This is a genomic window from Streptomyces sp. NPDC088733 (assembly GCF_044751185.1).
Classification (GTDB): Bacteria; Actinomycetota; Actinomycetes; order Streptomycetales; family Streptomycetaceae; genus Actinacidiphila.
Genome location: NZ_JBIVLH010000005.1, coordinates 283,234 through 339,390 on the forward strand (window position 1 = coordinate 283,234; position 56,157 = coordinate 339,390).

A 56,157-nucleotide genomic window follows, 5' to 3' on the forward strand; every position below is an offset into this window, starting at 1 on the left:
TCCTCCCGCAGCTCAAGGGCAAGCTGGACGGCATCGCCATGCGCGTCCCGGTCCCGACGGGCTCCGTGACCGACCTGGTCATCGAGCTCGAGCGCGAGGTCACCAAGGACGAGGTCAACGCCGCCTTCCAGAAGGCCGCCGAGGGCCAGCTCAAGGGCATCCTGGAGTACACCGAGGACCCGATCGTGTCCTCGGACATCGTCAACTGGCCGGCCTCCTGCACCTTCGACTCCTCCCTGACGATGGCTCAGGGCAAGCAGGTCAAGGTCATCGGCTGGTACGACAACGAGTGGGGCTACTCCAACCGCCTCGTCGACCTGACCGTGTTCGTCGGCGGCCAGCTCTGACAAGGGCTCTTCAGCCCGCCATGCGATGAGGACAGGGTCCGAACGACGCAATGTCGTCCGGGCCCTGTCCCATGACCTTTCCACGACTGCCCCAGGGCGCGAGCGCCGTGCCGCCACGCCGGCAGGGGCCGAGGCAGGAGAGTCCTCACCATGAAGACGATCGACGAACTCATCGACGAGGGGGTCGGCGGCAAGCGGGTCTTCGTCCGCGCCGACCTCAACGTGCCGCTGTCCGGCGACACGATCACCGACGACGGCCGTATCCGCGCCGTCGTGCCGACCATCGCCAAGCTGGCCGAGGCCGGCGCCAAGGTGATCGTCGCCTCGCACCTGGGCCGCCCCAAGGGCGCGCCCGACCCGCAGTTCTCGCTGGCGCCCGTCGCCGGCCGGCTCGGTGAACTCCTCGGCACGAAGGTCGCCTTCGCGACCGACACCGTCGGGGAGAGCGCCCACGACGTGGTCGGCGCCCTGGCCGACGGCGGCGTCGCGCTGCTGGAGAACCTGCGCTTCAACCCGGGCGAGACCAGCAAGGACGACGCCGAGCGCGGCGCCTTCGCCGACCAGTTGGCCGCCCTCGCCGAGCTCTACGTCGGCGACGGCTTCGGCGCCGTGCACCGCAAGCACGCCTCCGTCTACGACCTGCCGGCCCGGCTGCCGCACGCGGCCGGTCTGCTGATCGCCACCGAGGTCGGCGTGCTGAAGAAGCTCACCGAGGACGTGGCCCGCCCGTACGCGGTGGTCCTCGGCGGTGCCAAGGTCTCCGACAAGCTGGGCGTGATCGACCACCTGCTGGACCGCGCCGACCGCATCCTGATCGGCGGCGGCATGCTCTTCACCTTCCTCAAGGCCCAGGGCCACGAGGTCGGCAAGAGCCTGGTGCAGGAGGACCAGCTCCAGACCGTCGCGGAGTACCTGGAGCGTGCGAAGGCCAAGGGCGTGGAGTTCGTGCTCCCCCTGGACATCGTGGGCGCGCCGTCCTTCCCCGACCTGAAGAACCCGGTCGCCGGCAACCCCGTGACCGTGACCGTCGACGCCTTCCCCGGCGACCTGATGGGCCTGGACATCGGTCCGGAGACCCGCAAGCTCTTCGCCTCGAAGCTCGCCGACACGGCCACCGTCTTCTGGAACGGTCCGATGGGCGTCTTCGAGCACCCCGACTACGCCGAGGGCACCCGCGCGGTCGCCCAGGCGCTGCTCGACAGCCCCGCGTTCACCGTCGTCGGCGGCGGCGACTCCGCCGCGGCCGTCCGCATCCTGGGCTTCGACGAGAACGCTTTCGGCCACATTTCGACCGGTGGCGGCGCGAGCCTCGAGTACCTCGAGGGCAAGACGCTCCCCGGCCTCGCCGCACTGGAGGACTGACCGATGACCCCGCGCACGCCGATCATGGCGGGCAACTGGAAGATGAACCTCAACCACCTCGAGGCCATCGCGCACGTCCAGAAGCTCGCCTTCGCGCTCAACGAGAAGGACTACGACGCCGTCGAGGCCGTCGTGCTGCCGCCCTTCACCGACCTGCGGTCCGTGCAGACCCTGGTCGACGGCGACAAGCTCAAGATCAAGTATGGTGCGCAGGACCTCTCCGCGCACGAGTCCGGCGCGTACACCGGTGAGATCTCCGGCTCGATGCTGGCCAAGCTGAAGTGCTCGTACGTGGTCATCGGCCACTCCGAGCGCCGGCAGTACCACGGCGAGGACGAGGAGATCGTCAACGCCAAGGTCAAGGCGGCCTTCCGCCATGAGCTGACCCCGATCGTGTGCGTCGGCGAGGGCCTGGACGTCCGCAAGGCCGGCAACCAGGTGGCCTTCACCCTTGCCCAGCTCGACGGCGCCCTGAAGGACGTCCCGGCCGAGCAGGCGAAGACCCTGGTCATCGCCTACGAGCCGGTGTGGGCCATCGGCACCGGCGAGGTGGCCACCCCCGAGGACGCCCAGGAGGTTTGCGGGGCGATCCGCGGCCGACTGGCCGAGCTGTACGGCCAGGAGGTGGCCGACGCGGTCCGCATCCAGTACGGCGGCTCGGTGAAGAGCGGCAACGTCGCGGCGATCATGGCGCAGCCCGACGTGGACGGCGCCCTGGTGGGCGGCGCGTCGCTCGACGCGGAGGAGTTCGTCAAGATCGTCCGCTTCCGCGACCAGTAACGCGATCACGCGTTTCTGCGGGCAGTAGGCTGTCGGGCCCTGCCCGAAGTACTCTGTCGGGGGCCGGAGGGCTGCATGCCAGCCGACCGGCCCCCGCCTCGTCCTAGGTCACCGAGAGAGTTGGTCCAGCTGTGGTCATCGGGTTCTCCATCGCCCTCATCATCTTCAGCCTGCTGCTGTTGCTGCTCGTGCTGATGCACAAGGGCAAGGGCGGCGGCCTGTCCGACATGTTCGGCGGCGGCATGCAGTCGTCGGTCGGCGGTTCCTCGGTGGCCGAGCGCAACCTCGACCGGATCACAGTTGTGATCGGTCTGCTGTGGTTTGCGTGCATTGTCACCCTTGGTCTTCTGCTCAAGTTCCAGAAGTGACCGACTCCCGCGTATCCGGGGAGAACTGACGCCTTGTCGCCGACGCGACTTATCATGGAAGCGCGTCTTGGGATACGGTGCCCTCTCCCCGCCGCGGCGGGGTGAACCGGTCTCCGTAAACTGGGCGACCTCGCAGCACGATCACGCAGGGAGTTACGACCGTGGCAAGTGGCAACGCGATCCGTGGCAGTCGGGTCGGGGCGGGGCCTATGGGAGAGGCCGAGCGGGGCGAGTCCGCGCCGCGGCTGCGCATCTCCTTCTGGTGCTCCAACGGGCACGAGACCCAGCCGAGTTTCGCGAGCGACGCGCAGATCCCGGACACCTGGGACTGCCCGCGCTGCGGCTTCCCGGCCGGGCAGGACGAGGAGAACCCGCCGGCTCCGCCGCGCACCGAGCCGTACAAGACGCACCTTGCCTATGTGCGGGAACGCCGCAGCGCGGCCGACGGCGAGGCGATCCTCGCCGAGGCGCTCGCCAAGCTCCGGGGCGAGATCTGAGCGGTTCCCGCCGCACGTCCGGCAGGACATTCACCACGGGCCCGGCCCGCGATCAGGAGAACCTCCTTTCGCGGTCCGGGCCGTCGCGTTCGGTCGACACTGGGTAACGGGAACGTATACTCGCGGTTGTGGCTCTGGTGATCGGCATCGATGCGGGCGGAACGCGGACCCGGGCGTATCTCGCCGACGCGGCTTCCGAGGGGCGGGTTCTCGGCGAGGGCGAGGGCGGCCCCGGCAATGCGATGAGCGTCGAACGGGTGGCGCTCACCCAGCACCTCGCGGACGCGCTCAGGAGCGCGGTCCCGGACGACCGCAAGGGCGAGGTCGCGGCCGTCGTCGGCGGCTTCGCCGGCGCCGCCCTGGACACCGGTCCCGAGGTCGGGCGCCGGCTCGCCGCGTCCTGTCTGCGGGCCGCGCTGGACAGCACGGGGATCGGCGCGCTGGACGTGACCGTGTGCGGCGACATCGAGGTCGCCTTCGCCTCCGCCCCCGGGGTCCCCTCCGACGGCCTGGCGCTGGTCGCCGGCACCGGCGCGGTCGCCGCCCGGATCGAGAAGCGCCGCCAGAGCCTGCTGGCGGACGGCAACGGCTGGCTCATCGGCGACGAGGGCAGCGGATTCTGGCTCGGCCGCGAGGTGATGCGCGCCGCGGTGCGCGCCCTGGACGGCCGAGGCCCCTGGACGACGCTCGTCGAGGCCGTCCTGTGCCACTACCTGGACTCCCCGGGCGGCCCGTACCTGGCCCAGGAGCGCCCCAGCGACCACGAGTGCCATGTGCTGCGCAACCGCCTGGTGCCGCATGTCTACGCCGAGCCGCCGGTCCGTCTGGCCCGGCTGAGCCCGCTGGCGGTCGCCGCCGACCGCGACGGCGACGAGGTGGCCGGCAACCTGCTGGACGACGCCGCCGACGAGCTCGCGGCGACCGTCGCCGCCCTCGATCCGCAGGCCGGCGAGCCGCTGGTCGTCACCGGCGGCCTGCTGGGCCCCTCGGGACCGCTGCTGGGAAGGGTGTCGGCGCGCGCGGAGGAGATGGACCTGCACGTCCTGCCGGTGCAGGACGGCGGCGCGGGCGCCTTGGCGCTGGCCCGCATGCAGGTGCAGGGGGATTGACGTGGACTAGACCTCTCGTCCATCGTTGCCGTGGACATCCACTGGATCACCGGACTCAGGGGGAACCGGCCATGGCCGACGACGTGACGACGAGTGCTGCCCGGTTCGCCGAGGAGGCCCGTGCCGCCATCGACCGGGTGATCGGGGCGAACCGGGACTCGGTGGCGGCGGCGGCCCGGCTGATCGCCGACTGCGTGGCCGCCGACGGCATCCTCCAGGCCTTCGGCACCGGGCACTCGCAGGCCACCGCGCTGGAGATCTCCGGCCGGGCCGGCGGACTCATCCCCACCAACCGCATCGCGCTGAACGACCTCGTGCTGCGCGGCGGCGACGACCGCTCGGTGCTCACCGACCCCCTGCTGGAGCGCTCCCCGGGCCTGGCCAAGCGGTTGTACGAGCTGACCGCGCCGCGGCCGGGCGACCTGTTCGTGATCATCTCCAACTCCGGGGTCAACAACTCGATCGTGGACATGGCCCTGCACGTCAAGGCCCAGGGCCACCCCCTGATCGCGATCACCTCGCTGGAACACACCCGCGCCGTGCCCGCGCTGCACCCCAGCGGCAAGCGGCTGGCCGGCCTCGCCGACGCGGTCCTCGACAACGGCGCCCCCTACGGTGACGCGCTGCTGCCGCTGCCCGGCGGCGGGGCGCTGTGCGGGGTCTCCACCATCACCTCCGCGATGCTCGTCCAGATGACGGTGGCCGAGGCGGTGGGCCTGCTCACCGCGGAGGGCCACGAGGCGCCGGTGTACGTCTCGGCGAACGTGCCGGGCGGCTTCGAGCGCAACCTCGTCCTGGAGCAGCACTACGGCGAGCGACTGCACCGCGCCGGGGCCTGATCCCCTCCGACCTGCCCTGGTTCGCGCCCATCCGCCTTCCGACCTGCGGGGACGGTGCGTTGTCAGTGGGTCCCGCTACGGTCTGTGACAGTTGATCGCAGACGAGTGGGGGGATCTGCATGACGGCCGTGACCATGGGCGCGGGGGAGCGCGCGCCCGCCTGGCGGGGCGGGTTCGGGCGGTTGTGGACGGCCGCGGCCGTCTCGCGCTTCGGCGACGGGCTGCGCGGCGCGGCCCTGCCGCTGCTCGCGGTCGGGCTCACCGACTCGCCGCTGCTGGTGTCCCTCGTCACCGCGGCCGGGTTCCTGCCCTGGCTGCTCTTCGGCCTGCTGGGCGGTGCCGTCGCCGACCGCGTGGACCAGCGCCGGGCCATGTGGGCGGTGGACGCGCTGCGCGCAGTGCTCGTGGCGGCCTTCGCGGTGGCCGTCGGGCTGGGCGCGGCGAGCATCGGGCTGCTGCTCGTCCTGGCCTTCGCGCTGACCACGCTGCAGACGCTCTTCGACAATGCCGCGACCGCCCTGCTGCCCTCCGTGGTCCCCGGGGAGGCGCTGGGGCGCGCCAACGCCCGGCTGATGACCGGCCAGACGGTGGCGGGCACCTTCCTCGGCGCCCCGCTGGTGCCCGTGCTGCTCGGCCTGGCGGCCGCCCTGCCGTTCGCCGTGGACGCCGTGACCTACGCCGCCGCGGCGGTCCTGGTCGCCTCGCTGCGGCGGCCCGCGCCCGTCCGCCCGGCGCGCGCCGCGGGAGCCACACTGCGGCAGGACATCGCCGAGGGGATACGGGTCCTGCGGCGGGACCGGGTCCTGCGGGCGGTGTGCGCGGCCAACACCGTCGCCAACACCGGCGTCGGGGCCGTCATCGCCACCCTGGTGCTCCTGGTCACCGGCCCGCTGCACGCCGGGCACGCAGGCTACGTCGCCGTCCTCCTCGCCTACGGCGCGGGCAGCGTGGCCGGGGGAGCGCTCGCCGGACGATGGTCCGCGCTGCTCGGCGGGCGCGGCCGGGCGCTGATACCCGGGCTCGCCGTCCAGGCCGGCTGCCTGGTCGTGCTCGGCACAGTGCGCTCGCTCCCGGTCGCCGTCACCGTCATGGCGGTGTTCGGCGCACTGGGAATGATCTGGAACGTCAACGAGACGACGCTCGTCCAGCGACGCACCCCCGAGGCCCTGTTGGGCCGGGTGAGCGCCGCCATGCGGACCCTGGCCGTGGCCGGGGCGCCGTTGGGCGCCCTGATGGGCGGCGCCGCCACCGAGGCGTGGGGTCCGGGCACCGCGCCGCTGCTGGCCGCCGTGCTGTTCGGGTGCGCGTTGGCCATGCTGACACCGGTCGTCACCGCGCCGGACACCGGGGGTGAATCTCCTCCGACGCCGGGATCAACTAGTTTGGACCTGCAGCATGGAGGACGAGGAGAAGTGGACTGATGTCCGGAACCAACACGCAGGGCCGTACCCGTCTCGACCAGCGACCGGAGTGGCAGGCGCTCGCCAGGCACCGTGAGGAGCTGGGCTCGGCCCACCTGCGGGAGCTGTTCGCCGCCGACCCCGACCGCGCCGAGCGCTACACCCTCCAGGTGGGCGACCTCCATCTGGACTACTCCAAGAACCTGGTGACCGACGAGACGCTGAGCCTGCTGCGCGAACTGGCGGCCGCCTCGGGCGTCACCGAGCTGCGGGACGCGATGTTCCGCGGCGAGCGCATCAACGTGACCGAGAACCGCGCGGTGCTCCACACGGCGCTGCGGGCCCCGGAGTCGTCCGTGGTGGAGGTCGACGGGGAGGACGTCGTCCCCGCCGTCCACCAGGTGCTCAGGAAGATGGCTGACTTCGCCGGCGCCGTGCGCTCCGGCAAGTGGGTCGGGTCGACCGGACGCCGCATCAAGAACGTGGTGAACATCGGCATCGGCGGTTCCGACCTCGGTCCCGCCATGGCCTACGAGGCCCTGCGGGCCTACAGCGACCGCTCGCTGACCTTCCGTTTCGTCTCCAACGTGGACGGCTCGGACCTGCACGAGGCCGTGCGCGACCTGGACCCGGCGGAGACGCTGTTCATCGTCGCGTCCAAGACCTTCACCACCATCGAGACCATCACCAACGCCACCTCCGCGCGCGAGTGGCTGCTGGACGGCCTCGGCAAGAGCGGCACCCAGGCGGATGCCGAGGACTCGCCGGTCCGGTTCCACTTCGTGGCGCTGTCCACCAACGCGGACGAGGTCTCCAAGTTCGGCATCGACACGGCCAACATGTTCGAGTTCTGGGACTGGGTCGGCGGGCGCTACTCGTACGACTCCGCCATCGGCCTGTCGCTGATGATCGCCATCGGCCCGGACCACTTCCGCGAGATGCTGGCCGGCTTCCACCTGGTCGACGAGCACTTCCGCACCGCCCCGCCGGAGCGGAACGTCCCCATGGTGCTGGGCCTGCTCGGCGTCTGGTACGGCCAGTTCTTCGACGCCCAGTCGCACGCGGTGCTGCCCTACAGCCACTACCTGTCGAAGTTCCCGGCCTACCTCCAGCAGCTGGACATGGAGTCCAACGGCAAGTCCGTGGACCGGGACGGAAACCCCGTCACCTGGCAGACCGGCCCGGTCGTCTGGGGCACGCCCGGCACCAACGGCCAGCACGCCTACTACCAGCTGCTGCACCAGGGCACGAAGTTCATCCCCGCGGACTTCATCGGCTTCGCCCGGCCGCTGGGCGAGCTCGAACCGCGGCTGGCCGGCCAGCACGACCTGCTGATGGCGAACTTCTTCGCCCAGACCCAGGCGCTGGCCTTCGGCAAGACCGGTGACGAGGTCCGTGCCGAGGGCGTGGCCGAGGAGCAGGTGCCGCACCGCACCTTCCGCGGCAACCACCCGACCACCACCATCCTGGCGACCGAGCTGACGCCCTCGGTGCTGGGCCAGCTCGTGGCGCTGTACGAGCAGAAGGTCTTCGTGCAGGGCGCGGTCTGGAACATCGACTCCTTCGACCAGTGGGGTGTCGAACTCGGCAAGGTCCTGGCCAAGCGTCTGGAGCCCGCTCTGACCGAGGGCGCGGACGTCCCGGGCCTCGACGCGTCCACCAAGGGCCTGGTCGCCGACTACCGCGTGCTGCGCGGCCGCTGACACACCAAGAACGCCGGGCGGGACCCTCGGGGAGGGACCCGCCCGGCGTTCGTGTTCCGGACCGTACGGCGACGCCTACAGCGACGCCGGCGGGTAGAGCTGCGGAGGCAGCTTCGCCGCCGCGGTGCGGTCCAGCAGCCACAGCGTGCGCGACCGGCCGCGGGCGCCCGCGGCCGGGGCCTGGATCTCGCCGGACCCCGACAGGGCGACGGCGACGGCACCGGCCTTGTCCTCCCCGGCGGCCAGCAGCCACACCTCGCGGGCGGCGCGGATCGCGGGGAGGGTGAGCGAGACGCGCGTCGGCGGCGGCTTCGGCGAGCCGTGGACGCCGACGACGGTGCGCTCGGTCTCGCGGACCCCCGGGTGCCCGGGGAAGAGCGAGGCCACATGGGTGTCCGGTCCGACGCCCAGCATCAGGACGTCGAAGGACGGCACCCGGGCGTGGTCCTCCGGGCCCGCGGCCCGCGCGAGCTCCTCGGCGTACGCCTCGGCCGCCGCGTCCGCGTCGTTGCCGTACGGGCCGTCCGACACGGGCATGGTGTGCACCCGCGCCGGGTCGACCGGGACGGCGTCGAGCAGGGCCTCCCGGGCCTGGGTGTCGTTGCGGTCCGGGTCGCCCTCGGGCAGGAACCGTTCGTCGCCCCACCACAGGTCCAGCCGCGCCCAGTCGACGGCGTCCCGGGCCGGGGAGCCGGCCAGTGCCGCGAGCAGGGCGTTGCCGTTGCGGCCGCCGGTCAGGACGACCGAGGCGGTGCCCCGGGCGGCCTGGGCGTCGACGACCCGCGTGATCAGCCGGGCCGCTACGGCCTGCGCCATCAGCTCCTTGTCCCGGTGGACCACGACCTGGGGTGCGCTCACTTGGCCGCCGCCTTCTTGCCCGCGGTGGCCTCGCCGGACCCGGCCCCGGCGTCGCCGCCCTTGCCGGCCGCTGCGTCCGCCTCGGCGATGCGCTGCTCCGCCTCGTCGGGGGTCACCGTCTCCTCGTCCTCGGCCAGCCGGTCCACGCCGAACTTGACCGCGGCCGCGTAGGCCTCGTCCGGGTCGAGCCGGCGCAGTTCCTCGGCGATCAGGTCCGAGGTGGCCCGGCGCTGGAGTGCGACGTGCCGGTCGGGCTGGCCGGGGATGGCCAGTTCGGCCAGCGAGCCGCTGGGCCGGTCCAGGCAGACCTCGCCCTCGGAGGTCGCCAGCCGCACCGCGGTGATCCCGGGGCCCTCGGACACCTTGCGGCGGACCGGGACGCCCAGCCGCCGCGCGAGCCACAGCCCGAGCAGTTCCGTGCTCGGGTTGTCGGCCTCGCCCTCGACGACGGCGCCCTTGACCGCGGCCTGCTTCTGGTCCAGCGCCGCGGCGAGCACGCTGCGCCACGGGGTGATGCGGGTCCAGGCCAGGTCCGTGTCGCCGGGGGTGTAGGTCTCGGCCCGCAGCCCGAGGGACGCCACCGGGTCCTCGGTCTGTGCCGCGTCGGTGATCCGGCGCTGGGCGAGCGCGCCCAGCGGGTCCGCCGCGGGGTTCGCCGGAGCCTCGTCCGGCCACCAGACCACGACCGGCGCGTCGGGCAGCAGCAGCGGCAGGACGACGCTCTCGGCGTGGTCGGCGAGTTCGCCGTGCAGCCGCAGCAGCACGGTCTCGCCGATGCCGGTCTCGCCGCCGACCCGCACCTCGGCGTCCAGGCGGGCGCTCTTGCGCTCGCGCAGGGAGCGGCCGGGCCGCTTGATGACCACCAGGATGCGCGAGGGGTGCTCGCGCGAGGCGTCGGAGGCGGACTTGAGCGCGTCGTAGTGGTTGCCCTCGTCCGTCACTATGACCAGGGTCAGCACCATGCCGACGGCCGGACTGCCGGTCGCCCGCCGCGCCTTGACGAGCGCGGAGTTGATCTTGCTGGAGGTGGTCTCCGTGAGGTCGATGTTCATGGCCGGCGCCAGCTCCTGCCGTCTCGTGCGAGCATCTCGTCCGCCGCGTGGGGACCCCAGGTGCCCGCCGTGTACTGCTCGGGCTTGCCGTGCCGGTCCCAGTACTCCTCGATCGGGTCGAGGATGTGCCAGGACTGCTCGACCTCCTGGGTGCGGGGGAAGAGGTTCGCGTCGCCGAGCAGCACATCGAGGATGAGCCGCTCGTACGCCTCCGGGCTGGACTCGGTGAAGGACTCGCCGTAGGCGAAGTCCATCGTCACGTCCCGGATCTCCATCGAGGTGCCCGGCACCTTCGAGCCGAACCGGATGGTGATGCCCTCGTCCGGCTGCACACGGATGACCAGGGCGTTCTGCCCCAGCTCCTCGGTCGCGGTGTTGTCGAACGGCGAGTGCGGGGCGCGCTGGAAGACCACCGCGATCTCCGTCACCCGGCGGCCGAGCCGCTTGCCGGTGCGCAGGTAGAAGGGGACGCCCGCCCAGCGGCGGTTGTCGATCTCCAGCTTGATGGCGGCGTAGGTGTCGGTCTTGGACTTGGGGTCGATGCCCTCCTCCTCCAGGTAGCCGAGCACCTCCTCGCCGCCCTGCCACCCGTGCGCGTACTGGCCGCGCACCGTGTGCTTGCCGAGGTCGGCGGGGAGCTTGACCGCCTGCAGGACCTTGAGCTTCTCCTGCACGAGCGAGCTCGCCTCGAAGGAGGCGGGCTCCTCCATGGCGGTCAGCGCCATCAGCTGGAGCAGGTGGTTCTGGATGACGTCGCGTGCGGCGCCGATGCCGTCGTAGTAGCCCGCGCGACCGCCGATGCCGATGTCCTCGGCCATGGTGATCTGCACGTGGTCGACGTAACTGCGGTTCCACAGCGGCTCGAACATCGTGTTGGCGAAGCGCAGCGCCAGGATGTTCTGGACCGTCTCCTTGCCCAGGTAGTGGTCGATGCGGAAGACGTCCTGGGAGCGGAAGACCTGGTGGACGACGCGGTTGAGCTCCTGCGCGCTGGCCAGGTCGTGCCCGAAGGGCTTCTCGATGACCGCCCGCCGCCACGAGCCCTCGGGGGGCTCGGACAGCCGGTGCTTCTTGAGCTGCTGCACCACGCTCGGGAAGAACTTGGGCGGCACGGAGAGGTAGAAGGCGAAGTTGCCGCCCGTGCCCCGGGCCTTGTCCAGCTCCTCCACGGTGGCGCGGAGCTTCTCGAACGCCTCGTCGTCGCCGAAGTCGCCGGGCACGAAGCGCATGCCTTCGGCGAGCTGCTGCCACACCTCCTCGCGGAAGGGGGTGCGCGCGTGCTCCTTGACGGCGTCGTGCACGACCTGGGCGAAGTCCTCGTCCGCCCAGTCGCGGCGGGCGAAGCCGACGAGCGAGAAGCCCGGCGGCAGCAGCCCGCGGTTGGCGAGGTCGTAGATGGCGGGCATCAGCTTTTTGCGTGACAAATCGCCCGTGACCCCGAAGATCACCAGGCCCGACGGCCCCGCGATACGCGGGAGCCGCCGGTCCACCGGGTCACGCAGCGGGTTGGCGCTGCTCAACGTGGTTACGCCTCCTTCGGCGCCAGGCGCTCGAGCTCCGCCTTGGTCGAGTCCAGCAGCTCGTTCCAGGACGTCTCGAACTTCTCGACGCCCTCGTCCTCCAGCAGCTGGACGACGTCGTCGTACGAGATGCCGAGCGCGCCGATCGCCTCGAGCTCGGCCTTGGCCTGCGCGTACGTGCCGCGGATGGTGTCGCCGGTGATCTCGCCGTGGTCGGCGACGGCGTCCAGCGTGGCCTCCGGCATGGTGTTGACGATGCCGGGCGCGACCAGCTCGGTCACGTACATGGTGTCCGGGTAGGCCGGGTCCTTCACGCCGGTGGAGGCCCACAGCGGGCGCTGCTTGTGCGCGCCGTCGTGCTCCAGGGCGGTCCAGCGGTCGGAGGAGAAGACCTCCTCGTAGGCCTCGTACGCCAGGCGGGCGTTGGCGATGGCGGCCTTGCCCTTGAGGGCCTTGGCCTCGTCGGTGCCGATCTTCTCCAGGCGCTTGTCGATCTCGGTGTCCACGCGGGACACGAAGAAGGACGCCACGGAACGGATCAGGGACAGGTCCAGGCCCGCGGCCTTCGCCTTCTCCAGACCGGTCAGGTAGGCGTCCATGACCTCGCGGTAGCGCTCCAGCGAGAAGATCAGCGTGACGTTGACGCTGATGCCCTTGCCGATCACCTCGGCGATGGCCGGCAGGCCCGCCTTGGTCGCCGGGATCTTGATCAGGGTGTTGGGGCGGTCCACCAGCCAGGCGAGCTGCTTCGCCTCGGCGATGGTTGCCGCGGTGTTGTGGGCCAGCCGCGGGTCGACCTCGATCGACACGCGGCCGTCCTGGCCGCCCGTCGCGTCGTACACCGGGCGCAGCACATCGGCGGCGTCCCGGACGTCGGCGGTGGTGATCATGCGCAGGGCCTCGTCCACCGTCAGCCGGCGGGCGGCGAGGTCGGTCACCTGCGGCTCGTAGCCGTCACCGCCGGCGATCGCCTTCTGGAAGATGGACGGATTGGTGGTCACGCCCACCACGTGGCTCTGGTCCAGGAGCTCGGCCAGGTTGCCGGAGGTGATCCGCTTGCGGGACAGGTCGTCGAGCCAGATCGCCACGCCCTCGTCGGAGAGGCGCCTGAGTGCGTCTGTCATGAGTCTTGCATCTCCTCGATACGTCGTATGCGTCTGTGCGTCAGCGGGTCGCGGCGGCGATCGAGTCGCGCGCGGCGGCGGCGACCGCCTCGGAGGTCAGGCCGAACTCGCGGTAGAGGACCTTGTAATCGGCGCTTGCCCCGAAGTGCTCCAGGGACACAATCCGGCCCGCGTCCCCGACGAAGCGGTACCAGGTCAGGGCGATGCCCGCCTCGACGGCGACCCGCGCCTTGACGTCCGGCAGGAGGACGCTGTCGCGGTAGGCCTGGTCCTGCTCCTCGAACCACTCCACGGACGGCATGGACACGACGCGCGCCTGGATCCCTTCGCTCTGGAGCTGCTCGCGGGCCTCGACGGCCAGCTGCACCTCGGAGCCGGTGGCGATCAGGATGACCTGCGGCCGGCCGCCCTCGGCGTCCAGGAGTACGTAGCCGCCCTTCGCCGCGTTCACGTCGGCCGGGTACGTCGGCACGTTCTGCCGGGTGAGCGCCAGGCCGTGCGGGGCGGGCTTGGCCGTGTGGCGGCGCGTGATCTCCGCCCAGACGATCGCGGTCTCGTTGGCGTCGGCCGGCCGGACCACGTTCAGGCCCGGGATGGCGCGCAGCGCGGACAGGTGCTCGACCGGCTGGTGGGTCGGGCCGTCCTCGCCGAGACCGATGGAGTCGTGCGTCCACACGTAGGTGGTCGGCAGCTTCATGAGCGCGGCCAGACGCACGGCCGGGCGCATGTAGTCGGAGAAGACCAGGAAGGTGCCGCCGTAGATACGGGTGTTGCCGTGCAGCGCGATGCCGTTCATCGTCGAGCCCATGGCGTGCTCGCGGATGCCGTAGTGCACCGTGCGGCCGTACGGGTTCGCCTCCGGCAGCGGGTTGTCCGCCGGGAGGAAGGACGACGAGGCGTCGATGGTCGTGTTGTTCGAGCCGGCCAGGTCGGCGGAGCCGCCCCACAGCTCGGGCAGGACGGAGCCGAGCGCCTTGAGCACCTCACCGGAGGCCTTGCGGGTCGCGACGGCCTTGCCCGCGGGGAACTCCGGGATGGCCTCTTCCCAGCCGGCCGGCAGCTCGCCCGCCTGGATGCGGTCGAGGGTCGCGGCCCGCTCGGGGTTGGCCGCGCGCCACTCCTCGAAGCGCTTGGTCCACTCCGCGTGCGCCTCGCGGCCGCGGTCGCCGACCTTGCGGGCGTGCGCCAGGACCTCGGGCGCCACCTCGAAGTGCTGCTCCGGGTCGAAGCCGAGCACCTTCTTGGTCGCGGCGACCTCGGCCTCGCCGAGCGCCGAGCCGTGGGCGGCCTCGGTGTTCTGCGCGTTCGGGGCCGGCCAGGCGATGATCGTGCGGGCGGCGATGATCGACGGGCGGTCGGTGACGGCCTGCGCCGCCTTGAGCGCCGCGTGCAGCTCCTGGACGTCGAAGTCGCCGGAGGGCTGCTGCTCGATGCGCTGCACGTGCCAGCCGTAGGCCTCGTAGCGCTTGAGGACGTCCTCGGAGAAGGCGGTCGCGGTGTCGCCCTCGATGGAGATGTGGTTGTCGTCGTACAGCGCGACCAGGTTGCCGAGCTTCTGGTGGCCGGCCAGCGAGGAGGCCTCCGCGGAGATGCCCTCCTCCAGGTCGCCGTCGGAGACGATGGCCCAGATCGTGTGGTCGAACACCGACTCGCCGGGCGCCGCGTCCGGGTCGAACAGGCCGCGCTCGTAACGGGCGGCCATCGCCATGCCCACCGCGTTGCCGACACCCTGGCCGAGCGGGCCGGTGGTGGTCTCCACGCCGGTGGTGTGGCCGTGCTCCGGGTGGCCGGGGGTGCGCGAGTCCCAGGTGCGGAAGGCCTTCAGGTCGTCAAGTTCCAGTCCGTACCCGGACAGGAACAGCTGCGTGTACAGCGTCAGGGACGTGTGGCCGGGCGAGAGGACGAAGCGGTCCCGGCCCACCCACGAGGCGTCCGCGGGGTCGTGCCGCATCAGCTTCTGGAACAGCAGGTAGGCCGCGGGGGCCAGGCTCATCGCCGTCCCCGGATGGCCGTTGCCGACCTTCTGCACGGCATCCATTGCCAGGACACGCGCGGTGTCGACCGCACGCCCGTCCAGCTCGCTCCACTCCAGCTCGGTGGTCGCCTCGGTGCTCACCTGAGAGGGCTCCTCTCCACATGTCATACGCCGGTGACGAAGTGCACACCGGGCGTTGCCGAGCCTACCCCCGCAAGGGTGTGCGCCTTTTCGAATGTCGGCGCGGTGGGCTCGTCGCCACGGGCAACCGACGCACGGGCAGGCGCATTCCCACCCGGTACCGGCGCTGTCACCAGCGTGCCCCGCCCGGCGTCACTTCGCCTGTTGAAGCGTTCCGCAGCCTGCCGCAGCCCGCTGAACCCCCGTTGAACGCCGGGCACGGCCAGGTGGCCCGGCCCTTGCGCCGGGGAGACGCTCCGGCGTCAACACGTGGCACCCCCGGCGCGGTCGGAGTATCCGCTACGTCTAGAGTGGCGTGGTACGCGCAAGCGGAGCCGCTTGCTGGACTTTTCCTCAGGGGTGTTCGTGACGGCCGTCGAATCCCGGCCCGCCGGAGCCATCGGGTCGATCAACGGTCACCGGCCGTTCGGGGCCCGCGTGATGGCGTTCGTGGCGCTGACCAAGCCGCGCATCATCGAGCTGCTGCTCATCACGACGGTTCCGGTCATGTTCCTCGCGGCCGGTGGCGTACCCGATCTGTGGCTCGTCGCGGCGACGATGATCGGCGGCTACATGTCCGCCGGTGGCGCCAACGCGCTGAACATGTACATCGACCGCGACATCGACGCGCTCATGCACCGAACGGAGCAGCGCCCGCTGGTCACCGGCATGGTCGCGCCCTGGGAGTGCCTGGTCTTCGGCATCGCCCTGTCGGTGGTGTCGACCGCGTGGTTCTGGGTGCTGGTCAACCCGCTGTCGGCCGTGCTGTCGGTGGCGGCCATCCTCTACTACGTCTTCGTCTACACCCTGGGCCTGAAGCGCCGTACCGCGCAGAACATCGTGTGGGGCGGCATCGCCGGCTGCATGCAGGTGCTCATCGGCTGGTCCGCGGTGCGCGACGAACTGGCGTGGGCGCCCTTCGTCCTCTTCCTCGTCCTCTTCTTCTGGACGCCGCCGCACTACTGGCCGCTGTCGATGAAGGTCAAGGACGACTACGCGCGTGTGGGCGTCCCCATGCTGCCGGTGGTCGCGGGCAATGTGGTGGTCGGCCGGCAGATCGTCCTCTACAGCTGGGCGATGGTGCTGGTGTCCCTCACCCTGTGGTGGCCGCTGGGCGCCGCGAGCTGGTTCTACGGGGCGGCCGCCGTGCTGCTCGGGGCCTTCTGGCTCGTCGAGGCGCACGCCCTGTACGGGCGGGCCAAGGCGGGCGTGGCCGGGGCCAAGCTCAAGGAGATGCGGCTGTTCCACTGGTCCATCACCTACGCGACGCTGCTGTTCGTGGCCGTCGCCGTGGATCCCTTCCTCCGCTGATTACCGGCGGGTAGCATTCCTGTCATGGCAGACACCCAGGCAGCAGACACCTCCGTCGCCGACCCGAGGGCGCAGGCCCGCGCCGAGCGCCGGGCCGCCCGGCTGGCCCGGCAGATCGAGCGGTTCGCCACCGGCCACGGCGGTGCCGAGGGCCAGCTCGCGTACATCGGCGAGGCCGGCACCCGGATCGTGCTGGTGGGCGAGGACGGCGGCTGGGGCGATCTCGTCGCCCCCACCTTCGACATCGCGCGGCGTGCCGTGGAGCTCTCCGGCATCACGCTGCACGAGTCCTTCGACGGCGACCTCGCCGCCAAGGTGCGCACCGGCCGCTACGAGTGGCGGCGCATGGCCGGCATCCAGATCGGCGGCCCCGCCAACACCTGACGCCCGGCCCGCCCGTTAGGACCATGGAACGGATCCGGAACGGCGGGCAGTACGAGGAGGCGTGTGCGGTGGACGCGGCAGAACGGGACGAACGGCGGCTGACGGCCCGGCAGGACGCGGCGCGGCTCACCGCCGACGGCGTGCGGGCCGTCGTGGTGAGCTGGGTCGACAACGCGGGCATCAGCCGGGCCAAGACCGTGCCCACCACCCGGCTCGCGCAGGCGGCGCACCGCGGGATCGGCATGTCACCGGTCTTCGACGTCTTCACCTCCGACGACTTCGTCACCACCTCCGAGCACATCGGGGGCCCCGACGGCGACCTGCGGCTCTTCCCCGACCTCGACCGGCTCACCGTGCTGGCCGCGCAACCCGGCTGGGCCTGGGCCCCGGCCGACCGCTACGACCAGCAGGGACGCCCGCACCCCGCCTGCCAGCGGCAGTTCGCCCGGCGCATGGCCGGCCGTGCCGCCGGGCACGGGCTGGAACTGCGGATGGGCTTCGAGACCGAGTGGACCGTCGTCCGTGACGACCACCACATCCCTGCGGACGGCAAGAGGGGTCCACGGACGGGTGACTTCGCGGGCCGCGGTCCCGCGTACGGACTGACCCGGGTCACCGAGCAGTCCGCGTACCTGCTCGCCCTCCACGACGCCCTCGACGCGCAGCGCGTGGAGGTCCTCCAGATCCACCCCGAGTACGCGCCCGGGCAGTTCGAGGTCTCCACCGCGCCCGCCGACCCCGTCCGGGCGGCCGACGACCTCGTCCTGGTCCGCGAGACCGTACGGGCCGTCAGCGCGGCCCACGGACTGCGCGCCTCCTTCGCGCCGACCGTCGTCGCCGGCAAGGTCGGCAACGGCTGCCACCTGCACCTGAGCCTGCGTGAGCACGGGCACAACCTGCACCGCGACCCCACCGGCCGGTACGGTCTCGCCGCGACCGCGGACACCTTCCTCGGCGCCGTCCTGGACGCCCTGCCCGCGCTGTGCGCCATCGGCGCGCCCTCCCCGGCGAGCTATCTGCGCCTGGTCCCCTCGCAGTGGGCCGGGGTGCACCGCTGCTGGGGCGTGGAGAACCGCGAGGCCGCGCTGCGCCTCGTACCCGGCGAGCCCGACGACCCCGACGGCGGGCACGCCGAACTCAAGCCGTTCGACGCCGCCGCCAACCCCTATCTGCTCGTGGGCGCAGTCATCGCGGCGGGCCTGCGCGGCGTGCTCGACGGCGGGCCCCCGCTGCCCGAACCGGTGACGGGCGACCCGGCCGCGCGCGGCGACCAGAAGCGGCTGCCGACCTCCCTGAGCGAGGCCGTCGCGCACTTCCTCCGCAACGAGGCGCTGCGCGAGGCGCTCGGCGAGGAACTGTGCGGCGCGATTGTGGCCGTACGGCGGGCCGAGTCCGAGGCACTGGCCGAACTCGGGCCCGACGAACTGGCCGAGGCCACCCGGTGGCGCTGGTGATCGAGCTGCCGCCGCTGGTCGACCAGCACTGCCACGGCATCGTCCGCGGCGACCTCGGCATCGCCTCCTTCGAGACGTATCTCACGGAGTCGGACGCCCCCGCCGCCCCCGGCACCACCTTCTTCGACACCCAGACCGGCTTCGCCGTACGCCGCTGGTGCCCGCCGCTGCTCGGGCTGGAGCCGCACTGCCCGCCCGCCCGCTACCTGGCCCGCCGCCGGGAACTCGGCGCGTACGAGACCGCGCGGCTGCTGCTGCGGGGCACCGGTATCGGGACGTACCTCGTGGACACCGGGCTGCCCGGCGACCTGCTGACGCCCGAGGAACTGGCCGCGGCCGGCGGCGGCGCCAACGCCCACGAGATCGTCCGGCTCGAACGGCTCGCGGAGCACGTGGCCGACGCGAGCGCCGGCGGGGAGACCTATGTCTCCGCTGTCGCGGAGGCCGTCCACGAGGCGGCGCGGACCGCCCTCGGCTTCAAGTCGATCGCCGCCTACCGGCACGGCCTCGCCCTCGCGCCCGAACCCCCGGACACCGCCGACGTGGCACGCGCGGCCACGGCCTGGCTCGGCGCGCGGCACGGACTCGGCAGCCGCCTCACCGACCCCGTCCTGCTGCGGCACCTGCTGTGGACGGCCGTCGCCACCGGCCTGCCCCTGCAACTGCACACCGGCTTCGGCGACCCCGACCTGCGCCTCGACCACGCCGACCCGGCGCTCCTCACGGACTTCGCCCGCGTGACCGCGGGCCTCGGCACGGACCTGGTGCTGCTGCACTGCTACCCGTACCACCGCCAGGCCGCCTACCTCGCGAATGTCTTCCCGCACGTCCACGCCGACGTGGGCCTCGCCCTCACCCACGTCGGCCCGCGGGCGGGCGCGGTGCTCGCGGAGTTCCTGGAGCTGGCGCCCTTCGGCAAGCTCCTCTTCTCGACGGACGCCTACGGCCTCCCCGAGCTCTACGTCGTGGGCGCCGAGGCGTTCCGCGGCGCGGTGCGCGAGGTGCTGGGCGGCTGGATCGCCGACGACGCGTGCTCGCCCGCGGACGCGCGGCGCGTGGCCGCGCTCATCGCGGCGGACAACGCCCGCCGCGTGTATCGGCTGCCCTGACGCGGCTTCGCGCCGGGGCGTGTGCCGGTCGGTGGCGGGGGAGTACCGCGCCCGAGGGTCCAAGCGGCCTGCGCCGCGGACGGGCCCGGCGGGGCTGTCGGTTGCCTTCCGGCAAGCTGTTGTTGCCGACGGGCGCCCGCGGGTGCCCCGCACTGTCCGCCCGCCGGCGTGTGTCGTGCGGCCGTGCCCATCGCCGCGGACAACGCTCGCTTCGGGGCACGGACGGCGCCGGGCACGGTGAGCGGTTCCTCGCGGAGCGACGGCTCCTTGAGCCGGCGCCCTTCGGCGAGCCGCTGTTCCATGCGGACTCCCCGGGGCGCGTTCCGGGGTGGCGACGGTGCCGCGTTCGGTGAGCGGTTGCCGGCGCAGCGGGCCTTCTTGGGGCGGGGACCTTCGGCAGGCTGCTGTGTTCGGCTGAGGCCCGTGCGCCGGGGTGGATTCGGCGGCGCGGGGCGGAACGGTGCCGGGTTCGGTGTGCGGGTGCTCACGCGGCGGGGTGTTCGCGCAGCGGCAGCTCCCGCGGCCGGTGGCCTTCGGCGGGCTGCGCGTGTTGGGTGCCCAGGCATTGCGCGGGGCGGCGCCGTCAACCGGCCGGGGAGTGGACGGCGCCGGGCATGACGCGGAGCGGCCCTCAGGCGGCCGGGGCCGGTTCCGGGGTGGGGAGGGCCGCGGGGGCCGGAACCGTGCCGGGCTCGGTGAGGGGGCGTTCGCGCAGCGAGAGCAGGACGCGCAGGACGGCGATCCACACCAGGGTGGAGCCCAGCATGTGCGCGGCGACCAGGGCCTCGGGGAGCTTGGTGAAGTACTGGACGTAGCCGATGACGCCCTGCGCCAGCAGGACGAGGACCAGGTCGCGGACCCGCGCCCGCGGCCCCGCGGGGGCGTCGACGGCGCGGAGCACGAACCACAGGGCGACGGTGAGCCCGCACACGACCCACGCCAGGTCGGCGTGGAGCTGGGCGATGGTCTCCCACTTCACCTGGACGCGGGGCACGTCGCTGCTGTCGCCGGCGTGCGGGCCGGCCCCCGTCACCAGCGTGCCGACCGCGATGAGCACGGCGGAGGCGGCGACCAGCAGCCAGGTGAGCTGCCGCACGGGCTTGCCGACCAGCGGGCGGGGGTTCGCGTCGCCCTCGCCGGCGCGCTGCCAGGTCAGCAGTGCCACCGCGATGAGCGCGCTGGAGAGCAGGAAGTGCGAGGCGACGGTGTACGGGTTGAGCCCGGTCAGCACCGTGATGCCGCCCAGCACCGCGTTGCCCATGACGACCCAGAACTGCGCCCAGCCCAGCCGGGTCAGCCCGCGCCGCCACGGCTGTGCGGCACGCGCCGCGACGATGGCCCAGCCGACGGCCGCGCACAGCACGTACGTCAGCATCCGGTTGGTGAACTCGATCGCCCCGTGCACGCCCATGGCACTGGTCGCGGTGAGGCTGTCGTCCGTGCACTTGGGCCAGGTCGGGCAGCCGAGCCCCGAGCTGGTCAGCCGGACGGCGCCCCCGGTCACCACGATGACCACGCTCATCACGAGCGCCGCCATGGCGGCCCGCCGGACCGTCGCGGGGGACGGGGTCCAGCGCTGGGCGATGAAGGCCAGCGGGTTCCGCAGGGCTTGTCCTGCTTGGCTGAGATTCGGCACGGCCACCATCGTAGGCGCCCCCTTGTGCAATCCTTCACGAGGGGGACGGCCAGGGGGAGGGGATCGGGCCATGAGCGGGGTCGACCGGCGGAAACTGATCTACGGCGGCACCGCCGCGGCGTTGACGGGCGTCGGCGCGGCCGCGTACACGGCGGCCGGTACGCCCTCCGCCGAAGCCGTGCGGCAGCCGAGGCGCGCGGCCCATCCCGGTGTGGTCGACGTCGTCGCCGACTTCGGCGCGAAGGGCGACGGCACCACCGACGACAGCCGGGCCTTCGCCGCCGCCTACCGCTGGGCGGAGTCCCGCGTGGACGACCACACGGGCCGTACCGTGATCGACGTCCCGCCCGGCAGGTACCTGGTCACCGAACCCGGTGCGCTGCTCGCCGGCGACAACCCCCGCGACCGGGCGAACGGCCTGCGCTTCCGGGGTGCGGGGCTGCGCATCAGCGAGATCGTCTTCGCGCCGGAGAAGGCCGACGGCGCCTTCCTGTGCGTCAACGACGACATGTGGCAGAACATCGCCTTCGAGGGCCTGCGCTTCACCTCGGGCACGCCGGGTGCCTCGTTCTTCTCCTCCTACTCGACCGGTGGCGCGGCCAACTACCGCTTCTCGGACTGCGAGTGGATGGGGGAGTGGGAGTACGGGATCGCCCTCGACGGCACCAACACCAATTCCGAGATGCGCTGGGAGGCGTGCCGTGTCGGCGGCGCCTACCGCAAGGCGTTCCTCTACTCCGGCCTGTCGAAGCGCTCGGCCCGCCCGGAACAGCAGGACCAGTTCCTCAACTACTGGTTCACCGACATGAACGTCACCTACGAGTGGGGCAACTTCCTGGAGTTCCCCTACGGCGGCTCCGTCACCTGCCGGGCCGGGAGCTATGTCGTCACCGGCCGCCGCCCGGTCGCGCACCCCGAGTACGGATTCGAGAGCGCCTTCTTCCGCTTCCCCCGGGCGCAGCACTTCAGCTCGGTCCAGCGCTTCCACGCCGAGGACATCCGCTTCGAGCTGCGCGGCCCGGACACCGTCGTCATCGACTGCGCGTGGTCCGGCGGCACCGTCCACTTCAACGACTGCGACGACACCGCCAACGCCTTCAAGTCCTTCGCCCCCGGTCTGCGCGCCCACCGCTACACGCTCGGCCCGCGCGGACCCCTGGTGCGGTACGACTCCTGCCAGCTCACCGGGGCGCACCGCTTCCGCACCGATGCCTCGGCGCCGCCGCCGGTGTGCGTGCGCTACGACATGTGCCTGCTGGCGAGCCACGGCCCGGACGGCGGCTTCCTGGCCCTCGACGAGGGCCGGGACGGCGGCTTCGCGCGCTTCGTGGACTGCGTCGCACCCGCCTGACTCAAGCGCCCACGGTGCCGTCGACGCCCTCGCGGAGGAAGTCGGCGTGCCCGTTGTGGCGGCCGTACTCCAGCAGGACGTGCACCATCACCATGCGCAGTGACACGTCCTCGCCCCAGCGGGGCTGATGGCCCGTCAGATCCAGGGACGCCGCCTCGCGCTCGATGCGGCGCGAGGCCTCCACCTCGGCCTCCCACGCTCCGAAGGCCTCGGACCGGGTGGAGGCGCTCGCGTCGTACGCCGCCTGGAAGTCGATCCGGTCGGACCACACCATGGGGGCGTCGTGGTCCTCGAAGACCCGCCGGAACCAGGCCCGTTCCACTTCCGCCATGTGCCGGACCAGGCCGAGCAGCGACAGCGTCGACGGCGGCATCGACCGCTGCCGCAGCTCCTCGTCGGTGAGGCCCTCGCACTTCATCGCGAGCGTCGCCCGGTGGTAGTCCAGGAACGCCCGGAGCGTCTCGCGTTCGCTGCCGGTGCTCGGCGGTCCGACGCGGTGGTCAATGGTCATGGACAGGTCCCCCGTTCTGGACGATCGGCGCCGGATCCTACTCCCAGCGGAACCAGCGGGCCGCCGCGCCCAGGCCCAGCACCGCCCACACGGCCAGGATGCCGAGGTCGCCCCAGGGCACGCCCGCGCCGTGCTGGAGGACGTCCCGCAGGCCGTCCGACAGGGCGGAGACCGGCAGGAGTTCGAGCACGGAGCGGACGCCGTCGGGGAACCGGTCGAGCGGCACGACGACCCCGCCGCAGACCAGCAGCAGCAGGAAGACCAGGTTGGCGGCGGCCAGCGTGGCCTCCGCCTTGAGGGTGCCGGCCATGAGCAGGCCGAGCCCGGAGAACGCGGCGGTGCCCAGGACCAGGAGCAGCAGCACGGAGAACGGGTCGCCGTGCGGTGACCAGCCCAGCGCGAAGGCGATGGCCGTCAGCAGCACGACCTGCAGCACCTCGGTGACCAGGACGGACCCGGTCTTGGCGGTCATCAGCGCCCAGCGCGGCAGCGGGGAGGAGGCGAGCCGCTTCAGGACGCCGTAGCGGCGCTCGAAGCCGGTCGCGATCGCCTGCCCCGTGAAGGCGGTCGACATCACCGCCAGGGCCAGGATGCCGGGGGCCAGGAAGTCGACGGCCTTGCCGGCGCCGGTGTCGACCACGTCCACCGTGGAGAACAGGACCAGCAGCAGGGTGGGGATGACGACGGTCAGCAGCAGCTGCTCGCCGTTGCGCAGCAGCATCCGCGTCTCCAGGACGGTCTGCGCGCCGATCATGCGGCCCAGCGGCGCGGAGCCGGGGGCGGGGGTGAAGGTCCCGGTGGCGGTCACGAACGCAGCTCCTTGCCGGTCAGCTCCAGGAAGACGTCCTCCAGGGTGCGCCGCTCGACCGCGAGCCGGTCGGGCATGACGCCGTGCTGGGCGCACCAGGAGGTGACGGTGGCCAGCATCTGCGGGTCGACCTTGCCCTCGATGCGGTAGCTGCCGGGGGTGAGCTCGGCGGCGGCCGAGTCGGCGGGCAGCGCCTTGAGGAGCGAGGCGAGGTCCAGGCCGGGGCGGCCGTTGAAGCGGAGCGTGTTCTCGGCGCCGCCGCGGCACAGCTGCTCGGGGGTGCCGCTCGCTATCACGCGGCCCTGGTCGATGATCGCCACGTCGTCGGCGAGCTGCTCGGCCTCGTCCATGAAGTGCGTGGTCAGGACGACGGTGACGCCGTCGGCGCGCAGTTCCCCGACCAGGTCCCACGTCACGTGGCGGGCCTGCGGGTCCAGCCCGGCGGTGGGCTCGTCGAGGAAGACCAGCTCGGGGCGGCCGACGACCGCCATGGCGAGCGCGAGGCGCTGCTGCTGGCCGCCGGAGAGCCGGCGGTACGCGGTGCGGCCGCAGGACCCCAGGCCCAGGCGCTCGATGAGCAGCGCCGGGTCGACGGGGTTCGCGTGCAGTTTCGCCGTGTGCCGCAGCATCTCCTCGGCGTGGGCGCCCGCGTACACGCCGCCGGACTGGAGCATCACCCCGATCCGCGGGCGCAGCGCGGCGGCCTCCCGTACCGGGTCCAGGCCCAGCACGCGCACGCTGCCGCCGTCCGGACGGCGGTATCCCTCGCAGGTCTCGACCGCGGTGGTCTTCCCGGCGCCGTTCGGGCCGAGCACGGCCGTCACGGTGCCCCGGGCGACGGACAGGTCGAGCCCGTCCACCGCGGTCTTCGCGCCGTACCGCTTGACCAGTCCGGTCACCTCGACCGCGGGGTCCATGTGCATGACGCGCAGTCTACGAACCCCGGCGGGGCGCTCCGGCGGGAGGGCCGCCGCGGGTGCGGGGTGAGGCCGGCGCGGGGTGGCCCCGCGCGTCCTCCTTCGGGTGACCTGGGGTGCTCGCTGCCCTGGTGGGAGGCGTGTGCGCGGGTCTTCCGGGCGCGGCCAGGAAGATCGTTCCCGCAGGTCAGGTTAGGTTTCCCTAAGTGATCGAGCACACCGTTCGCCGGTGGGACGCCGCTTGCCTCTCGCGGATGAATTACGCAACACTGGGCTTGTGAAAAACGCGTCCGAGGCTCAGGAGGAGCAGACGACCGGGGAGCGGAGCACCCGCAACCGGGTCGCCAGGTCCGTCCTGCTCCACGGGCCGTCGACCGCTGCGGACGTGGCGGAACGGCTGGGCCTGACGCAGGCCGCCGTGCGGCGCCATCTGGACGCGCTGGTCGCCGAGGGCATGGTGGAGCCGCGCGAGAAGCGGGTCTACGGCAACCGCGGCCGGGGCCGTCCCGCGAAGGTCTTCGCGCTCACCGACTGCGGACGCGACACCTTCGACCAGGCGTACGACCAGCTCGCCGCGGACGCGATGCGCTGGATCGCCGAGTCCGCCGGCGGCGGGCCGCAGGGAGAGGCCGCGGTGTCGGCCTTCGCCCGTGCCCGGGTCGCCGCGCAGGCCGAACGCTACCGTGCGGTCGTCGAGGCGGCCGACCCCGAGGAGCGCACGCAGGCACTCGCCAGGGCCCTGAGCCAGGACGGGTACGCTGCCACGACGCGCGGCGCGCCCGCCTCCGCCGGTGAGCAGCTCTGTCAGCACCACTGCCCGGTGGCCCACATCGCCGAGCAGTTCCCGCAGCTGTGCGAGGCGGAGGCCGAGGTCTTCTCCCGCCTGCTCGGAACCCATGTACAACGGCTGGCAACCATCGCCCACGGCGACGGTGTGTGCACGACCTTCGTGCCGAAGCCCGGCCCGCAATCCCACAACGCAAGCAACGCCGGGAGGAACCCCGCATGACTGCCCCCCTGGAGACGGCTCACCCTGAACTCGAGGGTCTGGGCACCTACGAGTACGGCTGGGCCGATTCCGACGTCGCCGGTGCCGCGGCCCGCCGCGGGCTGAGCGAAGAGGTCGTACGCGACATCTCGGCGAAGAAGAACGAGCCCGAGTGGATGCTCAAGCTGCGGCTGAAGGGCCTGAAGCTCTTCGGGAAGAAGCCGATGCCCACCTGGGGTTCGGACCTCTCCGACATCGACTTCGACAACATCAAGTACTTCGTGCGGTCCACCGAGAAGCAGGCGGAGTCCTGGGAGGACCTGCCCGAGGACATCAAGAACACCTACGACCGGCTCGGCATCCCCGAGGCGGAGAAGCAGCGCCTGGTCGCCGGTGTCGCCGCGCAGTACGAGTCGGAGGTCGTCTACCACCAGATCCGCGAGGACCTGGAGGAGCAGGGCGTCATCTTCCTGGACACCGACACCGCGCTCAAGGAGCACCCGGAGCTCTTCCAGGAGTACTTCGGCACGGTCATCCCCGCGGGCGACAACAAGTTCGCCTCGCTGAACACGGCCGTGTGGTCCGGCGGTTCCTTCATCTACGTGCCGAAGGGCGTGCACGTCGAGATCCCGCTCCAGGCCTACTTCCGGATCAACACCGAGAACATGGGCCAGTTCGAGCGGACGCTGATCATCGTCGACGAGGACGCCTACGTCCACTACGTCGAGGGCTGCACCGCCCCGATCTACAAGTCGGACTCGCTGCACAGCGCCGTCGTCGAGATCATCGTGAAGAAGGGCGGCCGCTGCCGCTACACGACCATCCAGAACTGGTCGAACAACGTCTACAACCTGGTCACCAAGCGTGCCGTGGCGTACGAGGGCGCGACCATGGAGTGGGTCGACGGCAACATCGGCTCCAAGGTGACCATGAAGTACCCGGCCGTCTACCTGATGGGCGAGCACGCCAAGGGCGAGACGCTGTCCATCGCCTTCGCGGGCGAGGGCCAGCACCAGGACGCCGGCGCCAAGATGGTGCACATGGCGCCGAACACCTCGTCGTCGATCGTCTCCAAGTCCGTGGCGCGCGGCGGCGGCCGCACCTCGTACCGCGGTCTGATCGAGATCGGCGAGGGTGCCCACGGCTCCAAGTCCAACGTGCTGTGCGACGCGCTGCTGGTGGACACCATCTCCCGCTCGGACACCTACCCCTACGTGGACGTCCGCGAGGACGACGTGTCCATGGGCCACGAGGCGACGGTCTCCAAGGTCAGCGAGGACCAGCTCTTCTACCTGATGAGCCGCGGTCTGGAGGAGAACGAGGCGATGGCGACGATCGTCCGCGGTTTCGTGGAGCCGATCGCGCGCGAGCTGCCGATGGAGTACGCGCTGGAGCTCAACCGGCTCATCGAGCTGCAGATGGAGGGCTCGGTCGGCTGACGCCGTCCGCTCCGTCCACCACGAGTCGTTGCCCATGCAGGGCCCGTGAGCGAGCCAAAGGGCGCGCCGGTGCCGAAAGCGACGAGACCAAGCGACCGAGGAACGAGGGAGCGCAGTGTCGAGGAGCGTCGGCACCGGGACGAAGCGCCCGGAGGCGAGCGAACACAATAAGGCAGAAAGAGGCAGTACTACAGCCATGGCTGAAACCATCCCGGCCGCCGGTGCCACCACCGATGGGGCCATCCAGGTCGGCCAGCCCCGGGACGCCCGGGTCAGCGCGCCCGCGTCCTACGACGTGGCCGACTTCCCCGTGCCCAACGGCCGCGAGGAGGAATGGCGGTTCACCCCGCTGGAGCGGCTGCGCGGTCTGCACGACGGCACGGCCGTCGCGACCGGCGGCGGTGTCAGGGTCGAGGTGAGCGCCCCCGCGGGCGTCACCGTGGAGACCGTCGGCCGGGAGGACGCCCGGGTCGGCAAGGCGGGCAAGCCGGTGGACCGGGTCGCCGCGCAGGCGTACAGCTCCTTCGAGAAGGCCGGCGTCGTCTCCATCCCCAAGGACGCGGTGCTCACCGAGCCGGTGCGGATCGCGGTGCACGGCGAGGGCGGTGTGGCCTTCGGCCACCAGGTCGTCGAGGTCGGCGCCTTCGCCGAGGCGGTCGTGGTCATCGACCACACCGGTGACGCCACCGTCGCCGCCAACGTCGAGTACCTGATCGGCGACGGCGCCAAGCTCACCGTCGTCTCCGTCCAGGACTGGGACGACACCGCCGTGCACGCCGCTCAGCACACGGCGCTGATCGGCCGCGACGCGACGTTCAAGTCCGTCGTGGTCACCTTCGGCGGCGACCTGGTGCGGCTGCACCCGCGGGTGGTCTACGGGGCACCGGGCGGCGAGGCGGAGCTGTACGGCGTGTACTTCACCGACCAGGGCCAGCACCAGGAGCACCGCCTCTTCATCGACCACGACACCCCGCACTGCCGCTCCAACGTGGCGTACAAGGGCGCGCTGCAGGGCCAGGACGCGCACGCGGTGTGGATCGGCGACGTGCTCATCCGCGCCGAGGCCGAGGGCACCGACACCTACGAGCTCAACCGCAACCTGGTGCTCACCGACGGCGCCCGGGTCGACTCGGTGCCGAACCTGGAGATCGAGACCGGCGAGATCGTCGGCGCCGGCCACGCGTCGGCGACCGGCCGCTTCGAGGACGAGCAGCTGTTCTACCTGATGGCGCGCGGCATTCCGGCCGACGAGGCCCGCCGGCTGGTCGTGCGCGGCTTCTTCGCCGGGCTGATCCAGCAGATCGGTGTGGCGGACCTGGAGGAGCGCCTGCTGGAGAAGATCGACGCGGAGCTGGAGGCGTCCGTCGTATGACCACCGCTGGAGGCTTCGTCCGCGTCTGCGCGCTGAGCGAGCTGGAGGAGGACACGCCCAGGCGTGTCGAGCTCGACGGCGTCCCGGTGTCGGTCGTGCGCACCGGGGGCGAGGTGTTCGCGATCAACGACATCTGCTCGCACGCGAACGTCTCGCTGTCCGAGGGCGAGGTGGAGGACTGCCAGATCGAGTGCTGGCTGCACGGCTCGTCCTTCGACCTGCGCACCGGCAAGCCGTCCGGGCTGCCCGCGACGCGGCCCGTCCCCGTATACCCCGTACAGATCCAAGGGGACGATGTGCTCGTCTCCGTCACCCAGGAGTCCTGAGGCACCCATGGCAACGCTTGAGATCCACGACCTGCACGTCTCCGTCGAGGCCGAGGGCGGTCCGCGGGAGATCCTCCGCGGCGTCGACCTGACCGTGAAGCAGGGCGAGACGCACGCCATCATGGGCCCCAACGGCTCCGGCAAGTCGACCCTCGCCTACTCGCTGGCCGGGCACCCGAAGTACACCGTCACCGGTGGCACCGTCACCCTCGACGGCGAGGACGTGCTGGCCATGTCCGTCGACCAGCGGGCCCGCGCGGGCGTCTTCCTCGCCATGCAGTACCCGGTCGAGGTGCCCGGTGTCTCGGTCTCCAACTTCCTGCGGACCTCGGCCACGGCCATCCGCGGCGAGGCCCCCAAGCTGCGCACCTGGGTGAAGGAGGTCAAGGAGGCCATGGAGCGCCTGCACATGGACCCCTCCTTCGCCGAGCGCAACGTCAACGAGGGCTTCTCCGGCGGTGAGAAGAAGCGCCACGAGATCCTCCAGCTCGAACTGCTCCAGCCGAAGATCGCGATCCTGGACGAGACCGACTCCGGCCTGGACGTCGACGCGCTGCGCATCGTCTCCGAGGGCGTCAACCGGGTGCGGGAGAGCGGTGCGGTCGGCACCCTGCTGATCACCCACTACACGCGGATCCTGCGCTACATCAAGCCCGATTACGTCCACGTCTTCGCCGCGGGCCGGATCGCCGAGTCCGGTGGTCCCGAGCTCGCGGACAAGCTGGAGGCGGAGGGCTACGAGGCCTACGTGAAGGGAGGCGTATCCGCGTGACACCGCAGCTGCCGGGCCTGCTCGACACCGAGGCCATCCGCAAGGACTTCCCGGTGCTCGACCGGCTCGTCCACGACGGCAAGAAGCTCGTCTACCTGGACAACGCGGCGACCTCCCAGAAGCCGCGCCAGGTCCTGGACGTCCTGAGCGAGTACTACGAGCGCCACAACGCCAACGTCCACCGCGGCGTGCACACGCTCGCCGAGGAGGCCACGGCGCTGTACGAGGGTGCGCGCGACAAGATCGCCGCCTTCATCAACGCGCCCAGCCGCGACGAGGTCATATTCACCAAGAACGCCTCGGAGTCGCTGAACCTGGTCGCCAACATGCTGGGCTGGGCCGACGAGCCCTACCGCGTGGACGCCGACACCGAGATCGTCATCACGGAGATGGAGCACCACTCCAACATCGTGCCGTGGCAGCTGCTCTCGCAGCGCACCGGCGCGAAGCTGAAGTGGTTCGGCCTGACCGACGACGGCCGGCTCGACCTGAGCGACATCGAGCAGGTCATCACGGAGAAGACGAAGATCGTCTCCTTCACGCTGGTCTCCAACATCCTGGGCACGGTCAACCCGGTCGAGGCCCTCGTGCGCCGCGCCCAGCAGGTCGGCGCCCTGGTGCTGATCGACGCCTCGCAGGCCGCGCCGCACATGGTGCTGGACGTGCAGGCGCTCCAGGCCGACTTCGTGGCCTTCACCGGTCACAAGATGCTCGGCCCGACCGGCATCGGTGTGCTGTGGGGCCGCCAGGAGCTGCTGGAGGACCTTCCGCCGTTCCTGGGCGGCGGCGAGATGATCGAGACCGTCTCGATGCACTCGTCGACGTACGCGCCCGCGCCGCACAAGTTCGAGGCGGGCACGCCCCCGATCGCCCAGGCGGTCGGACTCGGCGCGGCCGTGGACTACCTGGCGGCCCTGGGCATGGACAAGGTCGAGGCGCACGAGCACGCGCTGACCGAGTACGCCCTGCGGCGGCTGAAGGAGGTGCCCGAGCTGAAGATCATCGGCCCGGACACCCCGGAGGGCCGCGGCTCCGCGATCTCCTTCACCCTGGGCGACATCCACCCGCACGACGTGGGCCAGGTCCTGGACGAGCTCGGCATCGCCGTGCGCGTCGGCCACCACTGCGCGCGGCCGGTCTGCCTGCGGTACGGAATTCCCGCGACCACGCGAGCGTCGTTCTATCTGTACTCCACCCCGGCCGAGGTCGACGCGCTGGTCGAGGGCCTGGAGCACGTACGGAACTTCTTCGGCTGAGGACGGACGGCGAGCCTGTGAAGCTGGATTCGATGTACCAGGAAGTCATCCTGGACCACTACAAGAACCCGCACGGACGGGGCCTGCGCGACGGCGATGTCGAGGTGCACCACGTCAATCCGACGTGCGGTGACGAGATCACGCTGCGTGTGCGGCTGGACGGCACGTCCATCCAGGACATCAGCTACGAGGGCCAGGGCTGCTCCATCAGCCAGGCCAGCGCCTCCGTGCTCAACGAACTGCTGGTCGGCCGCCAGGTCGACGAGGCGGTCAAGGTCCAGGAGGTCTTCCTGGAACTGATGCAGTCCAAGGGCAAGCTGGAGCCCGACGACGCGATGGAGGACGTCCTGGAGGACGCGGTCGCGTTCGCCGGCGTCTCCAAGTACCCGGCGCGCGTGAAGTGCGCGCTGCTGAGCTGGATGGCGTGGAAGGACGCCACCGCCCAGGCCCTGGGCGATGGCGCGGCGAAGGAGTCCGCATGAGCGACAACGCAGAGGTCATGACCACGACGCCGGCGAGCGAGGAGGAGATCCGCGAGGCCCTCTACGACGTCGTCGACCCCGAGCTGGGCATCGACGTCGTCAACCTCGGGCTGATCTACGGCATCCACATCGACGACACCAATGTCGTCACCCTCGACATGACGCTGACCTCGGCGGCCTGCCCGCTGACCGACGTCATCGAGGACCAGGCCAAGTCGGCCACCGAGGGCATCGTCAACGACCTCAAGATCAACTGGGTCTGGATGCCGCCGTGGGGTCCCGACAAGATCACCGACGACGGCCGCGAGCAGCTGCGCGCGCTCGGCTTCAACGTCTGAGCCGCACGCCCGCGCCCGCGGGCTGCGACTGCGGGACGCCGCTCCTCGGAGCGGCGTCCCGCAGTCGTATTTTCCTCGGCCCGGGCGCCGGGCCGACGGGACAACATCTCTTCAGGGCCGTGACCGCCTCGCATGTGTACGGGCGTACACATCGATGTGTACGCTCGTACGCATGGCTTACGCATTGCTGGGCGGGGCGATACTCGCCGAAGTGCTCGGGACGACCTCGATGAAGTACAGCGACGGCTTCACCCGGCTGTGGCCCTCGCTCGGCACCGCGGCCGGGTACCTCATCGCCTTCGCGCTGCTCGCGCAGACCCTCAAGACCCTCTCCGTCGGCACGGCCTACGCCATCTGGTCCGGCATCGGCACCGCAGCCATCGCGGGCATCGGCATGGTCTTCCTCGGCGAGGCGGCGACCGCCACCAAGCTGATCGGGGTCGTCCTGGTCATCGCCGGGGTCGTCGTGCTCAACCTGGGCGGCAGCCACTGATGGCCCGGCGCTACGACCCGGAGCGCCGGCAGCGCCTCATCGACGCCGCGATCCGGGTGGTCGGCGAACGCGGCATCGCCGGGCTCAGCCACCGCGCGGTGGCCGCCGAGGCCGATGTGCCGCTCGGCTCGACCACGTACCACTTCGCCACCCTCGACGACCTGCTCGTCGCCGCGCTGCGCCAGTGCAACGAGGCGTTCCTGCGCGAGACGCAGGAGCGCGGGCTGCTCGTGGCGGGCCCGGGCGGCGGCGGTGGCCATGACGACCATGGCGACCGCGACGACCTGGCCGCCGAACTCGCCCGGTTCACCGAGGAGACCGTCACCCGCGACCGCCCGCGGGCCCAGCTGGAGTACGAGCTCTACCTCGCCGCCCTGCGGCACGAGGCGCTGCGGCCCGTCGCCGCCGAGTGGGTCGACCTCATGGCGGACCTGCTGTCGGCCCGTACCGACCCCGTCACCGCCCGTGCGCTGGCCGCGCTCGTCGACGGGATGTGCCTTCAGGCCCTGCTCACCGGCCGGGACGTCGACCGCGAGGAGGCGCGCGCGATCTTCGCACGAGTCATCCGCACAGCGGAGGGCCCTCGCTGACCTATACCGGACGCGACCTGATCCGGCACCGCCCCCTGCGGCATTCGCGTCTTCACGTGATCGATTCTTGTAGAGCGTCGATCGGAGGACAGTATGAAGCAGGCGATGAAGGACATACCGAAGGTGGTGTGGCTGCTCGCGACCGGGATGTTCTTCGTCGCGGCCGTGAGTTTCACCTTCGTCTACCTCTTCGTCTACCTCACGGGCCCCCGCGGGCTCAGCACCTCGCACGCCGGCCTGATCGCCGGCGCCGGAGGCATCGGCATGGTGGCGGGCAACTTCAGCGGCGGCTGGTTCGGCGACCGCTTCGGGCACCGGCGCACGCTGATCACCGGCATGGTGGTGTCCGGTCTCGGCCTCGCCGCACTGCCCGTGATCCCGACCGGCGCCCTCGCGATCGTCTTCCCGCTGGCCCAGTACGGAACCGGCGTCACCCGCGCCTCCAACTCGGCGCTCATCGCCTTCTCCGTTCCCGAGGGCTCCCGCCGCCAGGGCTTCGCGCTGCTGCGCTTCATGGCCAACCTCGGCGTCACCGTCGGCCCCCCGCTCGGCGCGCTGATCGCCACCACCACCTCGTACGGCTGGCTCTTCGTCGCCGACGGCCTCGGCATGCTCGCGTTCGGCGTCTACGCGCACTTCATCCTGCCCGCCAACGGCAACCACCGGGAGAAGACCCGGCCCCCCGCCGACGCCCCCGGCCTGTGGGCGGCGCTGCGGGCCAGGCCCGCGGTGCTCCTGCTGCTCGTCGCGATCCTGGTCGCCGACACCATCTACCGCCAGCAGTACTCCACCCTCCCGGTGTTCCTGTCCGACCACGGCATCGGCACCGGCGTCTACGGCGCCCTCATCGCCATCAACGGCGGCCTGGTCATCCTCTTCGAGCTCCCCGTCACCGTCGCGCTGCGCCGCCGCGCCCCGCTGCCGATCATCGCCGGCGGCATGGTGCTCGTGGGCGCCGGGTTCGGCGTGCTCTCGGCCGGGCGGTGGTACATCGCCGTCGCGGTCGTGATGATGATCCTGCTCACCGTCGGCGACATCCTCTACAAGTCGCCCTCCACCGCATACGTCGCCGACAACGCCCCAGACCACCTCCAGGGCCGCTTCCAGAGCATGTACGCCGGCGCCTCCATCAGCGGCGTGGTGCTGGCCGCCCCCCTCGGCGGCGTCCTGTACGAGCGTGCGCCGGGCGCCCTGTGGCCGCTGTGCGCGGTGCTCGGCATCGCCGCCGGCCTCGTGGTCTTCGCCGCCCACCGGCTGCCGGGCGCGCGGGCCGCCGCCGCGGAGCCGGACGCGGTCACGGCGACGACGCAGTCCTGAGGCCGCCGGCCGCCCGGTCCGGATGGCGGGCCGGTTGGGCAGGCGGGGGGAGCAGCGACTAGCGTTCGGGACATGACTGACACGACCGCCACCTCCCGTGCCACCGGTGCCGTTGCCACGGGCCTCGCCACGATCGCCGACGACGGGACCGTTCTCGACACCTGGTTCCCCGCGCCCGAACTCGTCGCGGCGCCCGGCCCCGCGGGGACGGAACGGCTCAGTGCCGAGCAGGCGGCCGAACTGCTGGGCGGGGCGGCGCCGAAGGCCCTCGGACCCGACCCGCGCCGCGGCGTCGAGGTCGTCGCGGTCCGCACGGTGATCGCGTCGGCCGACGACAAGCCGCTGGACGCCCACGACGCGTACCTGCGCCTGCACCTGCTCAGCCACCGCCTGGTGACGCCCAACGGCCAGAACCTGGAGGGCATCTTCGGCCTGCTGGCCAACGTCGCGTGGACCTCGCTGGGGCCGGTGCCGGCCGGCGGCATCGAGCGTGCCCGCCTCGCCGCCCGCGCGGAGGGACTGCACCTGTCCGTCTACGGTGTCGACAAGTTCCCGCGGATGACCGACTACGTCGTCCCCTCCGGTGTCCGTATCGCCGACGCCGACCGCGTCCGCCTCGGCGCGCACCTCGCCTCCGGCACGACGGTCATGCACGAGGGCTTCTGCAACTTCAACGCCGGCACGCTCGGCACCTCCATGGTCGAGGGCCGCATCAGCCAGGGCGTCGTCGTCGGCGACGGCTCCGACATCGGCGGCGGAGCCTCGATCATGGGCACCCTCTCCGGCGGCGGCAAGCAGATCATCTCCATCGGCGAGCGCTGCCTGCTCGGCGCCGAGGCGGGCATCGGCATCTCCCTCGGCGACGACTGCGTCGTCGAGGCCGGCCTCTACATCACCGCGGGCACCCGGGTCACCCTCCCCGACGCCACCATCGTGAAGGCCTCGGAGCTCTCCGGTGCGAACAACCTGCTCTTCCGCCGCAACTCCACGACCGGCACGGTCGAGGTCCTGCAGCGCAACGGTTCCTGGGGCGGCCTGAACGCGGCCCTGCACAGCCACAACTGACGCCCGCCGGCGGGATAACCGCGCATCGCCGAGTGCCCTCCCGCGGTCCTGGAACAGCCCGGGGGGCACTCGCGAGCCCGCGAGCACTACGCCCCCACGGGCGCCGGCTCGGGCGGCGGCTCGGGCGGCGGGGTCCGGGTACCGGGGATGCGGACGACCGCCTCGGTGCCCCGGACTCCGGCAGGGCGCAGCGTCACCGTACCGCCGGCCTGCTGGACGGTCTTCGCCACGATGGCGAGCCCGAGACCGCTGCCCGGCAGGCTGCGGGCCGACGGCGAGCGCCAGAACCGGTCGAACACATGCGGCAACTCGTCGGCCGGAATGCCCTGCCCCTGGTCGCGCACCGACAGCCGGCCGTCGCTGAGCCGCAGGCTCACGGTGCCGCCCGCGGGCGAGAACTTGACGGCATTGTCGAGCAGGTTCACCACCGCCCGTTCCAGGGCGGAGGATTCGGACAGTACGTACCATTCCTCCAGCTCGCTGCTGAACTCCAGCCTGCTCCCGCGGGGTCTCACCCGCTCCAGGGCGCGTCTCGCCACCTCGTGCAGGGCCACGACGTGGAGGAAGCTCTCGCCGGGCCTGACGTCGGGCCGCGAGAGCTCCTGCAGGTCGGCGATGAGTGACGCGAGTTCCCCCACTTGGGACTCCACGGAGCGGAGCAGGTCGTCCTCGGCATTCTCCGGAAGCTTCCGGCCCGTCGTACGGCTCCTGATCAGCAGCTGGGTGTTGGCGCGCAGCGACGTGAGCGGAGTACGCAACTCGTGCCCGGCGTCGGCGATCAGCTGCTGCTGGCGGTCGCGCGAGGTGGCGAGAGCCTCGGTCATGTCGTTGAAGCTCTTGGACAGTCGGGCGACCTCGTCGTCGCCCTCCACGGGAATGCGCACGGTCAGGTCGTGAGTACGGGCGATGTGCTCCGCGGCATCGGTGAGGTGCTTCACCGGCCGCAGGAAGGCCCGGCTGATGCCGATCCCGGCGGCGGCCGCCGCGACCACCCCGACTCCCGCGAAACCGAGCAGGAAGAGGGCGAGAGTGCCCAGCGGCTGGTCCACGACATCGAGGGACTGCGCCACGGACACCGCGCACAAGCCCGCCGGGTCCTCCCGGGGCGCCGTGGCCGGAACGCGCATCCCCATGAACACCGCGCACAAGCGCGTCAGGTCCTCCGGGGGCGCTGTGGTCAAAACGCGCATCCTCCGCCCGTCCTCGGACACGGCGTTGTGCATCGCGGATTCCAGAGTGCCGCGCGCGACCGCGAGATCACTCGCGTCGATCGCGATCCTCTTGCTGCCGGCGTCGACGCACACCCTTCCGTCCGCGGTGACGACCTGGACCACGTAGGGGCTGGGCGCCGCGAAGCGCTGACCGGTGTCCGGCCGGGCGCACTCCTTCAGCAGTTGCCCGACGAACCGGGGCGCCGCCTGCACGTTCCGCAGGTTCGAGTCCAGCTGGCCGGTCAGCTGCTGGCGCGTGATCAGCCAGGACGCCACGGCGACGGCGCTCACGGCGACAGCGACGGCGACGGCGGCGGACAGTCCGAGTCGCAGCCGCAGGGTCAGACGCCGGAATGGGTTCTTCATCTGAGCCGGTCCCCCGTGTTCACTTCATGGCCCTCGGCGCGAGAGCAGGCACCCGGCGCCGTGACAGCCCACCGGGCCGGCGCCGGACTACCGGAGTCCCCCGCGCCCGCGGGGCGGTGGCGTGCGCCGCGGCCCGCGGGTCCTCCTTCGCGTGGCCAGACCGTACGACGCGAAGATGAGAGCGACCTGAAGGGTCACGCCCACACCTCCGCTGCCGCGGTGACGCGACGCCAGGAAGCTGTCGGGAGGTGTTGGCATGCGGGGCGGCCCGCGGGGGCCCGCGCGCCGCTTCCCCGGGGGACGGTTGCGGTAACGGCGGGTGACGGAAGGGGGAAGCGCACCCAGGGGGCGCGGACGCGTCTAGGCTGGGTCTGCGCGCGAACGCGCCCCCCGCACACCGCTGTATTGGAGACACCGTCATGGCCGCTGACCGCCTCGACCTGCCGCCCGTGAGGCTGCTGCCCGAGGACGAGCTGGCGCGGCTCGCGCTCGCCGTGCCGCTGCTGGACCGGGCGGTGCGCCTGGCCCGCTGGTCCGCGCCGCACGTCCTCGTGGACGCCATGGGAGAGCTGGCCGCGGAGGACTTCGCGCGGGCGGTGCGCGAGCTGGGCCTGGAGGACGCCCCCGACGGGCCCGCCGAGACGGCGCAGGCGTGGGGCGTGGCGGTCGACGCCGGCCTGGTGGACCTGGACATCGAGGAGCCGGACGACAGCGCCCCGGCCGCGGAGCGCGTGGCGGCGCTGGACGAGCCGGCGGGCCGCGCGGTGCCCGGCGAGGCGCTGCGGGGCGTGGACGAAGGGGCCCCGCGGGAGGTGCTGGAGCTCTGGCTCACCGCGGTGGAGACGGCGCTGTCCGAGGCGGCGGCGCCCGACCTGGAGGGCCTGATGGACGAGCTCGGCCCCGAGGGCGAGGTCGACCCGGAGACCCTGGACTGGGACCCGGAGGAGGAGGCCGAGTTCCTGGACGGGGCGCTGGCCAACCTCTACCTCTTCGGCGCCATGGAGGACGGCGGCGAGGGGCAGGACGCGGTCCCGCTGCCCGTGCTGGCCGCCTCCCTCGTCGTCCCGGAGGACGTGGAGGAGCCGAGCGACGACCTCCTGGAGGACGTCACCGAGGTGATGATGCGCCTCGACGACCACTTCCGGCTGCTGACCACCACCGGGCTGATCGACTACACGCCGCTGGACGAGGCGCTGATCGAGGAGGCGGAGTCCGAGGAGGAGTCCGGGGCCGTCCCGGCCGGGGCCGACGACCCGCAGGAGATCGGGCCCGAGGAGGTCTCCCGGTACGGCCTGGTGCGGCTGACCCCGCTCGGTGTGTTCGGGGTGCGCGCCCGCATGCTGGAGGCCGGTCTGCAGGCCCCGGCCGCCGGCGACCTGGCGGAGCACCCGGCGTCCGTCCTGCTGGAGGCGCTGTTCGGGTACCCGGACCACATCGCCCGCCGCGAGGCCGACCACTGGCTCGCCCGGCGCAAGCCGTACGAGGCGGCCCGCGAGCTGCTGGACGCCGCGCGCGGCGAGGACCGCGGCGCGCCCGGCCGCCGGCTGGTGGCCCAGCAGACGCTGAGCCTGCTGGGGGACGAGGCCGAGCCCGCCCTGCGCGAGGTGCTGTCCGACCGCGAACTCGGCGGTCTGGCCCGGGTGTGGCTCACGGAGCGGGACGCGTCCGACGTGCCCGCGCCCGACGAGGACATGATCTTCTGGCTGACCATCGACACCATCGCCGCCCAGCTCGACGCCGACGACGACCCGGAGTTGCTGCGCGAGCTCGTCACCGACCTGGTGGCCCGGCACGACGGCTTCTTCTCCGCGGCCTGGCGCGTCGACCACCCCGCCACGGCCGACGTCCTGGAGGCGATGGGCCGGCTGCACCCGGACAAGCGCCTGGCCAAGGACGCCCGCAAGGCGGCCTTCAAGGCGCGTTCGTCGGGGACCGCCACCTCCTGATCGCCGGGCGGCGGCCCGAACGCCTCGGGGAATGGGCGACGGGACGTCGCCCGCAGTTCAACTCCCGTTGGCCGCAGGGCGCGAGCGTGAGGTGCGGCAGAGAAGAGACCTTGTGGCCCGAGGAGAGTAACGATGCCGCTCACTCGCAGAGACTTCGCCAGGCGCACTGCCATGACGGGGGCCGGCGTCGCGCTGGCGGGAACCGTCGACGTTCTCGCCACCGCCCCCGGGGCCCTCGCGGCCGGGGCGCCCGCCACCGCCGAGGCGGCCGGGACGTCCCGGCACCACGGGCACCTGGGCTACGGCGAGCTGGTCCCCGACCCCAAGGGCGTGCTGGCGCTGCCCAAGGGCTTCTCGTACCGGATCATCACCCGTACCGGCGTCACCACCCTGGAGTCCGGCGAGTCCACGCCCTCCAACCACGACGGCACCGCCACCTTCGAGGGCCTGCGCGGCGCCACCCTGCTGGCCAACAACCACGAGCTGGCCGGTGCCCGCGCCGACTGGCCGCACCCGGTGCCGCTGACCGAGGGCCTGGTCTACGACTCCGGCGCCGCAGGCGGTGTGACCGTCGTGGAGGTCGCGGCGCACGGCGGCCATGTCGCGGAGTGGGTGGGCGTCGCCGGCACCGCCACCAACTGCGCGGGCGGCAGCACCCCGTGGGGCACCTGGCTGACCTGCGAGGAGACCGAGGACAAGGCCGGCACGCACGGCTTCCTCAAGGACCACGGCTATGTCTTCGAGGTCGATCCGTACGACCGCCGGGCCAACCGCGACCCCAAGCCGGTCAAGGCGCTGGGCCGGTACGCGCACGAGGCGGTCGTCGTCGACCCCAAGCGCGGCCACCTCTTCCTGACCGAGGACGCCTCGAACCCCAACGGCCTGCTGTACCGCTGGACCCCGCCGGCCGGCTTCCACCACGGCCGCGGCAAGCTGCGCGGCCTGTCGGAGACGGCCGGTGTGCTCCAGGCCTTCAAGTGCTTCGACTCCGGCGGCCGGTTCGTCGACGACCTGTCCCGTGCCACGCGGATCGGCACCGTCTACGGCGTGGACTGGGTGGACGTCCCGGAGCGCGACGGCAGGACCACCTCGGTGCGCAAGCAGTTCGCGGCCGGCGCGGTCACCCGCGCCCGCAAGCTGGAGGGCATGTGGTGGGGCGACGGCGGCGTCTACATCGTCTCCTCCTACGCCCGTGAGGAGAGCCCCGGCACCGCGCACGACGGCGCCGTCTGGTTCTACGACCCCAAGCGCCGCACCCTGACCCTGAAGGTCCTGCTCGGCGTGAACGCCGACCCGTCGGCGGACGGCGCTTTCGACGGCCCGGACAACATCACGGTCTCGCCCTACGGCGGTCTGGTCATCGCCGAGGACGGCGCGGGCGTCCAGCACCTCTTCGGGGCCCTCGGCGACGGCCGCACCTACCCGATCGCGCGCAACGAGCTGAACATCGGCACCGAGGAGGAGCCGGAGTACAGCGAGTTCACCGGGGTGACCTTCTCGCCCGACGGCAGGACGCTGTTCGCCAACATCCAGGAGCCGGGCATCATGCTGGCCATCACCGGCCCCTGGCGCCGCCAGGGCCGCGGGGGCGCCTGCTGAGGTCCTGCCGCCCGCGTGGCGCCCGGTGCTCCGTGAACCGCACGGAGCACCGGGCGCCCGCGCGGTCAGAGCGCCTGCGCGGCCGGCTTGACCATGCCCTTCACCGTGCGGGAGTCGACGAACTCGCCCATCGCCGTCATCTCCCACTCGCCGGAGAACTGGCGGATGAACTTCGCCATCATCACGCCCGTGCGCGCCTCGCCGCCGGTGAGGTCGAAGCGGACCAGCTCCTCGCCCGTGGTGGCGTCCATCAGCCGGCAGTACGCCTTGGCGACCTGGTTGAACTTCTGGCCGGAGAAGGAGTTCACGGTGAAGACCAGTCCGGTGACCTCCGGCGGCAGCCCGCCGAGGTGGACGGTGATCGCCTCGTCGTCGCCCGCGCCCTCGCCGGTGAGGTTGTCGCCGGAGTGCTGGATCGCGCCGTTCAGGATCGTGAGCCGGCCGAAGTAGCAGGACTCGATGTGGTTGCGCTGCGGCCCGTACGCGATGACCGAGGCGTCCAGGTCGATGTCCTTGCCGCGGTAGGCGGGCTCCCAGCCCAGCCCCATGCGGACCGTGGCCAGCAGCGGCTTGCCGCCCTTGACCAGGGAGACGGTCTGGTTCTTCTGGAGGTTGACCCGGCCCTTGTCGAGGTTGATCTTGCCGCTGCCGGGCGGCGCGGGGGGTGCCGGCGGCATCGGGGGAGCGGGCGGCTGCGGAGCCGTGGACGGCGCCGGGGGCGGGGGCGGGGGCGCCACGGCGGGAGCCGGCGGTGCCTGCGGCGCGGCGGCGGCCGCCGCGGGCGCCTCGTCCACGCTGACGCCGAAGTCGGTGGCGATGCCGGCCAGTCCGTTGGCGTACCCCTGGCCGACCGCGCGGACCTTCCAGACCCCGTTGCGGCGGTAGATCTCGACCACGACGAGGGCGGTCTCCGTGCTGAGCTGCGACGGGGTGAACGTGGCGATCACGGCGCCGCTGTCCGCGTCGCGGACCGTGGCGGTGGGCTCGGTGCCCGCGAAGGTCGCCCCCGCGGCATCGGGGCTCGCCGTCACGACGATCTTCTCGATCTCCGCCGGGACGGCTACGGTGTCGACCGTGATCGCGTCGGGGGAGGCGCCGGCACCGGACCGGTACGTGACACCGGGGCCGGAGGGCTGGTTGTAGAAGACGAAGTCGTCGTCGGAGCGCACCTTGCCGTTGGCGGCGATCAGCAGGCCCGACACGTCCAGCCGCACGGGCGCGGAGACCTCCACTGCCACGCGCGCTGCGGAGAGCGGCACATTCGAGCCGGGTGTCATTGCGGTCATGCCCGCATAACGATCGTTCCGGGTTTACGGTTCCATTACCGAACGGAGTTTTCACGTGTCACGCATTGTGGTCATCAGCGGGGGCGGTACGGGCATCGGACTGGCCGTCGCCGAGGCCTTCGCCGGCGGCGGGGACCAGGTGGTGCTCATCGGGCGGCGCAAGGAGACGCTGGACGCAGCGGTCGCCCGGCTGGGGGAGGACACGGCCCTGGCACTGCCCGCGGACCTGACCGACGAGTCGGAGGCGGAGCGGGTCCGCGACACGCTCGCCGAACGCTTCGGCCGGGTGGACGTCCTGGTCAACAACGCGGGCGGCAACGTGGCCCTGAACGCCGGCGAGCAGACCCTCGCGGAGGTGTGGACGGGCAACTTCCGGGCCAACGTCCTGACCGCCGTGCTGCTGACCGAGGCACTGCGCGACCTGATCGCCGACGACGGCCGGGTGCTGCTGCTCAGCTCCATCGCGGCGATCCGGGGCGGCGGTTCGGGCTCCTACGGCGCGGCCAAGGCGGCCCTGCACCCGTACGCCTACGACCTGGCGGCGGAGCTGGGCGGGCGAGGTGTCACGGTCAACGTCATCGCCCCCGGCTTCATCGACGACACCGGGTTCTTCGGCGGCCGGATGACGGACGAGCGGCGTGCGGTCCTGGTCGGCCAGACGCTGAACGCCCGGGTCGGCGTCCCGCAGGACGTCGCCTCCCTGGCGCACTGGCTGGCCTCCCCGGGCGCGGGCCACGTCACCGCGCAGATCCACCAGGTCAACGGCGGCGCGGAGCGCGGCCGCTAGTCCCGCCGCGATCGGGCCGGGCCTTCGGTGAAGGCCCGGGTCCGGTGCGGGTCCCGGACGGCACCACCGCCCGCAGGTCCCGGCCTTCCCCCGGGCGGCCCGGAGAGGGCCTACCCTGGCCGCGTGATCAATGGTGGGCACATCGTCATCCACAGCCGTGACGCGGAGGCGGACCGGGACTTCTTCAGGGACGTGCTGGAGTGGCCGCACGTCGACGCGGGAGGCGGCTGGCTGATCTTCAGGCTTCCGCCCGCCGAGCTCGCGGTGCATCCCACGGACGGCCCGGGGGCGCAGCAGCTCTACCTGATGTGCGACGACGTCGAGGCGACCGTGGCCGGCCTGGCGGCGAAGGGCGTGGAATTCACGGGGCCGGTCACCGACGCGCGCTGGGGACGGGTGACCGGGTTCCGGCTGCCGGGCGGCGGCGAGGTGGGGCTGTACGAGCCGTTCCACGAGCGGGCCACCGACGGGTGAGCACATCCGGGCGGCAGGATGCCCGCGGCCGGTGGGGTCAGTGCGGCCACATCGGCGGGTGCGTGGTGAAGTGGCCGCCCAGGTGGGCGTGGTCGGGATTGGCGGGGTCGAGCTCGCCCTGCTCGGCGATGAGCCGCGCCGCGTACGGCTCGGAGTCGTCGCGGGGCTCGTAGCCCAGGGCGCGGGCGCCGGACAGGTCCCACCACAGGCGGGTGTTGGCGGAGCTGCCGTACACGACCGTGTGGCCGACGCCCTCGGCGGTGAGGGCGGCGTGGAAGAGCCGGGCGCCGTCCTCCGGGCTCATCCAGACCGAGAGCATGCGCACCGAGGTCGGTTCGCGGAAGCAGGAGCCGATGCGGACGGAGACCGTCTCCAGTCCGTGCAGGTCCCAGTAGAGCTGGGCGAGGTCCTCGCCGAAGCCCTTGGACAGCCCGTAGAAGGTGTCGGGGCGGCGCGGGGTGTCGACCGGGATGAGGGGGTCGTCCCCGACCGGGCGGGGGGTGAAGCCGACGGCGTGGTTGCTGGAGGCGAAGACGATCCGCCGGACGCCCTCCTCGCGGGCGGCCTCGTAGAGGTGGTAGGTCCCCTCGATGTTGGCCCGGAGGATCTTCTCGAAGGAGGACTCCAGGGAGATGGCCGCGAGGTGGACGATGGCGTCGACGCCGCGCACCGCCTCGCGCAGGGCCTTCCGGTCGGCGAGGTCGGCGATGATGGCCCCGGGAGCGCCCTCGACGGGTGCGGCGTCGAAAAGGCGCAGGTCGTAGCCGTAGGCGGGGAGCAGTTCACGCATCAGGGTGCCCAGGCCGCCCGCGGCGCCGGTGAGCAGGATCGTGCGGGGAGCGGGCATGCGCGGGTCTCCTCGGTCGTGTGGTCCACGTCCATGGACGTCATTCATAAGCATGGACACGCTAGAGAGCCCCTGTGGAAGCGTCAAGAGTCCACCACCAGCGGCTCTCTTCCTTGACCCCTCTATATGTGCTGCTTTAGCGTAAACGCGTTCATGAATATGGACGTGGATCAGATGAGCGCACAGTCGCTGCCAGCCTGCAGGGAGAACGCGATGACCGAAGCCGTCTCACTCGCCGAGCGCCTCGACGGACTGCTGTTCTTTCCCGTGACGCCCTTCGCGCCGGACGGAGCCGTGGACCTGGAGGCCTTCCGCGCGCATGTGCGCGCGGGGATCGAGGCGGGCGCGGGGGCGGTGTTCGCCTGCTGCGGCACCGGGGAGTTCCACGCGCTGACGCCGGAGGAGTTCCGGGACTGCGTCGCCGCGGCCGTCGAGGAGAGCGCGGGCCGGGTGCCCGTCGTGGCGGGCGCCGGCTACGGCACCGCCCTGGCCCTGCGGTTCGCCCGGCTCGCCGAGCAGGCGGGCGCCGACGGGCTGCTCGCGATGCCCCCCTACCTCGTCGTCGCCGACCAGGCCGGACTGCTGCGGCACTACGCCGCCCTGGCCGCCGGCACCTCCCTGGACGTCATCGTCTACCAGCGCGACAACGCGGTGTTCACCCCGGCCACGGTCACCGAACTCGCCCGCATCCCGCGGATCATCGGCCTCAAGGACGGCGTGGGCGACCTCGACCTGATGCAGCGCATCGTCAGCGCCGTCCGCAGCGCCGTGCCGGACCGCGACTTCCGCTACTTCAACGGCCTGCCCACCGCCGAACTCACCGGCCTCGCCTACCGGGGCATCGGCGTCACGCTCTACTCCTCCGCCGTCTTCTGCTTCGCCCCCGAGATCGCCCTCGCCTTCCACCGGGCCCTGACCACCGGCGACGACGCCACCGTGCAGCGGCTCCTCGACGGCTTCTACCGGCCCCTGGTCGAACTGCGGCAGCAGGGCCGCGGCTACGCCGTCTCCCTGGTCAAGGCGGGCGTACGGCTGCGCGGTCTGGACGTGGGCGAGGTGCGGCCGCCGCTGTCGGAGCCGGCCCCGGCGCACGTGAAGGAACTGGCCGAGCTCATCGACCGCGGACTCGCCCTGCTGGGCGAGGACTGACCGCCCGCGCGCGGCCGCCCCGGACCTCCAGCCAACCTCGCGCCAAGGGAGCCGAGTTGAGAGCCTCCACGTTCGTCTACCCCTGGGACGTCGTCGGTGACCCGGACGCCGCCGAGCGCCTGGCCGCCCTCGGTGTCCAGCAGGTCACCCTCGCCTCCGCCTACCACTCCACGCGGGCCCTCACCCCGCGCCACCCCGCCCGGCGCGTCGTCACCGCCCGGCACGCCGCCGTCCTCTACCCGCCCGACCCGGTGCACTGGGCCGGGCGGGCGCTGCGGCCGTACACCCAGGACTGGGCAGGTGCCGCCGACGCCTACGCCGAGGCGGCCGCCGCGCTGCGTGCCGCCGGGCTGGCCGTGCACTCCTGGGTCGTCCTGGCGCACAACTCCCGTCTCGGGGACGAGCATCCGCGGGTGAGCGTGCGCAACGCGTACGGCGACCGCTACCCCTGGGCGCCGTGCATCGCCCAGCCGGACGTACGCGACTACGTGGTCGCGCTCGCCGCGGAGGCCGCCGTCCGCCCCGGCACGGGGACGGAGGGCACCGAACTGGAGTCCTGCGGCTGGTACGGCTTCGCGCATCTGCACGCCCACGACAAGACCGGCGGCATACCGCTGCCCGGGGCCGCGCAGTACCTGATGTCGCTGTGCTTCTGCACCGCGTGCGAGGCCGGTTACGCGGGCCTCGGCGCCGACACCGCCGAGCTGCGGGCGGCCGTGCGCGGCGCGATGGCACCGGTCTGGGCGGGGGAGTGGACGCCGGGCCCCGACGAGTGGGCCGACGTCGCGGACCTGCTGGGCCCGGACCTGGCGGCGCTCACCCTGGCCTGGCGCGGCGCGGTCGCCCGGGACGTCCAGCAGGCCGCCGTAGCGGCGGTCCGGGCGGCCGCGGCCCCCGGCTTCCAGGTGCTGCTGCACGCCGACCCCCACCCGCACCGCTGCGGCGCGAACGCGGGCGTCGACCCCGCGCACGTACTGGCCCACGCCGACGGTCTCGTGCTCCCCGCCACCGGACTCCTCGCGGCCTGCGTGCCGCACGCCCGGCCCGGCACCGTCCTGGCCGCGAACTTCCCCGTGGTCTCGGGCATGGGCGGCAGCCCGCACACCCTGGCCGCGGACGCCGCCCGGGCCGCGGCCGCCGGGGCGACGGAACTGCGGCTGTACCACGCCGGCCTCGCCTCCTCCGCCGACCTGGCACTGGTCCGGACCGCCCTCGCGTCGGTGGTGTGACGTGGAGGCCGAGGACGTCATGGACTTCCTGGTCGAGCACCGGGCCCCCGGCGTCACGCCCGGATACGTCGCCGAGCAGCTCCTGTCCATGTCGTGGATCGTCGCCGCCGGGGACGTGGCGCGCATCGCCGAGGCGGGGCCCCTCAAGGAGTGCTTCCCCTCCATGGCGGCCGACATCGACGCGTGGACGGCGAGAGCCGAGCCCGCGTACGAGAGGCTGCGGAAAGGCACCTTCTTCGAGTTCTTCGAGCGCGGCCCGTCCTGAACTTCTGCGGGACCGCCGCCCTGCTCAGCGCGTCCTCAGCGTGTCCGCCAGCCAGTCGAGGACGACCTCGCAGTGCTGCTGCGGCGCCATCGGGGAGCAGTGCAGCTGCGCCCCGGTGGCGGCCGTCAGCTTCACGTAGTCCTTGGGGGCGGTGAGCCGGTCGTACAGGTCGCGCGGCTGCCCCGGGTAGAACTGCTCGAAGTCGTAGTCGAGGACCAGGGTGGGCGCCGTGATGCGGCCCACCACCCCGCTGACGTCCAGGGCCCGGACGCGCCGCGCGGGAGTGGAGAAGTCGGTGAACATCCGCCCCGCGCGGGCGTCGAGCATCGCCCGGACGGAGAAGGGCTCCATGCGCTTCCGCAGCGTCGCGGCGTCCTCGGGGGAGAGCGCCGGGACGACCTCCTTGTTCCACAGGGTGTTGGTCTCCCGCGGGTCCGGGGTGAGGATCCTGCGGATCTCCGCGGGGAAGCCCAGCCAGGGCCGCAGCACACCGGGCATGGCCGCCAGGGCGGCGATCCGCGGCTCGAACGCGGCGGCCCGGGGCGCGAGAGCGCCCGCCATGCTGAGCCCGGTGAGGGCGATCCGGCCGGTGTCCACGTCGTCCCGGGCCGTCAGCCAGTCGACGAGCGGGCCGACGACCGTCTCCCAGCGCGGCGTGAACACCACCTGGTCCACGAAGAGCAACTGGCCCTGCCCCGGGCCGTCGTACACCAGGGCGTTCCAGCCGCGCTCCAGGGCGGCCGCCGCACCGTAGGTCCACATGTCGACGTTCTGGCCGTCGCTGCCGTTGGTCAGGATCACGGTGGGCCGCCGCCGCGCCGAGGTGTCCGGGCGGAAGAACCACACGGGCATCGGCGTCCTCCCGTACGGGACCCGCGCGGTCACCGGAGCCGGGTCGCACAGCGAGCAGAAGGTGTCCCAGGCGTCCCGCCCGGCCCGGTACAGCCGCTCCTCACGGCCCGGGTCGTCGGAGCCGAGCACGAAGAACAGCGCCTGCCCGTAGTACTGGGCGGCCCGCAGGGCGCGGGAGCGGGTGGTCCGCCGGTCCGGCGCGGGCCCCTCGGGCGCCTTCGTCAGCCGGTCGCCGAGCGCTTCGAACACGGCGGTCCAGCTCCGCGCGGAGGGACCGGCCTCGTTGATCGCCCGCACGGCGGTCAGCACCTCGCCCACCTCGGCCGCGCCCTGCCCCGAAGCGCCCAGCGCGAGCAGCGCGTTGAAGTTGAGGTCCGGGTCCTCGACGAGGGTCATCACGCCGGGCGTCGGGCCGCCCGCCGAAGGCGAGCCGGACGGCCCGGCACCTTCGGGGGACCTCGCCGCGGACGAGGCGCCCAGGGGCGTGCACCCGGCGGACAGCAGGGCCCCCGCGCCGCCGGCCAGCGCCGTCAGGGCGGCGCGCCGGGCGGGGGCGGCGGCGCGGTCCGCGTCCGGCGATACGTGCGTCATGCCTGCCGAACGTAGAAGCCGTACCGCCGGGCCCCGCCCCACCACACCGGCCGTTCCCCCGAACGGCCCGTCACCGTCCGCGCCGGCCGGACCCATTGACGGGCCCCGGACTCCGTCCTACCGTCGTCGTACGGGCATGTCATATATGAGACCTCGTACATGAGACCCGGGTGAGAACGGAGAGCCGTCCCATGGACCTGCTGGCCGGTGCGGCCCCGACCCCCATCCCGTCCCGCACGCAGGTGGTGCTGGAGGCGATCAGGCACGGCATCCTGACCGGACGGCTGACACCGGGGCAGGCCCTGGTCGAGACCGAACTCGCCGAAGGGTTCGGGGTGTCCAAGACCCCTGTCCGGGAGGCCCTCAAGACGCTGGCAGGCACCGGGCTGGTGGTGATGAGCCAGTACAAGTGCGCGACCGTGCGCACGGTCGACGCGGAGACGGCGCACCAGGTCTACGACGTGCGCCTCCTGCTGGAACCGCAGGCGCTGCGCCGCACCGTGGCCCGCCGCGCCCCGCTCGACGCCGCCCACGAGGCACTGGAGCGGGCGGACGCCGCCGCCGACCGGGCCGAACGGTCCCTGGCCAACCGGGACTTCCACGGGGCGCTGTACGGGCCCTGCGGCAATCCGCTGCTGGCCCGGGTCCTCGACGACCTCCGCGACCAGGCGGCGCTGGTCTCGGCGGCCGCCTGGCAGCGCAACCCCTCCTGGGAGCGGGAGGCCCGCGAGCACCGGGACATCCTCGCCCGCGCCCGGGCAGGCGACGCCGAGGGGGCCGCCCGCCTCCTGCACGACCACATGGCGGGCTTCGTCGCGCGCGCCTTCCCCGACGGCGCCACCGCCTGAACCGCACCCCCCCCGCGCCGGACCGGCCGCTCCTCCGACCGAAGGGCAACCCCATGTCGTTCGCAGCGCAGTCCGCCGCCCTCGCCGAGGTCGTCGCGATCCCGGTGACCCCCTTCGACGCGGACGGCGGCGTGGCCCGCGACACCTACCGGGCGCTGCTGCGGCGGCTGTTCGACAGCGGGGTGCGGACGGTCACGCCGAACGGCAACACCGGGGAGTTCTACGCCCTCGACCCGGGCGAGCGCCGCCTGGTCGTGGAACTCACGATGGCCGAGGCCGACGCGGGCACGCGGGTCGTCGCCGGCGTGGGACTCGACCTGCCCACCGCGGTGGCCGCCGCGCGGCACGCACGGGACGCCGGCGCGCACATGGTGATGGTGCACCAGCCGGTGCACCCGTACGTCTCCCCGGACGGCTGGGTGGAGTACCACCGCGCCATAGCGCAGGCCGTCCCGGAGACCGGCGTCGTGCCGTACGTCCGCGACCCGGGCCTGGACGGCGAGCGCATCGCCCGGCTGGGGGAGTTGTGCCCGAACGTCGTCGGGGTGAAGTACGCGGTACCCGACCCCGCCCGCTTCGCCGCGGTGGCGCGGGACGCGGGGCTGGACCGCTTCACCTGGGTCGCGGGCCTCGCTGAGCTGTACGCGCCCGCCCACTGGGCGGTCGGCGCGACCGGCTTCACCTCGGGCCTGGTCAACGTGGCGCCGCGGCTGTCGCTGGAGATGCTGCGCGCGCTGCGCGCCGGCGACCACCCGGCGGCCATGCGGGTGTGGGAGGAGATCCGGGAGTTCGAGGGACTGCGCGCCGAGGAAGGTTCCGCCAACAACGTGTCCGTGGTGAAGGAGGCGCTGGCGGCACTGGGCGTGTGCCGCCGCGACGTGCGCCCGCCGAGTCACCCCCTCACGGCGTCCCGGCGCGCGAGGGTCGCGGCCCTGCTGGCCGGCTGGGGGGTCTGAGCCGTGAAGAAGCCGGAGGAACTGCGCAGCCACCGCTGGTACGGCACGGACGGACTGCGCTCGTTCAGCCACCGGGCCCGCACCCGCCAGCTCGGGTACCTCCCGCAGGAGCACCTGGGCAAGCCGGTGATCGCGGTCCTCAACACCTGGAGCGACATCAACCCCTGCCACGTCCATCTCCGCGACCGCGCCCAGGCGGTCAAGCGCGGGGTGTGGCAGGCGGGCGGCTTCCCCCTGGAGTTCCCCGTGGCGACGCTGTCGGAGACGTACCAGAAGCCGACGCCCATGCTCTACCGCAACCTGCTCGCGATGGAGACCGAGGAGCTGCTGCGCTCGTACCCCGTGGACGGCGCGGTGCTGATGGGCGGCTGCGACAAGTCGACGCCCGCGCTGCTCATGGGCGCCGCCAGCGCCGGCCTGCCGGCCGTCTTCGTCCCCGCCGGGCCGATGCTGCCCGGCCACTGGCGGGGCGAGGTGCTCGGCTCCGGCACCGACATGTGGAAGTACTGGGACGACAAGCGGGCCGGGCTGATCGGCGACTGCGAGATGGTCGAACTGGAGAGCGGCCTCGCCCGCTCGCCGGGCCACTGCATGACGATGGGCACCGCCTCCACGCTCACCGCCGCCGCGGAGGCGCTGGGCGTGACGATGCCCGGGGCCTCGTCGATCCCCGCCGTGGACTCCGCGCACGACCGGATGGCGGCGGCCTCCGGCATGCGGATCGTCGACCTGGTGCGCCAGGACCTGCGGCTGCCGGCGGTCCTGACCCGCGAGGCGTACGAGGATGCGGTGGCCACCGTGCTGGCCCTCGGCGGCTCCACCAACGCCGTGATCCACCTGATCGCGATGGCCGGGCGCAGCGGGGTCCGGCTCACCCTGGACGACTTCGACCGCGTCGCGCGCACGGTCCCGGTGCTGGCGAACGTCAGGCCCGGCGGCCGGTACCTGATGGAGGACTTCCACTTCGCGGGCGGCCTGCCCGGATTCCTGACCCGGCTGCGGGACGCCGGGCTGCTCCACCTCGACCGGCCGACCGTCGCGCACACCACCTTGCGCGAACAGCTCGCGGGCGCCCTCGTCCACCACGAGGACGTGATCCGCCCGCTGGACGACCCGCTGGCCTCCGAGGGCGGCGTCGCCGTCCTGCGGGGCAACCTGTGCCCGGACGGCGCGGTCATCAAGCACATCGCCGCCGAGCCGCGCCTGCTGAAGCACACCGGCCCGGCCGTCGTCTTCGAGGACTACCGCGCCCTGCAGCGCACCATCGACGACCCCGGCCTCGGCATCACCGAGGACAGCGTCCTGGTGCTGCGCGGCTCCGGTCCGCTGGGCGGTCCCGGCATGCCGGAGTACGGGATGCTGCCGATCCCCCGCCGGCTGCTGGAGAAGGGCGTGCGGGACATGGTGCGGATCTCCGACGCCCGGATGAGCGGGACGAGTTACGGCGCGTGCGTGCTGCACGTCGCACCCGAGTCGCACATCGGCGGCCCGCTCGCCCTCGTCCGCACCGGGGACCCGGTCACCCTCGACGTCGGGGCGCGCCTGCTGCGCCTGGAGGTCGACGACGCCGAACTGGAACGCCGCAGGGCGGGCTGGCAGGCGCCCCCGCCGCGCTTCGGCCGCGGCTACGGCGCGCTGTACCAGGATCAGATCACCCAGGCCGACACCGGCTGCGACTTCCGCTTCCTGGCCCGGCCGGGAGACGTGCCGGAGCCGTACGCGGGCTGACCGGCCCCGCCCGCACCCGTTCGAAGGAGCACGGCCATGGTCCCCGCCGCCCCGCCGGACCGCCCGCCCCGCTCCGGGGAGGGCGCGCCGAGGACGTCCACGCCCCTGCGGGCCGGGGGCCGCGACGTCGGCCGGTACGTGCACCGCCCGGTCCTGCCCGGCCGGATGTCCCCGCGGCCCTACCTGCATCCGCTGACCACCCTCGGCGGGGTGCCCGTCACCGGCTTCCTGCCGGCCGACCACCCGCACCACCTCGGGGCGGGCGTCGCCGTGCCGGACGTGGCGGGACGCAACTTCTGGGGCGGCCCCACCTTCGTCCGCGGGCGCGGGTACGTCGAGCGCGACGACCACGGGGTGCAGGAACCCGTGCGCGGCCCGGAGGACGGCCCGTACGGCTTCACCGAGGAGCTGTCCTGGCGCGCCGACGGCACCGAACTGCTCCGTGAGCGGCGCACGGTGGCGGTCCGCGCCCTCGGCGAGGACTGCTGGGCGCTCGACCTCGCCTTCACCCTGACCAACCCGGGACCGCGCCCGGTGTCCCTCGGCAGCCCCGCCACCAGCGGCCGCCCCGGCGCCGGGTACGGCGGCTTCTTCTGGCGGGCGCCCCGCGGTCCCGGCCGGGCGGCGGTGTTCACGGCGGACGCCGAGGGCGAGGAGGCGGTGCACGGGCGCACCGCCGACTGGCTGGCCCTGACCGGCGGACGGTGGACGCTGGTCTTCGCCGGTGCGACCGAGGAGACCCGGCGCGACCCCTGGTTCGTCCGTGTCGCGGACTACCCGGGCGTCGGTTCCGCGCTGGCCTGGGCGGAGCGGCTGCCGGTCCCGCCGGGGGGCGCCGTGACGCGGCTGGTCCGCACCGCGGTCGTCGACGGACGGCCCGGCCGTAGGGAGGCGGCGGCCCTGGCCCGCCGTCTCGCTGAGTGAGCGGTCAGACCGCCGGTGCGGGCCGGGCCGGCTCCCGCCGGCCCTCGTACCAGAGCGCGGCGCCCGTCACGAGGGCGCCGAGTCCCTCCCACACCCCCACGCCGAGGAACCCGGACGGTGCCCGGCCGATGACCACGGCCGTGGTGAAGACCGCGAAGGTCAGCAGGCGGAAGGGCACGGTCCAGCGGAAGAAGGCACGCCAGTCGGCGAGCGCGGCCAGCACGTAGTAGACGCCCATGTTGAGCGCGGCCATGGAGGAGGCCGTGAGGAAGACCAGGGTGTAGTCACCGCTCGTGCGGGCGTCCGGCCGGTGGAGGCCGAGCAGGGACAGCTGGACGGCAGGCGAGACGATCCCGACGATGCCGAGCGCGGCGGCGAGCAGACCGAAGACGGCCATGGTCCAGCCGGAAAGGGAGCGGGGGCGGCGCACCGGTCCTCCAAGTCCTGGGACGGGCAACGTTGCGGCGCCCCAACTCCCCTGATCCTAGGGGATGTTGGGGACCGTCCCTGCCGCACGGGATCCGTCGCCGGGGCCGTCGGCCGGCGTGCGGCCCGGGTGCGTCACAGGCGGCGCGTGGCCAGCGTGAGACGGTCGCGCGCGTCGAAGAGCGCGTCCTTGATCAGCTGCTCGTGCGCCGGGGTCAGCCGGGCCACCGGCACCGAGCAGCTGATGGCATCCCGGGAGGGCGTCCGGTAGGGGACCGCGACGCCGAAGCAGCGCAGGCCGAGGGTGTTCTCCTCGCGGTCCACCGCGTAGCCCTGCTCGCGGATCTGGTGCAGCTCGGCGATCAGCTTCTCGCGGTCGGTGTGGGTGTGCTCGGTCAGCGGCTCCAGCGTCTCCGGCAGCAGTTTGCGGACCTGCTCGTCGGTGTACGTGGCCAGCAGCGCCTTGCCGAGCGACGTCGAGTGGGCCGGCAGCCGCCGTCCGACGCGCGTGAACGGCCGGAGATAGTGCGAGGACTGGCGGGTCGCCAGGTACACCACGCTCGTTCCGTCCAGCCGCGCCAGGTGGATGGTCTCGCTGGTGTCGTCCGAGAGCCGGTCCAGGGTCGGGCGTGCCGCGGCGACGACCTCGTCGCCGTCGATGTACGAGGTGCCGACCAGCAGGGCGCGCACCCCGATGCCGTAGCGCGTCCCGGTGGCGTCGGTCTCGATCCAGCCGAGCTCCACGAGCGTGCGCAGCAGCATGTACAGACTGGACTTGGGGTAGCCGACGGCCTCCTGCACGGCGGCGAGGCTGTGCATACCGGGCTTGCCGGCGAAGAACTCCAGCAGCTCCACCGTCCGCACCGCGGACTTGACCTGCGCGCCGCCCTCACCTGCAGCCATCTGGACCGGACCCCTCTTGTTCGGCCGGGACCCGCGCAAGTAGGCTCCCGAACAGATTCACAGTTGCGGATGCTGTTCAGTATATCGAACGGAAGGCCTGGAGGTACCCGCGGTGGCCGTACCAGTGTGGAGCGTCGATCCCCGGACGGGGAAGCAGCGGGAACAGGTCGCCGTCGAGGCCACGGCCGAGGAGGTCGACGCCGTGGTGCGCGCCGCGGCCGCCGCGGCCCCGGCACTGGCCGACCGCGTGGTCAGGGCGCGCCTGCTGCGCACCGCAGCCGACTTCCTGGAGGAGGCCGGCCCCCGCATCCTGGAGGCCGCGGACGCCGAGACCGCCCTCGGGCCGGCCCGGCTCACCGGCGAACTCGGCCGCACCGCCTACCAGTTGCGTGCCTTCGCCGACATCGTCGACGAGGGCGCCTACCTCGACGTCATCATCGACCACGCCGACCCCGCGCTCACCCCGCCCCGCCCCGACCTGCGGCGCTGGAAGATCCCGCTGGGCGTCGTCGCCGTCTACGCCGCCAGCAACTTCCCGCTCGCGTTCTCCGTGCCCGGCGGCGACACCGCCAGCGCCCTCGCCGCCGGCTGCCCCGTCGTCGTCAAGGCCCACCCCGACCACCCGGCCACCAGCGAACTGTGCGCGGACGCCCTGCGCCGCGCCGCCGTCGCCGTGGGCCTGCCCGCCGCCGTCGTCTCCGTGGTCCACGGCTTTCAGGCCGGCATCGACCTCGTCACCCACCCCCTGGTCTCCGCCGCCGGCTTCACCGGCTCCGTACGCGGCGGACGCGCCCTCTTCGACGCGGCCGCCGCCCGGCCCGTGCCGATCCCGTTCCACGGCGAACTGGGCAGCCTCAACCCCGTCGTCGTCACGGAGGCCGCGGCCGAGGAGCGCGCCGAGCAGATCGGCACGGGCCTCGCCGGGGCGATGACACTCGGCGTCGGCCAGTTCTGCGTCAAGCCCGGCCTCGTCCTCGCCCCGCAGGGCGAGGCGGGCGACCGGCTGCTCAAGTCGCTGGCGGCGGCCGTCGGCGACGTCGCCCCCGGCACGCTGCTCGACGCGCGCATGCGGGACAACTTCATCGCGGGCGTCGGCGAGTTGACCGCACTGCCCGACGTGGAGGCCCCCGTGGAGCCCGGCGATGGCGGCGAGCGCCTGGTGCGGGCCGGCTTCGTCTCCGTCCCGGCCGCCCGGCTGGCGGAGGGCGGCGGCGCCCACGACGCGCTCCTGGAGGAGCACTTCGGGCCCGTCACGGTCATCGCGCGCTACGCGAACGCGGAGGAGGTCGAGGGCGTGCTCGGCCGGCTCCCCGGGAACCTCACGGCCACGGCGCACCTGAGCGAGGCCGAGGCGTCCGGCGACGGTGCGGAACTGCTGCGCAGGCTGACCCCCCTGGCGGGACGCGTCGTGGTCAACGGCTGGCCCACCGGCGTCGCGGTGGCGCCCGCCATGCACCACGGCGGCCCGTACCCCGCCACGACGTCGACGTCCACGTCGGTGGGCGGCACGGCGATCGAGCGGTGGCTGCGGCCGGTCGTCTACCAGGATGCGCCGGAGGGGCTGCTGCCGGTGGAGTTGCGGGACGCGAACGGGTCGGGGGTGCCGCGGCGGTTCAACGGCCGCCGCGAGCCCTGACGCTGCGCTTGCTGTTCCGGGTTTTTTCCCCGCCCGCCCGTGTGCCCTGTGAAGTCAGGGCGCCCCGACGCGCGTGTGAGGGTGGGCCGGGTGCGGGGCCTCCGGGGCTGCACGTCCTGGACTGGATATTTACGTGCATTTCCAGCACCCGATTTGTTCACCCCGGATCCCGCACACAAATATGCCGAACGTCCAGCACATCCACCCCTCCGACCCCGCCCCCTCAGTTTCGTCATGCGCCTGATCCTCGGAGGGGGTGGTGAGCGGCACCGTGCTCACGCCGCCCGTCGGCGAAGCGCCGATGCCCGCCCAGGGCACCTCACCCCTCACCCCCCACCGGGGATCAGGCGCGGGACGAGACCTGAGGGGGCGGGGGAGTTGGGGGCACCTCCCAGCGGTAGCTGGGGGAGGGTGGCGTTCTGGACACTGGAGCATATTTGGGTGCGTGATGCGGAGCGCTCAGACCGGGTACCTGAGGCACCTAAATGTGCTGTCCAGAATGGCAGCCCCGGAGGGCCCGCACCCGGCCCCCCACAACGCGCGTCGGGGTGCGTGACTTCACAGGGCACACGGGCGGGAGGGCGGGAACCCTCCCCGGGACGGGGAACCCGCCGGGACGGCGGCGCTCAGGCCGACCAGGCCGCCTCGGCCGCGGTGAGGGCGGCGGCCGGGTCCGTCGCGCCGAGGACCGTGCCGAGGGCGCGCAGGGTGCGCAGGACGGTGTCGAGGGAGGCGTCGGGGCCGTAGTGGTTGACGCGGACCATCTCCTTGGCGAGCGCGCCGCCCCCCGCCACCAGGGGCAGCGCCGGGTCGGCGGTGAGCGCGCGGGCCACCACTTCGTCCGCGGCCACGCCGTCCAGGGTGCGCAGCGTCGTGGCGACCGGCGCGGCGTCGGCGTCCCGGTGCACATAGGGCTCCAGTGCGGCGCCGAGCGCGGCGGCACCGGCCCGGGTCGCCGCGGCGGCGGCCCGGTGACGGGCGAGGACCGTGCCGAGCCCGGTTTCCTCGATGCGCTCCAGGCAGGCCTCCAGCGCGAGCATCTCCAGCTGCGCGGGCGCGTGCGGCAGCGCCCTGCGGCCGGTGTCGATCCAGCGCTCCTTC

At 72.6% G+C, this 56,157-nt stretch carries 54 protein-coding genes (2 of these 54 cut by a window edge); 38 read left to right on the top strand and 16 right to left on the bottom strand.

Going from position 1 to position 56,157, the window contains the following annotated elements:
• The 9 genes from gap to pgi form a co-directional block, all read left to right on the top strand.
• Positions 1–347: the final stretch of a type I glyceraldehyde-3-phosphate dehydrogenase gene (gene gap / locus ACIP64_RS12075; protein ID WP_360912193.1), read on the top strand. It extends 658 nt beyond the left edge of the window; only the last 347 of its 1,005 coding nucleotides appear in the window; its start codon lies beyond the left edge, outside the window; the stop codon is at positions 345–347.
• A 150-nt stretch (positions 348–497) separates the two neighbouring features.
• Complete coding sequence (locus ACIP64_RS12080; protein ID WP_401584454.1) at positions 498–1,709, top strand: phosphoglycerate kinase; 1,212 nt, start codon at positions 498–500, stop codon at positions 1,707–1,709.
• A gap of 3 nt (positions 1,710–1,712) precedes the next feature.
• Positions 1,713–2,489 carry a triose-phosphate isomerase gene (tpiA, locus tag ACIP64_RS12085; RefSeq protein WP_401584456.1) on the top strand — a complete coding sequence of 259 codons (777 nt, stop codon included), beginning with the start codon at positions 1,713–1,715 and terminating at the stop codon, positions 2,487–2,489.
• A 131-nt stretch (positions 2,490–2,620) separates the two neighbouring features.
• On the top strand, positions 2,621–2,857 hold the full coding sequence (gene secG, locus ACIP64_RS12090; protein WP_326576958.1) for a preprotein translocase subunit SecG: 237 nt from the start codon (positions 2,621–2,623) through the stop codon (positions 2,855–2,857).
• A gap of 161 nt (positions 2,858–3,018) precedes the next feature.
• Complete coding sequence (locus ACIP64_RS12095) at positions 3,019–3,354, top strand: RNA polymerase-binding protein RbpA (protein WP_078862516.1); 336 nt, start codon at positions 3,019–3,021, stop codon at positions 3,352–3,354.
• A gap of 128 nt (positions 3,355–3,482) precedes the next feature.
• On the top strand, positions 3,483–4,463 hold the full coding sequence (locus ACIP64_RS12100; RefSeq protein ID WP_401584461.1) for an N-acetylglucosamine kinase: 981 nt from the start codon (positions 3,483–3,485) through the stop codon (positions 4,461–4,463).
• A 71-nt stretch (positions 4,464–4,534) separates the two neighbouring features.
• Positions 4,535–5,302, top strand: coding sequence for a sugar isomerase domain-containing protein (locus tag ACIP64_RS12105; protein WP_401584464.1), 768 nt, complete (start codon positions 4,535–4,537; stop codon positions 5,300–5,302).
• Positions 5,303–5,421: 119 nt separating this feature from the next.
• Positions 5,422–6,723, top strand: coding sequence for an MFS transporter (locus ACIP64_RS12110; protein ID WP_401584467.1), 1,302 nt, complete (start codon positions 5,422–5,424; stop codon positions 6,721–6,723).
• Entirely contained in the window at positions 6,723–8,405 is a 1,683-nt protein-coding gene (pgi, locus tag ACIP64_RS12115; RefSeq protein WP_401584470.1) for a glucose-6-phosphate isomerase, read from the top strand. The genes ACIP64_RS12110 and pgi overlap by 1 nt, the downstream gene beginning before the upstream one ends.
• 75 nt (positions 8,406–8,480) lie before the next feature.
• Here pgi and pgl read toward each other — a convergent pair whose 3' ends face one another.
• From pgl to tkt, 5 genes are read right to left on the bottom strand one after another with little or no spacing between them, the layout of a single operon-like run.
• A complete protein-coding gene (gene pgl / locus ACIP64_RS12120) occupies positions 8,481–9,263 on the bottom strand; it encodes a 6-phosphogluconolactonase (RefSeq protein WP_360912208.1) in 783 nt (260 codons plus the stop codon).
• Positions 9,260–10,315 (bottom strand): glucose-6-phosphate dehydrogenase assembly protein OpcA, encoded by a 1,056-nt coding sequence (gene opcA, locus ACIP64_RS12125; protein WP_401584474.1) that lies wholly within the window; start codon positions 10,313–10,315, stop codon positions 9,260–9,262. The genes pgl and opcA overlap by 4 nt, the downstream gene beginning before the upstream one ends.
• Positions 10,312–11,835: a glucose-6-phosphate dehydrogenase gene (gene zwf / locus ACIP64_RS12130; RefSeq protein ID WP_360912212.1), complete on the bottom strand. Its 1,524-nt coding sequence runs from the start codon at positions 11,833–11,835 to the stop codon at positions 10,312–10,314. The genes opcA and zwf overlap by 4 nt, the downstream gene beginning before the upstream one ends.
• 5 nt (positions 11,836–11,840) lie before the next feature.
• Entirely contained in the window at positions 11,841–12,959 is a 1,119-nt protein-coding gene (gene tal / locus ACIP64_RS12135; RefSeq protein ID WP_401584476.1) for a transaldolase, read from the bottom strand.
• A gap of 40 nt (positions 12,960–12,999) precedes the next feature.
• A complete protein-coding gene (gene tkt / locus ACIP64_RS12140; protein ID WP_401584478.1) occupies positions 13,000–15,102 on the bottom strand; it encodes a transketolase in 2,103 nt (700 codons plus the stop codon).
• A 378-nt stretch (positions 15,103–15,480) separates the two neighbouring features.
• Between tkt and ACIP64_RS12145 the strand changes: the two genes are divergently transcribed.
• From ACIP64_RS12145 to ACIP64_RS12160, 4 genes are read left to right on the top strand one after another with little or no spacing between them, the layout of a single operon-like run.
• Complete coding sequence (locus ACIP64_RS12145) at positions 15,481–16,425, top strand: heme o synthase (RefSeq protein WP_401584481.1); 945 nt, start codon at positions 15,481–15,483, stop codon at positions 16,423–16,425.
• A gap of 24 nt (positions 16,426–16,449) precedes the next feature.
• Positions 16,450–16,809: a hypothetical protein gene (locus tag ACIP64_RS12150; RefSeq protein WP_401584484.1), complete on the top strand. Its 360-nt coding sequence runs from the start codon at positions 16,450–16,452 to the stop codon at positions 16,807–16,809.
• Positions 16,810–16,832: 23 nt separating this feature from the next.
• Positions 16,833–18,263 carry a glutamine synthetase family protein gene (locus ACIP64_RS12155; protein ID WP_401584487.1) on the top strand — a complete coding sequence of 477 codons (1,431 nt, stop codon included), beginning with the start codon at positions 16,833–16,835 and terminating at the stop codon, positions 18,261–18,263.
• Positions 18,260–19,372 (top strand): amidohydrolase family protein, encoded by a 1,113-nt coding sequence (locus ACIP64_RS12160; protein ID WP_401584756.1) that lies wholly within the window; start codon positions 18,260–18,262, stop codon positions 19,370–19,372. Before ACIP64_RS12155 ends, ACIP64_RS12160 begins: the two co-directional genes overlap by 4 nt.
• Positions 19,373–20,003: 631 nt before the next feature.
• Here ACIP64_RS12160 and ACIP64_RS12165 read toward each other — a convergent pair.
• Positions 20,004–21,017 (bottom strand): heme A synthase, encoded by a 1,014-nt coding sequence (locus ACIP64_RS12165; RefSeq protein ID WP_401584489.1) that lies wholly within the window; start codon positions 21,015–21,017, stop codon positions 20,004–20,006.
• Positions 21,018–21,078: 61 nt separating this feature from the next.
• Between ACIP64_RS12165 and ACIP64_RS12170 the strand changes: the two genes are divergently transcribed.
• Positions 21,079–22,359 (top strand): glycosyl hydrolase family 28-related protein, encoded by a 1,281-nt coding sequence (locus tag ACIP64_RS12170; RefSeq protein WP_401584492.1) that lies wholly within the window; start codon positions 21,079–21,081, stop codon positions 22,357–22,359.
• A gap of 1 nt (position 22,360) precedes the next feature.
• Here the strand turns inward: ACIP64_RS12170 and ACIP64_RS12175 are convergent, their stop codons facing one another.
• From ACIP64_RS12175 to ACIP64_RS12185, 3 genes are read right to left on the bottom strand one after another with little or no spacing between them, the layout of a single operon-like run.
• On the bottom strand, positions 22,361–22,870 hold the full coding sequence (locus ACIP64_RS12175; protein ID WP_401584495.1) for a DinB family protein: 510 nt from the start codon (positions 22,868–22,870) through the stop codon (positions 22,361–22,363).
• 37 nt (positions 22,871–22,907) lie between these two features.
• The gene (locus ACIP64_RS12180) at positions 22,908–23,624 is read right to left on the bottom strand and encodes an ABC transporter permease (RefSeq protein ID WP_401584759.1); all 717 of its coding nucleotides are present in this window, start codon (positions 23,622–23,624) and stop codon (positions 22,908–22,910) included.
• 50 nt (positions 23,625–23,674) lie between these two features.
• Entirely contained in the window at positions 23,675–24,601 is a 927-nt protein-coding gene (locus ACIP64_RS12185) for an ABC transporter ATP-binding protein (RefSeq protein ID WP_401584497.1), read from the bottom strand.
• 271 nt (positions 24,602–24,872) lie between these two features.
• Here ACIP64_RS12185 and ACIP64_RS12190 point away from each other — a divergent pair, with 271 nt between their 5' ends.
• The 12 genes from ACIP64_RS12190 (at position 24,873) to dapD (ending at position 35,033) form a co-directional block, all read left to right on the top strand.
• Positions 24,873–25,604 carry a metalloregulator ArsR/SmtB family transcription factor gene (locus tag ACIP64_RS12190; protein WP_360912235.1) on the top strand — a complete coding sequence of 244 codons (732 nt, stop codon included), beginning with the start codon at positions 24,873–24,875 and terminating at the stop codon, positions 25,602–25,604.
• On the top strand, positions 25,601–27,022 hold the full coding sequence (sufB, locus tag ACIP64_RS12195) for a Fe-S cluster assembly protein SufB (protein WP_319661204.1): 1,422 nt from the start codon (positions 25,601–25,603) through the stop codon (positions 27,020–27,022). The genes ACIP64_RS12190 and sufB overlap by 4 nt, the downstream gene beginning before the upstream one ends.
• 196 nt (positions 27,023–27,218) lie before the next feature.
• Complete coding sequence (sufD, locus tag ACIP64_RS12200) at positions 27,219–28,394, top strand: Fe-S cluster assembly protein SufD (protein WP_360912240.1); 1,176 nt, start codon at positions 27,219–27,221, stop codon at positions 28,392–28,394.
• Positions 28,391–28,720 (top strand): bifunctional 3-phenylpropionate/cinnamic acid dioxygenase ferredoxin subunit, encoded by a 330-nt coding sequence (locus ACIP64_RS12205; RefSeq protein ID WP_401584501.1) that lies wholly within the window; start codon positions 28,391–28,393, stop codon positions 28,718–28,720. The genes sufD and ACIP64_RS12205 overlap by 4 nt, the downstream gene beginning before the upstream one ends.
• Positions 28,721–28,727: 7 nt before the next feature.
• Complete coding sequence (gene sufC / locus ACIP64_RS12210) at positions 28,728–29,492, top strand: Fe-S cluster assembly ATPase SufC (protein WP_360912244.1); 765 nt, start codon at positions 28,728–28,730, stop codon at positions 29,490–29,492.
• Positions 29,489–30,748, top strand: coding sequence for a cysteine desulfurase (locus ACIP64_RS12215; RefSeq protein WP_401584504.1), 1,260 nt, complete (start codon positions 29,489–29,491; stop codon positions 30,746–30,748). Before sufC ends, ACIP64_RS12215 begins: the two co-directional genes overlap by 4 nt.
• Before the next feature lie 17 nt (positions 30,749–30,765).
• The gene (sufU, locus tag ACIP64_RS12220; protein WP_360912250.1) at positions 30,766–31,230 is read left to right on the top strand and encodes a Fe-S cluster assembly sulfur transfer protein SufU; all 465 of its coding nucleotides are present in this window, start codon (positions 30,766–30,768) and stop codon (positions 31,228–31,230) included.
• A complete protein-coding gene (locus ACIP64_RS12225) occupies positions 31,227–31,568 on the top strand; it encodes a metal-sulfur cluster assembly factor (protein ID WP_360912253.1) in 342 nt (113 codons plus the stop codon). The genes sufU and ACIP64_RS12225 overlap by 4 nt, the downstream gene beginning before the upstream one ends.
• 172 nt (positions 31,569–31,740) lie before the next feature.
• Positions 31,741–32,061: a DMT family transporter gene (locus ACIP64_RS12230; protein ID WP_401584508.1), complete on the top strand. Its 321-nt coding sequence runs from the start codon at positions 31,741–31,743 to the stop codon at positions 32,059–32,061.
• Positions 32,061–32,651, top strand: coding sequence for a TetR/AcrR family transcriptional regulator (locus ACIP64_RS12235; protein WP_401584511.1), 591 nt, complete (start codon positions 32,061–32,063; stop codon positions 32,649–32,651). Before ACIP64_RS12230 ends, ACIP64_RS12235 begins: the two co-directional genes overlap by 1 nt.
• A 105-nt stretch (positions 32,652–32,756) precedes the next feature.
• Positions 32,757–33,968 carry an MFS transporter gene (locus ACIP64_RS12240; RefSeq protein ID WP_401584513.1) on the top strand — a complete coding sequence of 404 codons (1,212 nt, stop codon included), beginning with the start codon at positions 32,757–32,759 and terminating at the stop codon, positions 33,966–33,968.
• Positions 33,969–34,040: 72 nt separating this feature from the next.
• Positions 34,041–35,033, top strand: a complete 993-nt coding sequence (dapD, locus tag ACIP64_RS12245) for a 2,3,4,5-tetrahydropyridine-2,6-dicarboxylate N-succinyltransferase (protein WP_401584515.1) — start codon at positions 34,041–34,043, stop codon at positions 35,031–35,033.
• An 86-nt stretch (positions 35,034–35,119) separates the two neighbouring features.
• On the opposite strand, the gene ACIP64_RS12250 is transcribed toward dapD, so the two are convergent.
• On the bottom strand, positions 35,120–36,610 hold the full coding sequence (locus ACIP64_RS12250; RefSeq protein ID WP_401584518.1) for an ATP-binding protein: 1,491 nt from the start codon (positions 36,608–36,610) through the stop codon (positions 35,120–35,122).
• Between the two features lie 419 nt (positions 36,611–37,029).
• Between ACIP64_RS12250 and ACIP64_RS12255 the strand changes: the two genes are divergently transcribed.
• Complete coding sequence (locus ACIP64_RS12255; RefSeq protein ID WP_401584520.1) at positions 37,030–38,556, top strand: hypothetical protein; 1,527 nt, start codon at positions 37,030–37,032, stop codon at positions 38,554–38,556.
• Between the two features lie 132 nt (positions 38,557–38,688).
• Positions 38,689–40,155 carry an alkaline phosphatase PhoX gene (locus ACIP64_RS12260; protein ID WP_401584522.1) on the top strand — a complete coding sequence of 489 codons (1,467 nt, stop codon included), beginning with the start codon at positions 38,689–38,691 and terminating at the stop codon, positions 40,153–40,155.
• A 65-nt stretch (positions 40,156–40,220) separates the two neighbouring features.
• Here ACIP64_RS12260 and ACIP64_RS12265 read toward each other — a convergent pair whose 3' ends face one another.
• The gene (locus tag ACIP64_RS12265) at positions 40,221–41,432 is read right to left on the bottom strand and encodes a TerD family protein (protein ID WP_401584762.1); all 1,212 of its coding nucleotides are present in this window, start codon (positions 41,430–41,432) and stop codon (positions 40,221–40,223) included.
• A 64-nt stretch (positions 41,433–41,496) separates the two neighbouring features.
• Between ACIP64_RS12265 and ACIP64_RS12270 the strand changes: the two genes are divergently transcribed.
• Together ACIP64_RS12270 and ACIP64_RS12275 are read left to right on the top strand one after the other, a co-directional pair.
• Complete coding sequence (locus ACIP64_RS12270; RefSeq protein ID WP_401584524.1) at positions 41,497–42,228, top strand: SDR family NAD(P)-dependent oxidoreductase; 732 nt, start codon at positions 41,497–41,499, stop codon at positions 42,226–42,228.
• Between the two features lie 123 nt (positions 42,229–42,351).
• Complete coding sequence (locus tag ACIP64_RS12275; RefSeq protein WP_401584527.1) at positions 42,352–42,702, top strand: VOC family protein; 351 nt, start codon at positions 42,352–42,354, stop codon at positions 42,700–42,702.
• 37 nt (positions 42,703–42,739) lie between these two features.
• Here the strand turns inward: ACIP64_RS12275 and ACIP64_RS12280 are convergent, their stop codons facing one another.
• Positions 42,740–43,549 (bottom strand): NAD-dependent epimerase/dehydratase family protein, encoded by an 810-nt coding sequence (locus ACIP64_RS12280; protein ID WP_401584530.1) that lies wholly within the window; start codon positions 43,547–43,549, stop codon positions 42,740–42,742.
• A gap of 213 nt (positions 43,550–43,762) precedes the next feature.
• Between ACIP64_RS12280 and ACIP64_RS12285 the strand changes: the two genes are divergently transcribed.
• Genes ACIP64_RS12285 through ACIP64_RS12295 form a run of 3 tightly spaced genes read left to right on the top strand, consistent with a single transcriptional unit; the run spans position 43,763 to position 46,192 of the window.
• Entirely contained in the window at positions 43,763–44,698 is a 936-nt protein-coding gene (locus ACIP64_RS12285) for a 5-dehydro-4-deoxyglucarate dehydratase (protein ID WP_401584532.1), read from the top strand.
• Positions 44,699–44,754: 56 nt separating this feature from the next.
• Complete coding sequence (locus tag ACIP64_RS12290; protein WP_401584535.1) at positions 44,755–45,927, top strand: hypothetical protein; 1,173 nt, start codon at positions 44,755–44,757, stop codon at positions 45,925–45,927.
• Position 45,928: 1 nt separating this feature from the next.
• Positions 45,929–46,192 carry a hypothetical protein gene (locus ACIP64_RS12295; RefSeq protein WP_401584537.1) on the top strand — a complete coding sequence of 88 codons (264 nt, stop codon included), beginning with the start codon at positions 45,929–45,931 and terminating at the stop codon, positions 46,190–46,192.
• Positions 46,193–46,216: 24 nt separating this feature from the next.
• Here ACIP64_RS12295 and ACIP64_RS12300 read toward each other — a convergent pair whose 3' ends face one another.
• The gene (locus tag ACIP64_RS12300) at positions 46,217–47,635 is read right to left on the bottom strand and encodes an alpha/beta hydrolase family protein (RefSeq protein WP_401584539.1); all 1,419 of its coding nucleotides are present in this window, start codon (positions 47,633–47,635) and stop codon (positions 46,217–46,219) included.
• A 191-nt stretch (positions 47,636–47,826) separates the two neighbouring features.
• Here ACIP64_RS12300 and ACIP64_RS12305 point away from each other — a divergent pair, with 191 nt between their 5' ends.
• The 4 genes from ACIP64_RS12305 to ACIP64_RS12320 are packed head-to-tail and all read left to right on the top strand — an operon-like array spanning position 47,827 to position 52,091.
• Positions 47,827–48,483: a GntR family transcriptional regulator gene (locus tag ACIP64_RS12305; RefSeq protein WP_401584765.1), complete on the top strand. Its 657-nt coding sequence runs from the start codon at positions 47,827–47,829 to the stop codon at positions 48,481–48,483.
• 53 nt (positions 48,484–48,536) lie between these two features.
• Positions 48,537–49,439, top strand: coding sequence for a dihydrodipicolinate synthase family protein (locus tag ACIP64_RS12310; RefSeq protein WP_401584541.1), 903 nt, complete (start codon positions 48,537–48,539; stop codon positions 49,437–49,439).
• 3 nt (positions 49,440–49,442) lie between these two features.
• A complete protein-coding gene (gene araD, locus ACIP64_RS12315; protein WP_401584544.1) occupies positions 49,443–51,167 on the top strand; it encodes an L-arabinonate dehydratase in 1,725 nt (574 codons plus the stop codon).
• 36 nt (positions 51,168–51,203) lie between these two features.
• The gene (locus tag ACIP64_RS12320) at positions 51,204–52,091 is read left to right on the top strand and encodes a PmoA family protein (protein ID WP_401584547.1); all 888 of its coding nucleotides are present in this window, start codon (positions 51,204–51,206) and stop codon (positions 52,089–52,091) included.
• A gap of 4 nt (positions 52,092–52,095) precedes the next feature.
• On the opposite strand, the gene ACIP64_RS12325 is transcribed toward ACIP64_RS12320, so the two are convergent.
• Together ACIP64_RS12325 and ACIP64_RS12330 are read right to left on the bottom strand one after the other, a co-directional pair.
• On the bottom strand, positions 52,096–52,488 hold the full coding sequence (locus tag ACIP64_RS12325; RefSeq protein WP_401584767.1) for a hypothetical protein: 393 nt from the start codon (positions 52,486–52,488) through the stop codon (positions 52,096–52,098).
• 164 nt (positions 52,489–52,652) lie between these two features.
• Positions 52,653–53,420 (bottom strand): IclR family transcriptional regulator, encoded by a 768-nt coding sequence (locus ACIP64_RS12330; RefSeq protein ID WP_401584550.1) that lies wholly within the window; start codon positions 53,418–53,420, stop codon positions 52,653–52,655.
• A gap of 112 nt (positions 53,421–53,532) precedes the next feature.
• Here ACIP64_RS12330 and ACIP64_RS12335 point away from each other — a divergent pair, with 112 nt between their 5' ends.
• Positions 53,533–55,056: an aldehyde dehydrogenase (NADP(+)) gene (locus ACIP64_RS12335; RefSeq protein WP_401584553.1), complete on the top strand. Its 1,524-nt coding sequence runs from the start codon at positions 53,533–53,535 to the stop codon at positions 55,054–55,056.
• A 626-nt stretch (positions 55,057–55,682) separates the two neighbouring features.
• On the opposite strand, the gene ACIP64_RS12340 is transcribed toward ACIP64_RS12335, so the two are convergent.
• Positions 55,683–56,157 carry the 3' portion of a pyridoxal-phosphate-dependent aminotransferase family protein gene (locus tag ACIP64_RS12340; RefSeq protein WP_401584555.1) on the bottom strand. Its footprint extends 617 nt past the window's final position, so 475 of the gene's 1,092 nt are visible here — the last part of the coding sequence; its start codon lies beyond the right edge, outside the window — the gene reads right to left on this strand; it ends in the stop codon at positions 55,683–55,685.

Bases quoted from the DNA above. Each gene is read 5' to 3' on its own strand.
- ACIP64_RS12325 (WP_401584767.1), bottom strand. From the start codon at position 52,488: ATGGCCGTCTTCGGTCTGCTCGCCGCCGCGCTCGGCATCGTCGGGATC.
- ACIP64_RS12320 (WP_401584547.1), top strand. From the start codon at position 51,204: ATGGTCCCCGCCGCCCCGCCGGACCGCCCGCCCCGCTCCGGGGAGGGC.
- sufD (WP_360912240.1), top strand. From the start codon at position 27,219: ATGGCTGAAACCATCCCGGCCGCCGGTGCCACCACCGATGGGGCCATC.
- ACIP64_RS12185 (WP_401584497.1), bottom strand. From the start codon at position 24,601: ATGCACATGGACCCCGCGGTCGAGGTGACCGGACTGGTCAAGCGGTAC.
- ACIP64_RS12235 (WP_401584511.1), top strand. From the start codon at position 32,061: ATGGCCCGGCGCTACGACCCGGAGCGCCGGCAGCGCCTCATCGACGCC.
- opcA (WP_401584474.1), bottom strand. From the start codon at position 10,315: ATGAACATCGACCTCACGGAGACCACCTCCAGCAAGATCAACTCCGCG.
- ACIP64_RS12310 (WP_401584541.1), top strand. From the start codon at position 48,537: ATGTCGTTCGCAGCGCAGTCCGCCGCCCTCGCCGAGGTCGTCGCGATC.
- ACIP64_RS12110 (WP_401584467.1), top strand. From the start codon at position 5,422: ATGACGGCCGTGACCATGGGCGCGGGGGAGCGCGCGCCCGCCTGGCGG.
- ACIP64_RS12265 (WP_401584762.1), bottom strand. From the start codon at position 41,432: ATGACACCCGGCTCGAATGTGCCGCTCTCCGCAGCGCGCGTGGCAGTG.
- ACIP64_RS12305 (WP_401584765.1), top strand. From the start codon at position 47,827: ATGGACCTGCTGGCCGGTGCGGCCCCGACCCCCATCCCGTCCCGCACG.
- pgi (WP_401584470.1), top strand. From the start codon at position 6,723: ATGTCCGGAACCAACACGCAGGGCCGTACCCGTCTCGACCAGCGACCG.
- ACIP64_RS12330 (WP_401584550.1), bottom strand. From the start codon at position 53,420: ATGGCTGCAGGTGAGGGCGGCGCGCAGGTCAAGTCCGCGGTGCGGACG.
- ACIP64_RS12165 (WP_401584489.1), bottom strand. From the start codon at position 21,017: ATGGTGGCCGTGCCGAATCTCAGCCAAGCAGGACAAGCCCTGCGGAAC.
- ACIP64_RS12260 (WP_401584522.1), top strand. From the start codon at position 38,689: ATGCCGCTCACTCGCAGAGACTTCGCCAGGCGCACTGCCATGACGGGG.
- ACIP64_RS12255 (WP_401584520.1), top strand. From the start codon at position 37,030: ATGGCCGCTGACCGCCTCGACCTGCCGCCCGTGAGGCTGCTGCCCGAG.
- ACIP64_RS12155 (WP_401584487.1), top strand. From the start codon at position 16,833: ATGGAACGGATCCGGAACGGCGGGCAGTACGAGGAGGCGTGTGCGGTG.
- ACIP64_RS12285 (WP_401584532.1), top strand. From the start codon at position 43,763: ATGACCGAAGCCGTCTCACTCGCCGAGCGCCTCGACGGACTGCTGTTC.
- dapD (WP_401584515.1), top strand. From the start codon at position 34,041: ATGACTGACACGACCGCCACCTCCCGTGCCACCGGTGCCGTTGCCACG.
- ACIP64_RS12105 (WP_401584464.1), top strand. From the start codon at position 4,535: ATGGCCGACGACGTGACGACGAGTGCTGCCCGGTTCGCCGAGGAGGCC.
- ACIP64_RS12175 (WP_401584495.1), bottom strand. From the start codon at position 22,870: ATGACCATTGACCACCGCGTCGGACCGCCGAGCACCGGCAGCGAACGC.
- ACIP64_RS12170 (WP_401584492.1), top strand. From the start codon at position 21,079: ATGAGCGGGGTCGACCGGCGGAAACTGATCTACGGCGGCACCGCCGCG.
- ACIP64_RS12205 (WP_401584501.1), top strand. From the start codon at position 28,391: ATGACCACCGCTGGAGGCTTCGTCCGCGTCTGCGCGCTGAGCGAGCTG.
- tpiA (WP_401584456.1), top strand. From the start codon at position 1,713: ATGACCCCGCGCACGCCGATCATGGCGGGCAACTGGAAGATGAACCTC.
- ACIP64_RS12230 (WP_401584508.1), top strand. From the start codon at position 31,741: ATGGCTTACGCATTGCTGGGCGGGGCGATACTCGCCGAAGTGCTCGGG.
- ACIP64_RS12225 (WP_360912253.1), top strand. From the start codon at position 31,227: ATGAGCGACAACGCAGAGGTCATGACCACGACGCCGGCGAGCGAGGAG.
- sufB (WP_319661204.1), top strand. From the start codon at position 25,601: ATGACTGCCCCCCTGGAGACGGCTCACCCTGAACTCGAGGGTCTGGGC.
- ACIP64_RS12280 (WP_401584530.1), bottom strand. From the start codon at position 43,549: ATGCCCGCTCCCCGCACGATCCTGCTCACCGGCGCCGCGGGCGGCCTG.
- ACIP64_RS12300 (WP_401584539.1), bottom strand. From the start codon at position 47,635: ATGACGCACGTATCGCCGGACGCGGACCGCGCCGCCGCCCCCGCCCGG.
- tkt (WP_401584478.1), bottom strand. From the start codon at position 15,102: ATGACATGTGGAGAGGAGCCCTCTCAGGTGAGCACCGAGGCGACCACC.
- sufC (WP_360912244.1), top strand. From the start codon at position 28,728: ATGGCAACGCTTGAGATCCACGACCTGCACGTCTCCGTCGAGGCCGAG.
- ACIP64_RS12180 (WP_401584759.1), bottom strand. From the start codon at position 23,624: ATGATCGGCGCGCAGACCGTCCTGGAGACGCGGATGCTGCTGCGCAAC.
- ACIP64_RS12080 (WP_401584454.1), top strand. From the start codon at position 498: ATGAAGACGATCGACGAACTCATCGACGAGGGGGTCGGCGGCAAGCGG.
- ACIP64_RS12250 (WP_401584518.1), bottom strand. From the start codon at position 36,610: ATGAAGAACCCATTCCGGCGTCTGACCCTGCGGCTGCGACTCGGACTG.
- ACIP64_RS12240 (WP_401584513.1), top strand. From the start codon at position 32,757: ATGAAGGACATACCGAAGGTGGTGTGGCTGCTCGCGACCGGGATGTTC.
- ACIP64_RS12150 (WP_401584484.1), top strand. From the start codon at position 16,450: ATGGCAGACACCCAGGCAGCAGACACCTCCGTCGCCGACCCGAGGGCG.
- tal (WP_401584476.1), bottom strand. From the start codon at position 12,959: ATGACAGACGCACTCAGGCGCCTCTCCGACGAGGGCGTGGCGATCTGG.